This window comes from Acidovorax sp. FG27 (assembly GCF_040365715.1).
In the GTDB taxonomy this organism is placed as follows: Bacteria; Pseudomonadota; Gammaproteobacteria; order Burkholderiales; family Burkholderiaceae_C; genus Paracidovorax.
In genome coordinates this window covers 392,665-448,132 of the sequence record NZ_BAABVY010000009.1, presented here as the reverse complement: position 1 = coordinate 448,132, position 55,468 = coordinate 392,665, and the positions used below count along the sequence as shown (strand labels likewise).

55 protein-coding genes and 1 tRNA gene (2 of these 56 running past the window's edge) are annotated in these 55,468 nt (G+C 70.4%); 23 read left to right on the top strand and 33 right to left on the bottom strand.

Annotated elements, in window-relative coordinates:
* A protein-coding gene (gene gbd / locus ABWV53_RS09020) for a 4-hydroxybutyrate dehydrogenase (RefSeq protein WP_353365051.1) crosses the window boundary here: on the bottom strand, nt 1-32 show its start. The gene continues 1,105 nt to the left of window position 1, outside the view; only the first 32 of its 1,137 coding nucleotides appear in the window; the start codon lies at nt 30-32; the stop codon falls past the left edge of the window.
* Nucleotides 33-91: 59 nt separating this feature from the next.
* Between gbd and ABWV53_RS09015 the strand changes: the two genes are divergently transcribed.
* Nucleotides 92-976 (top strand): 2-keto-4-pentenoate hydratase, encoded by an 885-nt coding sequence (locus ABWV53_RS09015; RefSeq protein WP_353365049.1) that lies wholly within the window; start codon nt 92-94, stop codon nt 974-976.
* Here the strand turns inward: ABWV53_RS09015 and ABWV53_RS09010 are convergent.
* Genes ABWV53_RS09010 through tviB form a run of 10 tightly spaced genes read right to left on the bottom strand, consistent with a single transcriptional unit; the run spans nt 969 to nt 12,309 of the window.
* Nucleotides 969-2,969 carry a polysaccharide biosynthesis protein gene (locus ABWV53_RS09010; RefSeq protein WP_353365047.1) on the bottom strand — a complete coding sequence of 667 codons (2,001 nt, stop codon included), beginning with the start codon at nt 2,967-2,969 and terminating at the stop codon, nt 969-971. The genes ABWV53_RS09015 and ABWV53_RS09010 overlap by 8 nt on opposite strands.
* Nucleotides 2,966-4,153 (bottom strand): DegT/DnrJ/EryC1/StrS family aminotransferase, encoded by a 1,188-nt coding sequence (locus tag ABWV53_RS09005; protein WP_353365045.1) that lies wholly within the window; start codon nt 4,151-4,153, stop codon nt 2,966-2,968. Before ABWV53_RS09005 ends, ABWV53_RS09010 begins: the two co-directional genes overlap by 4 nt.
* Complete coding sequence (locus tag ABWV53_RS09000; RefSeq protein WP_353365043.1) at nt 4,147-4,818, bottom strand: acetyltransferase; 672 nt, start codon at nt 4,816-4,818, stop codon at nt 4,147-4,149. The genes ABWV53_RS09005 and ABWV53_RS09000 overlap by 7 nt, the downstream gene beginning before the upstream one ends.
* A complete protein-coding gene (locus ABWV53_RS08995; RefSeq protein WP_353366678.1) occupies nt 4,815-5,438 on the bottom strand; it encodes a sugar transferase in 624 nt (207 codons plus the stop codon). Before ABWV53_RS08995 ends, ABWV53_RS09000 begins: the two co-directional genes overlap by 4 nt.
* Complete coding sequence (locus ABWV53_RS08990; protein ID WP_353365041.1) at nt 5,432-6,595, bottom strand: glycosyltransferase family 4 protein; 1,164 nt, start codon at nt 6,593-6,595, stop codon at nt 5,432-5,434. Before ABWV53_RS08990 ends, ABWV53_RS08995 begins: the two co-directional genes overlap by 7 nt.
* Nucleotides 6,592-7,686, bottom strand: coding sequence for a glycosyltransferase family 4 protein (locus ABWV53_RS08985; RefSeq protein WP_353365039.1), 1,095 nt, complete (start codon nt 7,684-7,686; stop codon nt 6,592-6,594). The genes ABWV53_RS08990 and ABWV53_RS08985 overlap by 4 nt, the downstream gene beginning before the upstream one ends.
* Nucleotides 7,683-8,627 (bottom strand): glycosyltransferase family 2 protein, encoded by a 945-nt coding sequence (locus ABWV53_RS08980; RefSeq protein WP_353365037.1) that lies wholly within the window; start codon nt 8,625-8,627, stop codon nt 7,683-7,685. The genes ABWV53_RS08985 and ABWV53_RS08980 overlap by 4 nt, the downstream gene beginning before the upstream one ends.
* Nucleotides 8,624-9,910, bottom strand: a complete 1,287-nt coding sequence (locus ABWV53_RS08975; protein WP_353365035.1) for an oligosaccharide flippase family protein — start codon at nt 9,908-9,910, stop codon at nt 8,624-8,626. The genes ABWV53_RS08980 and ABWV53_RS08975 overlap by 4 nt, the downstream gene beginning before the upstream one ends.
* Before the next feature lie 2 nt (nt 9,911-9,912).
* The gene (locus ABWV53_RS08970) at nt 9,913-10,968 is read right to left on the bottom strand and encodes an NAD-dependent epimerase/dehydratase family protein (RefSeq protein WP_353365033.1); all 1,056 of its coding nucleotides are present in this window, start codon (nt 10,966-10,968) and stop codon (nt 9,913-9,915) included.
* 60 nt (nt 10,969-11,028) lie between these two features.
* A complete protein-coding gene (gene tviB, locus ABWV53_RS08965; RefSeq protein ID WP_353365031.1) occupies nt 11,029-12,309 on the bottom strand; it encodes a Vi polysaccharide biosynthesis UDP-N-acetylglucosamine C-6 dehydrogenase TviB in 1,281 nt (426 codons plus the stop codon).
* A 215-nt stretch (nt 12,310-12,524) separates the two neighbouring features.
* On the opposite strand from tviB, the gene ABWV53_RS08960 reads away from it, so the two are divergent.
* Together ABWV53_RS08960 and ABWV53_RS08955 are read left to right on the top strand one after the other, a co-directional pair.
* A complete protein-coding gene (locus tag ABWV53_RS08960; RefSeq protein WP_353365029.1) occupies nt 12,525-13,496 on the top strand; it encodes an alpha/beta hydrolase in 972 nt (323 codons plus the stop codon).
* A gap of 2 nt (nt 13,497-13,498) precedes the next feature.
* The gene (locus ABWV53_RS08955) at nt 13,499-14,458 is read left to right on the top strand and encodes a YbgC/FadM family acyl-CoA thioesterase (RefSeq protein ID WP_353365027.1); all 960 of its coding nucleotides are present in this window, start codon (nt 13,499-13,501) and stop codon (nt 14,456-14,458) included.
* Nucleotides 14,459-14,572: 114 nt separating this feature from the next.
* Here ABWV53_RS08955 and ygfZ read toward each other — a convergent pair whose 3' ends face one another.
* Complete coding sequence (ygfZ, locus tag ABWV53_RS08950) at nt 14,573-15,502, bottom strand: CAF17-like 4Fe-4S cluster assembly/insertion protein YgfZ (protein WP_353365025.1); 930 nt, start codon at nt 15,500-15,502, stop codon at nt 14,573-14,575.
* 45 nt (nt 15,503-15,547) lie between these two features.
* Here ygfZ and mltG point away from each other — a divergent pair, with 45 nt between their 5' ends.
* From mltG to ABWV53_RS08920, 6 genes are all read left to right on the top strand, one after another.
* A complete protein-coding gene (gene mltG / locus ABWV53_RS08945; protein ID WP_502903853.1) occupies nt 15,548-16,555 on the top strand; it encodes an endolytic transglycosylase MltG in 1,008 nt (335 codons plus the stop codon).
* 26 nt (nt 16,556-16,581) lie between these two features.
* Entirely contained in the window at nt 16,582-17,271 is a 690-nt protein-coding gene (gene tmk / locus ABWV53_RS08940) for a dTMP kinase (RefSeq protein WP_353365021.1), read from the top strand.
* Nucleotides 17,268-18,269, top strand: coding sequence for a DNA polymerase III delta subunit-related protein (locus tag ABWV53_RS08935; protein WP_353365019.1), 1,002 nt, complete (start codon nt 17,268-17,270; stop codon nt 18,267-18,269). The genes tmk and ABWV53_RS08935 overlap by 4 nt, the downstream gene beginning before the upstream one ends.
* 31 nt (nt 18,270-18,300) lie before the next feature.
* Nucleotides 18,301-18,660, top strand: a complete 360-nt coding sequence (locus tag ABWV53_RS08930) for a PilZ domain-containing protein (RefSeq protein WP_353365017.1) — start codon at nt 18,301-18,303, stop codon at nt 18,658-18,660.
* 176 nt (nt 18,661-18,836) lie between these two features.
* Nucleotides 18,837-19,646, top strand: coding sequence for a TatD family hydrolase (locus ABWV53_RS08925; protein WP_353365015.1), 810 nt, complete (start codon nt 18,837-18,839; stop codon nt 19,644-19,646).
* Nucleotides 19,643-20,317 carry an ankyrin repeat domain-containing protein gene (locus tag ABWV53_RS08920; RefSeq protein WP_353365013.1) on the top strand — a complete coding sequence of 225 codons (675 nt, stop codon included), beginning with the start codon at nt 19,643-19,645 and terminating at the stop codon, nt 20,315-20,317. The genes ABWV53_RS08925 and ABWV53_RS08920 overlap by 4 nt, the downstream gene beginning before the upstream one ends.
* Before the next feature lie 53 nt (nt 20,318-20,370).
* On the opposite strand, the gene msbA is transcribed toward ABWV53_RS08920, so the two are convergent.
* Nucleotides 20,371-22,158, bottom strand: a complete 1,788-nt coding sequence (gene msbA, locus ABWV53_RS08915; RefSeq protein ID WP_353365011.1) for a lipid A export permease/ATP-binding protein MsbA — start codon at nt 22,156-22,158, stop codon at nt 20,371-20,373.
* Nucleotides 22,159-22,288: 130 nt separating this feature from the next.
* On the opposite strand from msbA, the gene tolB reads away from it, so the two are divergent.
* The 5 genes from tolB to ABWV53_RS08890 all read left to right on the top strand — a co-directional run bounded on the left by tolB (nt 22,289) and on the right by ABWV53_RS08890 (nt 25,920).
* Entirely contained in the window at nt 22,289-23,611 is a 1,323-nt protein-coding gene (gene tolB, locus ABWV53_RS08910) for a Tol-Pal system beta propeller repeat protein TolB (protein ID WP_353365009.1), read from the top strand.
* Nucleotides 23,612-23,658: 47 nt separating this feature from the next.
* Nucleotides 23,659-24,204, top strand: a complete 546-nt coding sequence (pal, locus tag ABWV53_RS08905) for a peptidoglycan-associated lipoprotein Pal (protein WP_353365007.1) — start codon at nt 23,659-23,661, stop codon at nt 24,202-24,204.
* Between the two features lie 14 nt (nt 24,205-24,218).
* Entirely contained in the window at nt 24,219-24,980 is a 762-nt protein-coding gene (ybgF, locus tag ABWV53_RS08900; RefSeq protein ID WP_502903852.1) for a tol-pal system protein YbgF, read from the top strand.
* Between the two features lie 14 nt (nt 24,981-24,994).
* A complete protein-coding gene (locus tag ABWV53_RS08895) occupies nt 24,995-25,795 on the top strand; it encodes a tRNA threonylcarbamoyladenosine dehydratase (RefSeq protein WP_502903888.1) in 801 nt (266 codons plus the stop codon).
* A 49-nt stretch (nt 25,796-25,844) separates the two neighbouring features.
* Nucleotides 25,845-25,920, top strand: a tRNA-Lys gene (locus tag ABWV53_RS08890).
* Nucleotides 25,921-26,144: 224 nt separating this feature from the next.
* On the opposite strand, the gene ABWV53_RS08885 is transcribed toward ABWV53_RS08890, so the two are convergent.
* Entirely contained in the window at nt 26,145-27,029 is an 885-nt protein-coding gene (locus ABWV53_RS08885; protein ID WP_353365003.1) for an aldo/keto reductase family oxidoreductase, read from the bottom strand.
* Between the two features lie 100 nt (nt 27,030-27,129).
* Here ABWV53_RS08885 and ABWV53_RS08880 point away from each other — a divergent pair, with 100 nt between their 5' ends.
* From ABWV53_RS08880 to ABWV53_RS08865, 4 genes are all read left to right on the top strand, one after another.
* The gene (locus tag ABWV53_RS08880; RefSeq protein WP_353365001.1) at nt 27,130-28,092 is read left to right on the top strand and encodes a LysR family transcriptional regulator; all 963 of its coding nucleotides are present in this window, start codon (nt 27,130-27,132) and stop codon (nt 28,090-28,092) included.
* Between the two features lie 168 nt (nt 28,093-28,260).
* Nucleotides 28,261-28,518 carry a ParD-like family protein gene (locus ABWV53_RS08875; RefSeq protein WP_353364999.1) on the top strand — a complete coding sequence of 86 codons (258 nt, stop codon included), beginning with the start codon at nt 28,261-28,263 and terminating at the stop codon, nt 28,516-28,518.
* Nucleotides 28,518-29,309, top strand: a complete 792-nt coding sequence (gene map, locus ABWV53_RS08870) for a type I methionyl aminopeptidase (RefSeq protein WP_353364997.1) — start codon at nt 28,518-28,520, stop codon at nt 29,307-29,309. Before ABWV53_RS08875 ends, map begins: the two co-directional genes overlap by 1 nt.
* A 232-nt stretch (nt 29,310-29,541) precedes the next feature.
* Complete coding sequence (locus tag ABWV53_RS08865) at nt 29,542-29,991, top strand: acyl-CoA thioesterase (protein ID WP_353364995.1); 450 nt, start codon at nt 29,542-29,544, stop codon at nt 29,989-29,991.
* 45 nt (nt 29,992-30,036) lie between these two features.
* On the opposite strand, the gene ABWV53_RS08860 is transcribed toward ABWV53_RS08865, so the two are convergent.
* Nucleotides 30,037-32,064, bottom strand: coding sequence for a gamma-glutamyltransferase family protein (locus ABWV53_RS08860; RefSeq protein WP_353364993.1), 2,028 nt, complete (start codon nt 32,062-32,064; stop codon nt 30,037-30,039).
* A 249-nt stretch (nt 32,065-32,313) separates the two neighbouring features.
* Between ABWV53_RS08860 and pncB the strand changes: the two genes are divergently transcribed.
* The 5 genes from pncB to ABWV53_RS08835 all read left to right on the top strand — a co-directional run bounded on the left by pncB (nt 32,314) and on the right by ABWV53_RS08835 (nt 39,039).
* Entirely contained in the window at nt 32,314-33,534 is a 1,221-nt protein-coding gene (gene pncB, locus ABWV53_RS08855; protein WP_353364991.1) for a nicotinate phosphoribosyltransferase, read from the top strand.
* The gene (locus ABWV53_RS08850; RefSeq protein ID WP_502903850.1) at nt 33,531-34,973 is read left to right on the top strand and encodes a sodium:proton antiporter; all 1,443 of its coding nucleotides are present in this window, start codon (nt 33,531-33,533) and stop codon (nt 34,971-34,973) included. Before pncB ends, ABWV53_RS08850 begins: the two co-directional genes overlap by 4 nt.
* Before the next feature lie 31 nt (nt 34,974-35,004).
* On the top strand, nt 35,005-35,991 hold the full coding sequence (locus ABWV53_RS08845; protein ID WP_353364989.1) for a 2-hydroxyacid dehydrogenase: 987 nt from the start codon (nt 35,005-35,007) through the stop codon (nt 35,989-35,991).
* A 98-nt stretch (nt 35,992-36,089) separates the two neighbouring features.
* Nucleotides 36,090-37,856, top strand: coding sequence for a DNA recombination protein RmuC (locus ABWV53_RS08840; RefSeq protein ID WP_353364987.1), 1,767 nt, complete (start codon nt 36,090-36,092; stop codon nt 37,854-37,856).
* Between the two features lies 1 nt (nt 37,857).
* Entirely contained in the window at nt 37,858-39,039 is a 1,182-nt protein-coding gene (locus ABWV53_RS08835) for an MFS transporter (protein ID WP_353366675.1), read from the top strand.
* A 52-nt stretch (nt 39,040-39,091) separates the two neighbouring features.
* On the opposite strand, the gene ABWV53_RS08830 is transcribed toward ABWV53_RS08835, so the two are convergent.
* The 18 genes from ABWV53_RS08830 to rpsA all read right to left on the bottom strand — a co-directional run.
* On the bottom strand, nt 39,092-39,478 hold the full coding sequence (locus ABWV53_RS08830; RefSeq protein ID WP_353364985.1) for a RidA family protein: 387 nt from the start codon (nt 39,476-39,478) through the stop codon (nt 39,092-39,094).
* Between the two features lie 17 nt (nt 39,479-39,495).
* Nucleotides 39,496-40,359 carry an LOG family protein gene (locus ABWV53_RS08825; protein WP_353364983.1) on the bottom strand — a complete coding sequence of 288 codons (864 nt, stop codon included), beginning with the start codon at nt 40,357-40,359 and terminating at the stop codon, nt 39,496-39,498.
* Nucleotides 40,360-40,429: 70 nt separating this feature from the next.
* Nucleotides 40,430-40,810: a fluoride efflux transporter CrcB gene (gene crcB, locus ABWV53_RS08820; RefSeq protein WP_353364981.1), complete on the bottom strand. Its 381-nt coding sequence runs from the start codon at nt 40,808-40,810 to the stop codon at nt 40,430-40,432.
* Nucleotides 40,811-40,849: 39 nt separating this feature from the next.
* Complete coding sequence (locus ABWV53_RS08815; RefSeq protein WP_353364979.1) at nt 40,850-42,163, bottom strand: TRAP transporter large permease; 1,314 nt, start codon at nt 42,161-42,163, stop codon at nt 40,850-40,852.
* A 78-nt stretch (nt 42,164-42,241) separates the two neighbouring features.
* Complete coding sequence (locus ABWV53_RS08810; RefSeq protein WP_353364977.1) at nt 42,242-42,775, bottom strand: TRAP transporter small permease; 534 nt, start codon at nt 42,773-42,775, stop codon at nt 42,242-42,244.
* Nucleotides 42,776-42,782: 7 nt separating this feature from the next.
* Nucleotides 42,783-43,784, bottom strand: a complete 1,002-nt coding sequence (locus ABWV53_RS08805) for a TRAP transporter substrate-binding protein (protein ID WP_353364975.1) — start codon at nt 43,782-43,784, stop codon at nt 42,783-42,785.
* Between the two features lie 200 nt (nt 43,785-43,984).
* Entirely contained in the window at nt 43,985-45,817 is a 1,833-nt protein-coding gene (locus ABWV53_RS08800) for a peptidase M14 (protein ID WP_353364973.1), read from the bottom strand.
* 101 nt (nt 45,818-45,918) lie between these two features.
* Nucleotides 45,919-46,290 (bottom strand): Na+/H+ antiporter subunit G, encoded by a 372-nt coding sequence (locus ABWV53_RS08795; protein WP_353364971.1) that lies wholly within the window; start codon nt 46,288-46,290, stop codon nt 45,919-45,921.
* The gene (locus ABWV53_RS08790) at nt 46,287-46,568 is read right to left on the bottom strand and encodes a K+/H+ antiporter subunit F (protein WP_353364969.1); all 282 of its coding nucleotides are present in this window, start codon (nt 46,566-46,568) and stop codon (nt 46,287-46,289) included. The genes ABWV53_RS08795 and ABWV53_RS08790 overlap by 4 nt, the downstream gene beginning before the upstream one ends.
* A complete protein-coding gene (locus ABWV53_RS08785; RefSeq protein ID WP_353364967.1) occupies nt 46,565-47,056 on the bottom strand; it encodes a Na+/H+ antiporter subunit E in 492 nt (163 codons plus the stop codon). Before ABWV53_RS08785 ends, ABWV53_RS08790 begins: the two co-directional genes overlap by 4 nt.
* On the bottom strand, nt 47,053-48,792 hold the full coding sequence (locus ABWV53_RS08780) for a monovalent cation/H+ antiporter subunit D (RefSeq protein WP_353364965.1): 1,740 nt from the start codon (nt 48,790-48,792) through the stop codon (nt 47,053-47,055). The genes ABWV53_RS08785 and ABWV53_RS08780 overlap by 4 nt, the downstream gene beginning before the upstream one ends.
* Nucleotides 48,789-49,154, bottom strand: coding sequence for a Na+/H+ antiporter subunit C (locus ABWV53_RS08775; RefSeq protein ID WP_353364963.1), 366 nt, complete (start codon nt 49,152-49,154; stop codon nt 48,789-48,791). Before ABWV53_RS08775 ends, ABWV53_RS08780 begins: the two co-directional genes overlap by 4 nt.
* On the bottom strand, nt 49,154-52,150 hold the full coding sequence (locus ABWV53_RS08770; RefSeq protein ID WP_353364961.1) for a monovalent cation/H+ antiporter subunit A: 2,997 nt from the start codon (nt 52,148-52,150) through the stop codon (nt 49,154-49,156). Before ABWV53_RS08770 ends, ABWV53_RS08775 begins: the two co-directional genes overlap by 1 nt.
* Before the next feature lie 140 nt (nt 52,151-52,290).
* Nucleotides 52,291-52,575, bottom strand: a complete 285-nt coding sequence (locus ABWV53_RS08765) for a ComEA family DNA-binding protein (protein WP_353364959.1) — start codon at nt 52,573-52,575, stop codon at nt 52,291-52,293.
* 185 nt (nt 52,576-52,760) lie between these two features.
* Nucleotides 52,761-53,918: a lipopolysaccharide assembly protein LapB gene (gene lapB / locus ABWV53_RS08760; RefSeq protein ID WP_353364957.1), complete on the bottom strand. Its 1,158-nt coding sequence runs from the start codon at nt 53,916-53,918 to the stop codon at nt 52,761-52,763.
* Nucleotides 53,908-54,237 carry a LapA family protein gene (locus tag ABWV53_RS08755; protein WP_353364955.1) on the bottom strand — a complete coding sequence of 110 codons (330 nt, stop codon included), beginning with the start codon at nt 54,235-54,237 and terminating at the stop codon, nt 53,908-53,910. The genes lapB and ABWV53_RS08755 overlap by 11 nt, the downstream gene beginning before the upstream one ends.
* A 218-nt stretch (nt 54,238-54,455) precedes the next feature.
* On the bottom strand, nt 54,456-54,767 hold the full coding sequence (locus ABWV53_RS08750) for an integration host factor subunit beta (RefSeq protein ID WP_353364953.1): 312 nt from the start codon (nt 54,765-54,767) through the stop codon (nt 54,456-54,458).
* 120 nt (nt 54,768-54,887) lie between these two features.
* A protein-coding gene (gene rpsA / locus ABWV53_RS08745) for a 30S ribosomal protein S1 (protein ID WP_056661066.1) crosses the window boundary here: on the bottom strand, nt 54,888-55,468 show its final stretch. Its footprint extends 1,105 nt past the window's final position; only the last 581 of its 1,686 coding nucleotides appear in the window; its start codon lies beyond the right edge, outside the window — the gene reads right to left on this strand; the stop codon is at nt 54,888-54,890.

The window sequence follows — 55,468 nt, the reverse complement described above, 5'->3', positions numbered from 1 at the left end:
TGGATCTGGGTGACGTAGTAGATGAAAGCCATGGTGCGCTGCGCGAAAGTCGTCATTACGATGCCCCACACCCTACAACCCGGAGACGTGCATGACCATGAAGCAAACCCTCATCGCCCCCATCGCCCTCGTGGCCGTGGTCGCGTGTGCGACAAGCACCGCCGCCCGGGCCGACTGCCTGAGCGACGCGCAGGTCGCCGAGCTGGCCAGCCATTACCTGGCCAAGACGCCCGCGCCCAACTTCCCGGCCCTGTCGGACGCCGACGGCGCCTGCAGCCGCGCCAAGTTGAACGCGCATCTGGCGCCCCGGCTCGGCAAGGTGATCGGCTACAAGGCGGGGCTCACCAACCCGGCGGTGCAAAAGCGCTTCAATACCGACAAGCCCGTCTGGGGCAAGCTCTACGAAGGCATGGTGCTCGCGAGCGGCGCGACGGTGGACGCCGCCTTCGGCGCGCGCCCGCTCTATGAAGCCGACATGCTGGTGCGGGTGAAGAGCGCGGCCATCAACCATGCCCGCACGCCGCTGGAAGTGCTGCAGCACATCGACCAGGTCATTCCGTTCATCGAGCTGCCCGACCTGGCCGTGCAGGCGCCGCCCCAGCTCAACGGCGCGGGCGTGGCCGCCATCAACGTGGGCGCGCGGCTCGGCGTGGCGGGCGCGCCCATCGCCGTGCCCGCCACGCGCGGGGAGCAATATGCGCTGCTGGACGCGCTGGAGCGCATGACGGTGACGCTGACCGACGGGCAGGGCTTGCGCCTCGGCGGCGGCCAGGGCAGCGACATCCTGGGCCAGCCGCTGCAGGCGGTGGTTTGGCTGGCCGGCGCGCTGCAGAAGGAAGACATCACGCTGCAGCCGGGCGACCTGGTCAGCCTGGGCTCGTTCTCGGCGCTGCTGCCGCCCCGGGCCGGGCTGGCGGTGACGGCCACCTTCGACGGCCTGCCTGGCGCCCAGCCGGTGCGCGTGAACTTCAAGTGACCGGCTGTGCGCCGCCAGCCGCCGGCCGGGCCGTCGTCTGCCGGTGCACCCAGTCCACCACGTCGTCGCTGGGCTGGTAGCCCGACACCAGCCGCTGCAGCAGGGCGCGGACGGCCACCACGTCGTTGGCATGGGCGGCCGCCCGCAGCGCGGCCAGCTGCGGCTCCAGCACCGGCCAGGGCACGAAGTCTTCGTGCGCCTTCATGATGCGCTCGTGCGCCGTGGGCTGCGGGTCGTTGCCGATCAGCAGCTCTTCATACAGCTTCTCGCCGGGCCGCAGGCCCACCACGCGGATCGGCACGTCACCGTCGGGCCTGAGCTCGTCCTGCACCGACAGGCCCGACAGCTCGATCATCCGCCGCGCCAGGTCGGCGATGCGGATCGGCTGGCCCATGTCCAGCACGAACACGTCGCCCCCGCGCGCCATCGCGCCGGCCTGGATCACCAGCTGCGCCGCTTCCGGGATGGTCATGAAGTAGCGGGTGATGTCCGGGTGCGTCAGCGTGACCGGCTCGCCCCGGCGGATCTGCTCGCGAAAGAGCGGCACGACGGAGCCCGACGAGTCGAGCACGTTGCCGAAGCGCACCATCGAGAGCCGCGTGCCGCCGGCGCCGGCCGGCTCGTGCGACAGGGCCTGCAGCGTCATCTCGGCCAGCCGCTTGCTGGCGCCCATGATGTTGGTGGGGCGCACCGCCTTGTCGGTGCTGACCAGCACGAAGTCGGCCACGCCGTGGGCGATGGCGGCCCGCGCCGTCTGCAGCGTGCCGAAGAGGTTGTTCTCCAGGCCCTCGGCCGGGTTGCGCTCGACAATGGGCACGTGCTTGTAGGCGGCGGCGTGATAGACCGTGTCGGGCCGCCAGGCGGCCATGACAGTGTGCAGCCGGTCGGCGTCGCGCACCGACGCCAGCAGCGGCACCAGCTCGGTCGGCAGGCCCGCCTGGGTGCAGCGCTGGGCCAGGTCCAGGCTCACCTCGTGCAGGGCGGCCTCGCTGTGTTCCACCAGCACCAGCGTGCGCGGCCGGGCCATCAGGATCTGCCGGCACAGCTCGCTGCCGATCGAGCCGCCGGCGCCCGTCACCAGCACCGCCTTGCCCGTGATGTTGCGGCCCAGCAGCGCCGGGTCCGGCGGAATGGGGTCGCGCCCGAGCAGGTCCGACACCTCCACGTCGCGCAGCTGGCTCACCTGCACCCGGCCCTGGGCGATGTCGGTCACCGTGGGCAGGGTGCGCACGGCCAGAGCCGGCGCCACGGCGCGCACGGCCTGCACGATCTCGGCGCGGCGTTTGCGGGTGGCGCTGGGCAGCGCCAGCAGCAGGGCATCGACGCGCGTCTTGCGCAACAGCTGCGGCAGGTCGGCCGGCGGCAGCACCGGCACGCCCTGCAGGTTGGATCCGTGCAGCCGCGCATCGTCGTCCACGAAGCCCACCAGCCACACCTTGCGGCCGTGGGCCAGGGCGCTGGCCAGCTGCTGGCCGGCGTTGCCCGCGCCGTAGATCAGCACGCGGGGCCACTTGTCGCGCAGCTTCAGGTCGCGGTGCAGCCCGCCCAGCCAGTAGCGTGCGACGGCGCGGGACGTCAGCACGAAGGTCAGGAACAGCACCGGCTGGATGATGCCCACCGTGCGCGGCACGCCGCCCACGCGCAGCAGCGTGAACACCGCGGCATAGACCACGCCGTACACGGCGGTGGCCTTCACCACCTGGGCCAGCGCCGTCCAGCCGCTGAAGCGGAACACCTCGCGGTAGAGCCCCGCCGCCACGAAGATGGGCAGGAACAGCAGCAGGGCGCCGACCAGGCCCGGCAGGTAGATGGCCTGGAAGACGTCGACGCGGTCCAGCCGCACCATCAGCGCCAGCGCGAAGGCGGCCGCGCACAGGGCGGCATCGAGCGACACCACCACCAGCCGCTTGACCGGACGGGGCAGCTGGCGGATGCGCCGGGCAATGGGCTCGCGGCGCGCACGGGCCGGGTCGGCGGCGGGGTGCGGCGTCACTGCGCGGTGGCCTCGGTCAAGACGGCGCGCAAGGCCGCCACCGTGCCATCGATGTCGCCCTGGCGCAGCGTGGGGTGCACCAGCACCATGACGCTGGTCTCGCCCAGCTGCCGCGCCACGGGCAGGCGCTCGGCCGGCCGCCAGGGCGTGCCGTCGAAGGCCCGCTCCAGGTACACCTCCGAGCACGAGCCCTGGAACGCCGGCACGCCGAGTTCCGTCAGCGCCTGCACGATGCGGTCGCGGCTCCAGCCGGGCGCGAGCCGCTCGGGCCGCACGTAGAAGTACGCCTTGTAGTGGGCGTGGCGGGTCTGCCCGCCATCGGCCGGGCAGCGGGGCGCACGCACGCAGGCGTGGCGCGCCGCCTCGCCCAGAATCGTGTCCGCGTTGCGCTCGCGCAGCGCGCTCCACTCGGCCATGCTGCCCAGCTGGATGCGACCGATGGCGGCCTGCATCTCCAGCATGCGCCAGTTGGTGCCGAAGCCGTCGATCACCCAGCGAAAGCCGGGCGGGTGCTCGCGCTCGTACACCGCCTCCCAGGTCTTGCCGTGGTCCTTGAAGGCCCACATGGCGGACCAGAGGGCGGCAGCATCGGTGGTGACCATGCCGCCCTCGCCGCCGGTGGTCATGATCTTGTCCTGGCAGAAGCTCCAGGCACCCACGTCGCCCAGCGTGCCCACGCTGCGGCCCTTGTAGCGGGCGCCGTGGGCCTGGGCGCAGTCCTCGATCACCTTGATGCCGTGCTGGCGTGCCAGCGCGAGGATCGGGTCCATGTCGGCGGGCCAGCCCGCCAGGTGCACGACGACGATGCAGCGGGTGCGCGGCGTGAGCACCCGCGCGATGGTCTCGGCCGTCAGGTTGCCGCTGTCCGCATCCACGTCGGCGAACACCGGCGTGGCGCCGGCATTCACCACGCATGACACGCTGGCGACGAAGGTGCGGGGCGTGACCACCACCTCGTCGCCCGCGCCCACGCCCAGCCCGCGCAGCGCCAGGTCCAGCGCCAGCGTGCCGTTGGCCACGGCGACGGCATGGCGCGCGCCGGTCCACTCGGCGAATTCGCGCTCGAAGTCGCGGCCTTCGGTGCCCGTCCAGTAGTTCACGCGGTTGGACAGCAGCACGCGCTGCACGGCCTCGGCCTCTTGGCGGGTGAAGCTCGGCCAGGGAGCGAAGGGGGTGTTCAGCATGCGGAGTCCTTGCGGGGCAGGGGCCGGGCGGGGTTGCCGGCCACCACGGCGCCCGGCGGCACGTCGTGCGTCACCACCGCGCCCATGCCGACCACGGCGCCCGCGCCGATGACCAGGGGCGCGCCCGGCCGGCCCTGGCGGATGACCGCGCCCGCGCCGATGTAGGCATGGTCGCCGATGACCACGTTGCCGTTGCAGCGCACGCCCGGCGCGAAGGTGACGTAGTCGCCGATCACGCAGTCGTGCGAGACGTGGCTGTAGACGTTGGCATGGAAACACCGGCCGATGCGGATGTTGCACGTCAGCGCGGCGAACGGGCTGATGAGCGCGCCGGCGCCCAGCCGCACGTCGTCCATCAGCACGGCGTTGGCCGCCTGCAGGCTCCAGAGCGACACGCCGTGCGCCTCGCAGCGCAGCGCCAGCCGCTCGCGCACCCGCCCGTCGGCGACGGCGATGGCGGCGTGGCGGGTGGTGGCGCCCTGCCGCAGGAAGGCTTCCCAGGTCAGCACGCGGTGGCCGTTGACCAGCGCGGCCGGGGGCGCGTCGTCCACGAAGACGAGGCGGTCGGGCGGCAGGCCCCGTTCGGCGCACCAGGCGCGCGCGATGGGCATGGTTTCGCGGCCGTGGCCGCTGGCGCCGTACACGGCGTAGAGCGGTGAGGTCATGGCGTGTCGATTCTGTCCGAGGAGGGTGGGGCGCTGCCGGTGAAGGGTGCCGCGGTGGCTTCGCCCGGCGCGTTGATGCCGTCGCGGCGCAGCACCTGCAGCACGGTCAGGGCCAGGATGCGCAGGTCGAGCCGGAACGAGCGGTGGTCCACGTACCAGACGTCGAGCGCGAACTTGTCCTCCCAGCGCAGGGCGTTGCGCCCGTTCACCTGCGCCCAGCCGGTGATGCCGGGGCGCACGTCGTGGCGCCGCATCTGCTCCTTCGAGTAGAGCGGCAGGTATTCCATCAGCAACGGGCGCGGGCCGACCAGGCTCATCTCGCCGCGCAGCACGTTGATGAGCTCGGGCAGCTCGTCCAGGCTGGTGGAGCGCAGCCACCGGCCGAACGCCGTGAGCCGCTCGGCATCGGGCCGCAGCACGCCCCGCGCATCACGCGCATCGGTCATGGTGCGGAACTTGAACATCACGAAAGGCCGGCCGTGCAGCCCGGGCCGCTGCTGGCGAAAGAGCACCGGGCTGCCCAGCCGGCTGTGCACCCGCCAGGCCAGCCACAGCAGCGGCAGGGCCAGCAGCACCAGCGCCGCCGCCGCGCAGACCAGGTCGAACAGCCGCTTCACGATGCCGGACCCTCCCCGCAGCCAGGCTGTTGCGGTGCGCAAGCGAGGCCCATGGCCCGCAGCATGGCGTCGTTGACCAGATCGACGTCGTACTTCGCCAGGGCGATCTGGCGGGAACGCTCGCCCATGCGCTGCCTCAGCGCGGCGTCGGTCGCCAGCGCCTCCATCGCCCCGGCCAGCGCTTCGGCCGAGCGCACGGGCACCAGCAGGCCGTTGTCGCCCGCCGCCACCGTCTCGCGGCAACCCGGGGCGTCGGTGGTGACGATGGCCCGGCCCATGGCCATGGCCTCCAGCACGGTGCGCGGCGTGCCTTCGCGGTAGGAGGGCAGCACGAAGACGTTGCACTGCTCGATGGCGGGGCGCACGTCGGCAAGCCGTCCCAGGTATTCGATGTCGCCGCGTTCGATCCAGCCGTCCAGTTCGTGCCGGGCGATGGCGTCCGGGTTGTCGCCGTCGATCCAGCCCACCAGCAGGCAGCGCACGCCGGGCTGCCGGCGGCGCAGCAGGGCCGCCGCCTCGGCATATTCGCGCACGCCCTTGTCGCCCAGCAGGCGGGCGATGAGCAGGAAGCAGGCCGGGCCGGCGGGCAGCTGGGCGGGCGCGAAATGGCGCACGTCCACGCCCGAGCCGGCGACCACCACCGCGGCGGTGGGCGGCCGCACCAGCCCCCGCGAGCGGAACAGCGCCAGGTCGTCCGGGTTCTGGAAGAACACCGTGTGCACCTTCGACAGCGCCACGCGGTAGAGCGACTGCACGATGCGCCGCAGCAGGCCGCGTTGCCCCTCGCCCTGGAAGGCATAGCCCAGCCCGGTGACGAGCGCATGGCGGCGCGGCACCCCGGCCAGCCACGCGGCGAGCGAGCCCCACACCACCGGCTTGACGGTGTAGCCCAGCACGAAGTCGGGCCGGATGCGCCGCATCAGCCGCCACAGCGCGTAGAGCGATCGCAGGTCGCGCAGGGGGTTGGTGCCGGTGCGGGCCAGCGGCACGCCGTGCACGGCCACGCCGCGCTGCTCCAGCGCCTGGCGGATGGGGTCGCCCGCGGCCAGGCCGGGCGCCGCCACGTGCATCTGCACGCCGCGTGCCTGCAGCGCGGCGATCAGCGGGCCGCGGAAGTTGATGAGCGAGTCGGCCCAACCGGCGATCAGAAGGCCTTTCATGCCAGGTCCTCCGGGCCCCGGCCCGCGGCCTGCCGCAGCAGCCGCGCCAGGCGCGGTGCGGTCACCTGCAGGCAGTAATGCTGCTCGACACGCGAGCGGCCGGCAGCGCCCATGCGCCGGCGCAGGGGCGGGTCCCGCAGCAGCCCGTCCAGCGCATCGACCCAGTCCTGCGCGCCGCGTGCGAGCACGCCGGTCGTGCCCTGCATCACGATGTCCTGGTTGGCCCCCACGTCGCTCGCCACCGTCGGCAGGCCGCACGCCATGTACTGGATGAGCTTGTAGCCGCACTTGCCGCGCTCCCATGGCGAATCGTGCAGCGGCATGATGCCGGCCACGGCGCCCTGCAGCGACTCCACCTCGGTGGCCTCGCTCCAGGCGACGGTCTCCGTCGGCACCCCGGGCAGGCGCATATCGCCGCCGCCGATCACGCGCAGCACGAAGGGCGTGCGGCGGGCCAGCGCACGCAGCGGCTCGGCCACGGCGCCGAGGTAACGCGCGGTGGAGGGCGAGCCGATCCAGGCGATGCGTGTGGGTTCCGCCGGGCCGGCGCAGGGGGTGGGGGGATAGCGCCGCAGGTCCACCACGGTGGGCACGATTTCCACCTGCCGGGCGCCGGCCTGCGCGGCCCGGTCGGCCAGGTAGCGGTTGCCGGCCACCACCAGCGCGGCGCCGGCCATGAGCCCGTCGAGCTTGCCGCCATAGAGCCGCCGCACGGCCGCCGAGCGGTGCAGGTCGTACTGGTGGAAGGTGGCGTCGTCGTAGTCCAGCACGTAGGGCGCCTGGCGCAGCAGCGCACGCTCCAGCGGCAGGGGCAGCCAGGCCAGTGCTTCCTTCTCGATCCAGAGCAGATCGAATGTCCCCGCGCCCAGCAGGTCGCGCACCCTGCGGGCATAGGCGCCCAGCAGCGCCGCGCTGGCGTAGCGGCCGGCGCCATAGCGCGCCTGCAGCATCGCATCGGGCACCAGCGGCCGCACGTCCAGCTGCACGCCATGCTGCGCCAGCAGCGGCTGGTATTGCAGCGTGCGCATGCGCGACGAGGCGCCGAGCCGGCCATATTTGGTGAGCGCGAGCACGCGCAGCGGTGCCGTCATGGCGATGGCTCCTGGCCGGCGGGGCCCAGCAGCCAGCGCCACAGCATGGCGTAGGCGGCGGTGGTTTCGCGTGCGGATGCCCAGGACAGGCACACCAGCGCCTGCAACAGCCGCGCCAGCGGTTCCGCCACCAGCGTGGCGGCGGCGACGCAGGCCCAGCCTACGGCGCTGAAGTGCTTGCGCGCATAGAGCAAGCGGCTGCGCAGTGAGTAAAACAGGCGCCGCGCCTTGATCTGCCGAGACGTGCCTCCACCGGCGTGTAAGGCCTGCGCCGTCGCCACATACCAACTGGCCCAGCCGGCGCGCTGGGCGCGGCAGGAAAAATCCAGGTCCTCGAAATAGAGGAAGAACCGCTCGTCGAAGCCGCCCAGCGCCTCGAAGAGCGAGCGCCGCACCAGGTAGAAGGCGCCGATCACGTGGCCCACCTGGCGCGTGGCGTCGTGCGGCCATTCGCCCATGGCATAGCCCAGCCGCGGAAAGCGCCGGGTCAGCCCCAGGGCATGCGCGGCCATGCGGGCCGCGTTCGGCAGCCGTGCGCAGCTGCGGGCGACATGGCCATGTTCGTCGACCAGCTGCACGCCGCAGATGCCGGTGCGGGCATGGGCCGGGCTGCGCAGCAGGGCCAGCGCCTGCGCGAGGGCGTCCTTGCGCAGTTCGGCGTCGGGGTTGAGGAACAGGATGAATTCGGCACTGCCCAGCCGGGCGCCCCGGTTGCAGGCCTTGCCGAAGCCCAGGTTGGCGCCCGCCCGCACGAAGGCCACGTCTTCGCCTTCGAACGCCGCCTCGGCCTGCTCGAGCGAGCCGTCCGACGAGCCGTTGTCGATCACCCGCACCGTGCAGTGCGCATGCGCCGCGCTGGAGCGGATGGACTGCAGGCAGCGCATCAGCTGCGCGCCGGCGTTCCAGTTGACGATGACGATGTCGACCGCCTTCGGGTTCACGCGGCGGCCCCCTGCGGCTGCGTGCCGCGCAGCGCGAAGTAGCCCAGCAGCGACGCATCGGCCAGCATGCGCAGCGTCCACGCCCAGGCGGCGCCTGGCAGCCCGAACGCGCCGATCAGCGCCGCCAGCAGCGCCAGGAACACCGGCAGTTCCGCCAGGTGCAGCCGGGCCGTGATGTCCGCCCGGCCCCGTGCATGCAGGAGCGCATAAAACAGGGTGCCGAGCGCGTTGGCGAACACCCCCAGGCACAGGATCCGTCCCACCTCGACCGACACCGGCTGCAGCTGCGGCCCGATCCATTCGCGCAGCAGCCAGGGCAGCAGCAGCGCCAGCAGGCTGCACACCAGCGCCATCAGGACGGCCACGCGGCCCAGCCAGGTCAGGAAGTAGGGCCGCCAGCCCAGCGGGTCCTCCCGCAGCAGGCGGCTCAGCCCCGGGAACATCACCGACGACACTGCGCCGGCCAGCACCAGGCTCTGCACCACCACCTCGTAGGGCAGCACGTAGGCCGACACGGCGGCGGCCGACACCAGGGCGCCGATGGTGAAGCGGTCGGCCTGCACCAGCATCGGGCTGACGATGCTGCTCACCGTGACCCAGCGGCCGAAGGCGAAGAGCTCGCGCCCTGTGCGGTGCTGGTAGCGGCCGGGCGCGTTGGCGCCGCCCCGGCGCACGCAGCGCCAGGCCAGCGCGCGGTAGACCGCCAGGCTGAGCAGCCGGCTGGCCACCAGCGGCAGCACCAGCCAGCCCAGGTGTGGGGTGAGGAGCGACACCAGCCAGGGGCCGGCGAAATTCACCACGCCCAGGCCGGCGCGCAGCAGGCTGATGCCGCGAAAGTTCAGGTACGCCTCGTTGAGCCCCCGGTAGGTGGCGCTCATCGCCTGGGCGGGCAGCGCCAGCGCCAGCAGCAGCACGGCGGCGGTGATCTCGCCGCGTGGCGTGCCGGCGGCATGCACCCAGTCGGGCGCGCCCGCGGGCACGGCCAGCAGCACCAGCACGCCGAAGCACAGCCCGGCGATCAGGGTGATGCGCCCGGCCGTCGCCAGCACGTCGGGTATTCCGTGGTCTTGTCCGCTGCCGCGCAGGCCGGCCACCCGCTGGGTGAGGGCGCGGCCCAGGCCCAGGTCCAGCCCGCTCGCATAGCCGATCAGGCCCCAGGCCAGCGCCAGCAGGCCGAACCGCTCCGGCCCGATACGGGCGAGCAGCGGCGGCACCGTGAGCGCGGCCACGGCCAGCGGCACGGCCAGGCCGCCCAGGTTCCAAGCCACGTGGGAGATGCGCACGGTCAGCCAGCGCCCTGTGCAGCGCCTGGCCGGCTGCCGTATTCGGCATACCACCCCATGCAGGTGTCCAGCCCCTGGGCCAGCGTGTGCGACGGCGCATAGCCCAGCAGCCGCCGGGCCTTGCCGATGTCGGCCTGGCTATGACGGATGTCGCCCGCCCGGAAGTCGCGGTGCAGCGGGCGGGCCGAGGCCGGCACGCCGTGGGCATGCAGCCGGTCGCGGATCAGCCCGAACAGCGTGCCGAGGCTGGTGCGCTCGCCCACCGCCACGTTGTAGACCTGGTTGGTGGCGGCGGGTTCGTCGGTGGTGGCGGCCAGCAGATTGGCCTGCACCGCGTTGGCGACGTAGCAGAAGTCGCGGCTGGTCTCGCCGTCGCCGTTGACGTGGACGGGCTCGCCTTCCAGCAGCGACCGCGTCCAGAGCGGAATCACCGCCGCGTAGGCGCCGCCCGGGTCCTGCCGCTGGCCGAACACGTTGAAGTAGCGCAGCCCGATCGAGTGAAAGCCGTAGCTGCGGCTGAAGACCTGGGCGTACAGCTCGTTGACGTACTTGGTCACCGCGTAGGGCGACAGCGGCTGGCCGATGGCGTCCTCCACCTTCGGCAGGCCTGGATGGTCGCCGTAGGTGGAGCTAGATGCCGCGTAGGTGAAGCTCCGCACCCCCGCGTCGCGGGCCGCCACCAGCATGTTCAGGAAGCCGTCGACATTGGTGGCGTTGGTGGCGATGGGATCGTTCAGCGATCGCGGGATGGAGCCCAGCGCCGCTTGGTGCAGCACGTGCCGCACGCCGGCGCAGGCGCGGCGGCAGGTGTCCGCATCGCGGATGTCGCCTTCGATGAAGTCGAAGGCCCGCCACCGTGCGTCGCCCACCAGGGCGCGCACTTCATCCAGGTTGCGCCGGTGGCCGGTGGCGAAGTTGTCCAGCCCCACCACGCGCTGGTCCAGCCACAGCAGGGTCTCCAGCAAATGGCTGCCGATGAAGCCCGCCACGCCGGTGACCAGCCAGGTACGCGGCGCGGCGGCGAGCTGGGTCTTCAGGGCGTCGTAGGCAGTGGGCATGTGGGGGACGAAAAGGAAGTGGAGGGTCGAGAGTGCAGGGCTGGCGGGGCTGGCGCCGCCTCACAGGCGAAGGTCGGATTCTGCGGCGGCCAGCACGTATTTCAGGTCGAACAGCACATGCTCGGGCTTGCCCAGCGCGCGGATCGCTGCCGCGCCCATGCTGCGGAACTGCCCGTGCGCCACCGCCAGGATGATCGCATCGTAGGCGCCCGTGGCGGGCGAGGGGGTGAGCGCGATGCCGTATTCGTCTTCCGCCTCCTCGGCGCTCACCCAGGGGTCGTGCACGTCGGCTCGCACGTCGTACTGCGCCAGCTCCCGCACGATGTCCACCACGCGGGTGTTGCGCAGGTCGGGGCAGTTTTCCTTGAAGGCCAGGCCCATCACCAGCACCCGGGCGCCCTGCACGTGGATGCGCCGCTTCGTCATCGCCTTGACCAGCTGCGTGACCACATAGGCGCCCATGCTGTCGTTCAGGCGCCGGCCCGCCAGGATGATCTCCGGGTGGTAGCCGATCGACTTGGCCTTGTGCGTCAGGTAGTACGGGTCCACGCCGATGCAGTGGCCACCCACCAGGCCGGGGCGGAACGGCTGGAAGTTCCACTTGGTGCCGGCCGCCTGCAGCACGGCCTCGGTGTCGAGCCCCAGCCGGTTGAAGATCAGCGCCAGCTCGTTCACCAGGGCGATGTTCACGTCGCGCTGCGTGTTCTCGATCACCTTGGCGGCCTCGGCGATGCGGATGCTGGCGGCGCGGTGGGTGCCGGCCGTGATGATCTGCGCGTAGAGCGCGTCCACCAGGTCCGCCGCCTCGGGCGTGGAGCCGCTGGTGATCTTGACGATGCCGGTCAGCCGGTGCGCCTTGTCGCCGGGGTTGATGCGCTCGGGGCTGTAGCCGGCGAAGAAATCGCGGTTGAACCGCAGGCCGGAATGGCGCTCCAGCACCGGCACGCAGTCGTCCTCCGTCGCGCCGGGGTAGACCGTGGATTCGTACACCACCACGTCGCCGGGTTTGAGCAGCAGCCCGACCGTCTCGCTCGCCCGCATCAGCGGCCCCAGGTCGGGCTGCTGGTGCGCGTCGATGGGCGTGGGGACCGTCACGATGAAGACGTTGCACTGGGCCAGGTCGGCCGGGTCGGCGGTGAAGCGCAGGTGAGACGCCTGGGCGAGTTCCTCGGCGCCGACCTCCAGCGTGTGGTCGATGCCTGCGCGCAGCGCGGCGATGCGCTCGGGCCGGATGTCGAAGCCCACGACGGAGCGCTGCTTGCCGAATTCCACTGCCAGGGGCAGCCCCACGTAGCCCAGCCCGATGACGGCGATGTGAACGGAGGAGAGGGTGGGCAGCATGCGGTGTGGGGGCGAAGGAGGGCGGCGAACAAGGGGTGCGTCACGTGGTGGAACGCGGTCACGCGGGCATCGCGCGGGGTGCAGGGGCAGCGCACGCGGCGCGCGCGATCCGCTATTGTGTCTGGCCGCCGACCGGCCGTGGCGCTCGCGGGCCCCTGCCGGGCCCGGGCGGCCTGTTTTTACCCCACCCCTGCTGCCTTTTCCACCCGCCGACCATGCCCCCGCCCTCCGCAACCCTGACCCCGAAGATGGCCGATGTGCTCGACCGCATGGCACGCGCCGGCCGCCCGCCGCTGCACACCCTGGGCCCGGTGCGTGCCCGCGCCGCCTATGAAGCGGGCGCCGGCGTGCTGGAAGTGCCCAAGGCCCCGCTGGCCCGCGTGGAGGAGCTGGGCATTCCCGCGCGCGACGGGGCGGTGCTGCCGGCGCGGCTCTACGCCCCGGTCGCCCGGGGCGGGCCCGGCGCTGCCGGCCTGCCGCTGCTGCTCTACCTGCACGGTGGCGGCTTCACCGTGGGCAGCGTGCAGACCCACGACGTGCTGTGCCGCGAACTGGCCCGCCTGGCCGGCTGCATGGTGGTGTCGCTCGATTACCGCCTGGCGCCCGAGCATCGCTTTCCCACCGCATCGAACGACGCCTGGGACGCACTGGCCTGGCTGGCCGCGCACGCGGGCGAGCTGGGCGCCGACCCGGCCCGGCTGGCCGTGGGCGGCGACAGCGCGGGCGGCACGCTGGCGGCGGTGAACGCCATCCTGGCGCGCGATGCCGGCCTGCCGCTGGCGCTGCAGCTGCTGTTCTACCCGGGCACGACGGCGCACCAGGACACGGAATCGCACCGTCGCTTCGCCCATGGCCTGGTGCTGGATGCCGAGGCCATCGACTGGTTCTTCAGCCAGTACATCGAGCACCCGCAAGACCGCGAGGACTGGCGCTTCGCCCCCCTGCTGGCACCCGACGTGGACGGCGTCGCCCCCGCCTGGGTGGGCCTGGCCGAATGCGACCCGCTGGTGGACGAGGGCGTGGCCTATGCCGACCGCCTGCGCGCCGCCGGCGTGCCGGTGGACCTGGAGATCTACCGGGGCGTCACGCACGAATTCATCAAGATGGGCCGGGCCATTCCCGAGGCGCGGCAGGCCCATGCCGACGCGGCCCGCGCCCTGCGCGGCGCCTTCGGACTGGAGCCCTGACCATGCCATCGACCCCCGTCACCTCCGTCACCGCCGTCACCGCCGAGGGCCGCCCCCGCCGCGCCCAGTTCCGCTGCCTGCACCGCCTGCGGGTGCGCTGGGCGGAGGTGGACATGCAGAAGATCGTCTTCAATGCCCACTACCTCATGTACGCCGACAACGCCATGGGCGAATACTGGCGCCAGCTGGCCGTGCCCTACGAAGCGGGCATGCACGTGCTGGGCGGCGAGCTCTACGTGAAGAAGGCCGAGGTGGAATACCACGCCTCCGCCCGGCTCGACGACGTGCTGGACGTGGGACTGCGCTGCGTGCGCATGGGCACGACGTCGCTGCGTTTCGCCTTCGGCATCTTCTGCGGCGACCGGCTGCTGGTGTCGGGCGAGCTGGTCTACGTCTTTGCCGACCCCGCCAGCCAGACCTCGCGCCCGGTGCCGGCCGCGCTGCGCGCCCTGGTCGAGCGCTTCGGCGCGGGCGAGCCGATGGTGGAAGTGCGCGTCGGCGACTGGGCGACGCTCGGCCCGGCCGCTTCGGCCCTGCGCACCGAGGTGTTCGTCGCGGAGCAGGGCATCGCCGCCGCGCTGGAGCAGGACGGCCGCGACGCCGGCGCCGTGCACGCCGTCGCGTACAACCGCCTGGGGCTGCCGGTGGCCACCGGCCGCCTCTTGCAGGGCGGGCCGGGCGGACCAGGCGCGGAGGGCGAAGGGCTCATCGGCCGCATGGCGGTGGACCGGGCCGTGCGCGGCCAGGGCTGGGGCCGCGAGGTGCTGGACGCCCTGGTGCAGGCCGCCACCGGGCGGGGCGATGGCCTGGTGACGCTGCACGCCCAGGCGACGGCGGAGGCGTTCTACCGCCGGGCGGGCTTTTCGGTGGTGGGCGCGCCGTATGAAGAGGCCGGCATTCCCCACGTCACCATGCAGCGCAGCCTGGGCGCCGCTACAAAATCAGGAGCGGCTGGCGCTTGATGCGTGGGGCTTTCAAAGGGAAAAGGCCCAGAACCCTTGATGGACCATCGCCGGCAGCTATCGATTGCATAGCATCGGCGCCGATGGGGCCTGCGCCGCCGCCGGCCCTGCGGGTCAGATGTCGTCCAGCAGCGCGTAGGGCAGCGGCTGCAGCGTCAGCGCCGGGCCGTCCGCGCTGGCGGCGGTGAGCGCCGTGCCGTCCGCCGCGCCGATCTGCATGGAGACGATCAGGTCCACGCCGCCGCCGGGCGCTGGCGCGGCCTGCACCACGGTGCCCACCGGCTGCTCGGCGTCGCCGCCCGCGAACACCTCGCTGCCCACCGCCACGTCGGCCGCCGCGTGCGCCAGGTAGGCGCGGCGCTTGAGCGTGCCGCGGAACTGGCTGCGCGCCACCACTTCCTGGCCCGGGTAGCAGCCCTTCTTGAAGTTGACGCCGCCCACCGACTCGTAGTTGAGCATCTGCGGAACGAAGGCCTCGACCACCGGCTGGGCCAGCGTGGCGACGCCTGCCTGCACCTCGCTCCACTGCCAGAGCGCTTCGCCGAGAGCCGCACCGGTCGGCGCGGGCGTGCCGGCCGGCGCCACCCAAAGCGCCCGTGGCTGGCCCTGGGCGGGGTAGAGGCGCACGACCGTGGCGCCGTCCACGTCCCGCCGCGACCAGGGCGCGTCGGCGCCCGCCAGCAGCGCCTGGGCGGCGGAACCGGCCAGGCCGCAGAGGGCGAAATCGCCGGTGGCGTCGGTCAGTTTGGCCTTGGCGCGCAGCACGAACATCGACAGGCGCTTGAGCGTGGGCGCCAGCAGATCGCGCGAGCAGATCAGCAGCACCTCGGTGGCGCTGCGCTTGAAGCCGATGAAGCTCGCCTGCATGCGGCCCTTGGCCGAGAGGAAGGCGGCCAGGCGGGCCTCCTGCATGCCGAGCAGCGCGAAATCCTGCGTCAGCTGGCCGTGCAAAAAGGCGGCGGCATCGGCGCCTTCGACGCGGATCACGCCCAGGTGAGCGAGCGGCGCGACGCCGTCCAGGAGCGGGGGCAGGGAAGAAGTCATGCCTGAATTATGATGCCCGGTTCCTTTCATACAGGCAGCAGGGTCGTGCGTCGTTTCCTCGCATTGGTGGTGGTCATTCTTCTCGCGGCGGGCGCCACGGCGGCCTGGTGGCTGCACGCGCCGATGCCGGTGGCGCCCCGTGCGGGCGTGGCGCCGGGCGAGCCGCTGGAGCTGGCCATCGAGCCCGGCACCACCCCGCGCGGCGTGGCCCAGGCCGTGGCCGCCGCCGGCGTGGCCATCGACCCCCGGGTGCTCTACGCCTGGTTCCGCGTGTCGGGGCAGGACCGGCTCATCAAGGCGGGCAACTACGAGATTCCGGTGGGCACCACGCCCCGCGAGCTGCTGCAGAAGCTGGTGCGCGGCGAAGAGGCCCTGCGCGCCGTGACGCTGGTGGAAGGCTGGACCTTCCGGCAGGTGCGCCAGGCGCTCGCGCGTGAGGAGCAACTCAAGCCCGAAACCGCTGGCCTGCCCGAGGCCGAGATCATGCAGCGCTTGGGCCGCCCGGGCGTGGCGGCGGAAGGCCGGTTCTTCCCCGACACGTATACCTACGCCAAGGGCAGCAGCGACCTCGCGGTGCTGCGCCGCGCCCTGCACGCCATGGACAAGAAGCTGGAGGCCGCCTGGGCGCAGCGCGCCGCCGACACGCCCTTGAAGTCGGCCGACGAGGCGCTGACCCTCGCCAGCATCGTCGAGAAGGAAACGGGCCGCGCCTCCGACCGGGCGCAGATCGCCGGGGTGTTCACCAACCGCCTGCGCATCGGCATGCTGCTGCAGACCGACCCCACCGTGATCTACGGCATGGGCGAGAAGTTCGACGGCAACCTGCGCCGCCGCGACCTGCAGACCGACACGCCCTGGAACACCTACACCCGCGCCGGCCTGCCGCCCACGCCCATCGCCATGCCCGGCAAGGCGGCGCTGCTGGCCGCCGTGCAGCCTGAGCGCACGCAGGCGCTGTATTTCGTCTCGCGTGGCGACGGCACCAGCCATTTCAGCCCGACGCTGGACGAACACAACCGCGCCGTGAATCGCTACCAGCGCGGCCAGCAGTGACCCGGCCCGGCATGGAAGCACCCACCTTGACGACCCCACACGCGACGCCTGCGAAGGCAGGGCTTTTCATCACGTTCGAGGGCATCGACGGCGCGGGCAAGTCCTCGCACATCGACGCGCTGGCCGCCGCCCTGCGCGCGCAGGGCCGCCAAGTGGTGGTGACCCGCGAGCCCGGCGGCACGCCGCTGGCCGAGAAGCTGCGCACGCTGCTGCTGAACGATGCGATGGACCCGCTGACCGAAGCGCTGCTGGTCTTCGCCGGCCGGCGCGACCATCTGCGGTGCGTGATCGAGCCGGCGCTGGCGCGGGGCGACGTGGTGCTGTGCGACCGCTTCACCGACGCCACCTTCGCCTACCAGGGCGCGGGCCGGGGCTTCGATGTCCGTTTGCTATCGATTTTGGAGCATATGGCCCAAGCTGCACCGGCGCTGGGGGGCGATTCGATTCGACACCCCGACCTCACGCTGTGGTTCGACCTGCCGCCCGCCGACGCCGCCGCACGCCTGGCCGCCGCGCGCACGCCCGACCGGTTCGAGTCGCAGCCCGAAGATTTCTTCGCCCGCGTCGCCCAGGGCTATGCCGATCGCGCCGCCGGCGCGCCCGCGCGCTTCGTGCGGCTGGATGCGCGGCAGGAGCGGGGCGCCGTCTGGGCGCAGCTGGCGGCGGCCCTGGCCGAGCGCGGCCACCTGCCCGCGGCCGCCGGGGCCACGGCATGAGCGCCGCGCCCGTCGCGCCCTGGATCGCCCAGCAGCGGCAGGCCCTGCTCGCGCAGCGCGGCCACGCCTGGCTGCTGCAGGGCCCGTCGGGCCTGGGGCAGTACCCGCTGGCGCTGGAGCTGGTGCGCGCCTGGCTGTGCGACGCGCCCACGGCGGACGGCGCCTGCGGCGTGTGCACCAGCTGCCACGCCATCGATGTGCGCGCCCATGCCGACCTGTGCGTGCTGATGCCCGAGACGCAGATGATGGAACTGGGCTGGCCGCTGCCCGAGAAGGCCCAGGCCGACATCGACGACAAGAAACGCAAGCCCAGCCGCGAGATCCGCGTGGATGCGATGCGCGACGCGGTGGAGTTCTGCCAGCGCACCTCGGCACGCGGGCGTGGCAAGGCGGTGCTGGTCTATCCGGCCGAGCAGATGAACCACGTCACCGCCAACGCGCTGCTCAAGACACTGGAGGAGCCGCCCGGCGACGTGCGCTTCGTGCTGGCGACGGAAGCGGCGCACCAGCTGCTGCCCACCATCCGCAGCCGCTGCCTGGGCCACACCATGGTCTGGCCGCAGGACGCCGCCATGCACGGCTGGCTGGCGGGGCAGGGCGTGGCGCCGGAGGCGGCCACCGCATTCCTGCGGGCCGCTGGCGGCCGTCCCGACGACGCGCTGGCGATGGCCCGCGCCGGGCGCAGCCCCGACGCCTGGGCGCGCCTGCCCAAGGCGATGGCGCGCGGCGACGCGACGGCACTGGCCGACTGGTCGCCCGCCCAGGCGGTGGACGCGCTGCAAAAGCTCTGCCACGACCTGCTCGCGCACCGGGTGGGCGCGGCGCCGCGCTACTTCGACGCGGCCGACCTGCCCGCGCCGCCGGGTGTCGGCCCGCTCACCCGCTGGGGCCGGGCGCTGGCCAAGGAGGCCCGCACGGCGGAGCACCCGTTCAACGCCGGCCTGATGCTGGAGGCCTTGGCGGCGCAGGCGCGAAACGCCCTACACTCGAAACATTGAAGACCCGCCGCCGAACCGCCCCACCACGTCCATGAACAGCCCCCTCAACGCGCCGCGCCCCAGCGTCATGCAGCTGGCCATCAAGGAGAAGGCGGCACTGTATGCGGCCTACATCCCGTTCTTCGCCGAGGGCGGCATCTTCGTTCCCACCGCCCGCGAATACCGCCTGGGCGACGACGTCTACGTGCTGCTCACCCTGCCGGAAGACACGCAGCGCTACCCTGTGGCCGGCCGGGTGGCGTGGGTCACGCCGGCGCGTGCGGCGGGCAACCGCACCCAGGGCGTGGGCATCCAGTTCCCGAAGGACGAGAAGTCGCGCCAGCTGAAGGCCAAGATCGAGGAAATCCTGGGCGCCGCGCTGGGCTCCGACCGGCCCACCCAGACGATCTGAGCCGCGCCCGGCCCGCCTGTACGCCCACCCGTAGGCCCCCCCGTAGGCCCACTTCTGCGCCCGATGCCGACCGTGCACACCGGTCGGCATTCGTTTTTGTGGATACTGCCGGTGCTGCGCCGCCCGGGGCCGTGCCCCGCTGGCCCGGCCTCCACCGTTCCGTCATCCCGTACCGCATGTTCACCGACTCCCACTGTCACCTCAACTTTCCCGAGCTGCTCGAGCAGCTGCCGCAGATCCGCCAGGCCATGGCCGACGCCCGCGTGGACCGGGCGCTCTGCATCTGCACGACGATGGAAGAGTTCGCGGGGGTACATGCCCTCGCCACCGGCTACGACAACTTCTGGGCCACGGTGGGCGTGCATCCCGACAACGAAGGCGTGGTCGAGCCGTCGCTGCAGGATCTGCTGGACGGCGCCGCGCTGCCCCGCGTGGTGGCGATCGGCGAAACCGGGCTCGACTACTACGGCATGGAAGACCGCAAGGGCGGCCGCTCCGTGGCCGACCTGGAGTGGCAGCGCGAGCGCTTTCGCACGCACATCCGGGCCGGCCGGGCCACGCGCAAGCCGCTCGTCATCCACACCCGCAGCGCGTCGGACGACACGCTCGCCATCCTGCGGGAGGAGGGCGAGGACGGGGCCGGCAACCTGGCGGGCGGCGTCTTCCACTGCTTCACCGAGACGGCGGAAGTGGCGCGCGCCGCGCTCGACCTGGGCTATTACCTGTCCTTTTCCGGCATCGTCACGTTCAAGAACGCCCAGCACCTGTGCGACGTGGCCGCCTTCGTGCCGATGGACCGGCTGCTGATCGAGACCGACAGTCCCTATCTGGCGCCGGTGCCGTACCGGGGCAAGACCAACAATCCTTCGTACGTGCCCTTCGTGGCGCAGCAGCTGGCGGCCGTCAAGGGCGTGACCGTGGAGGAGGTGGCCGAGGCCACCAGCCGCAATTTCGACAACCTGTTCTTCAAAGGAGTGACGCCATGATCCACCGGCGGCATTGCATGACCTGGATGGCGCTGCTGGCGATGGGCGGCTGCGCCCATGCCGGCGCCTACGACGATTTCTTCACGGCCATCATCCGCGACGACGGCGGCGCCATCACCGCGCTGGTCAGGCGCGGCTTCGACCCCAACACCCGCGATGCCAAGGGCCAGGTCGGCCTGACGCTGGCGCTGCGCGAAGGCTCCATGAAGGCCTTCGACGCCTTGATGAAGGCTCCCGGCATCAAGGTGGAGGCGCGCAATGCGCAGGACGAGAGCCCGCTGATGATGGCGGCGATCAAGGGTAACCTGCCCGCCGCCCGCGCGCTGATCGCCAAGGACGCCGACGTGAACAAGACCGGCTGGACGCCGCTGCACTACGCGGCCTCGTGCACCACCGACGACGCCGCGGCGATGACCAACCTGCTCCTGGAGAACCATGCGTACATCGATGCCGGCTCGCCCAACGGCACCACGCCGCTGATGATGGCCGTGCGCTACGGCGCCGCCGACGTCGCGCGCGTGCTGCTGAAGGAGGGCGCCGACGTGACCATCAAGAACCAGCTGGGCATGACGGCGCACGACTTCGCCGTGGGCGCCGACCGCAAGGACATGGTGGAGCTGATCGCCGAGGCCATGCGCCGCCGCCAGCCGCCGCGCCAGGGCAAGTGGTGAGCCGCTGCTGAAGGCCGCGCGGCGCTGCGGCCGCCGCCTTCGGGCTCAACCGGTCACGGCGCGCTGTGCCGTGACTGCAGGCGCGCATACAGCCCGCCGCTCGCCATCAGCTCGTCGTGCGAGCCTTGCTCCGCGATGCGGCCCCGCTCCATCACGACCACGCGGTCGGCGTGCTCGATGGTGGAGAGCCGGTGCGCGATCACCAGGGTCGTGCGACCGCGCATCAGGCGCTGCAGAGCCTCCTGCACCAGGCGCTCGGATTCGGTGTCGAGCGCCGAGGTGGCTTCGTCCAGGATGAGGATGGGAGCGTCCTTGTAAAGCGCCCGGGCGATGGCCAGGCGCTGGCGCTGGCCGCCCGAGAGCTGCGTGGCGTTGTGGCCCACCAGCGTGCGCATGCCCTGCGGCAGCGCCGCCACGTGTTCGGCCAGGTTGGCCGCCGCCAGGCACGCCTGCACGCGGGCCTCGTCGATCTGGCCGCCCAGCGCCACGTTGGCGGCCACGGTGTCGTTGAACATCACGACGTCCTGGCTGACCATGGCGAACTGGCTGCGCAGCGATTCCAGGTCCCACTGCGGCACGGGCACGCCGTCGACCAGCACCTCGCCCGCCGTGGGCGCGATGAAGCGCGGCAGCAGGTTGACCAGCGTAGTCTTGCCGGCGCCCGAAGGGCCGACCAGGGCGACGATCTCGCCCGGGCGGATGTCCAGCGTCACGCCGTCGAGCGCCTGGGCATGGTCGGTGCCGAACGACACGGCCACGTCGCGCAGCGCGATGGCGCCCGTCGCACGCTGGGCGCGGTGCGTGCCGCCGGTTTCGGCGGGGGAGCTTTCCAGCAGCGCGAGGCCGCGCTCCAGCGCCGCCACGCCGCGCGTGATGGGGTTGGCGACGTCCGCCAGGCGGCGGATGGGCGCGATCAGCATCAGCATGGCGGCGATGAAGGAGGCGAAGCCGCCCACCGTCACGTCGCGGCTGCCTGCCACCTGGGCTTGCCAGAGCGCGATGCAGATCACTGCCGACAGGGCGCCGGCGGCCAGCAGCTGGGTGAGCGGCGTCATGGCGGCCGAAGCGATGGTGGACTTGATGGCCAGCCCGCGCAGGCTCTGGCTCAGCTGGTGGAAGCGGCCGGCCTGGCTGCCCTGCGCGCCGTGCAGCCGCACCATGCGGTGCGCGAGCACGTTCTCCTCCACCACGTAGGCCAGGTCGTCGGTGGCCTGCTGGCTGCTCTTGGTGAGCTTGTAGAGCCGGCGCGACAGGGTCTTCATGATCCAGGCCACGCCCGGCACCAGCACGGCGACGATCAGGGTCAGTTGCCAGTTGAGGTAGATGAGGTAGCCCAGCAGGGCCACCAGCGTGAATCCGTCGCGCGACAGGCCCATCAACGCCTGCACCAGCGACAGGAAGCCGGTCTGCACCTCGTACACCACGGTGTTGGAAAGCGCGCTGGCCGACTGCCGGCCGAAAAGACCCATGTCTGCGGCCAGCAGCCGGTCGAACAGCGCCTGGCGCAGCTTGAGCATGCCCTCGTTGGCGATGCGGGCGAGGGCGTACTGCCCGCAGAACTGCGCCAGGCCCCGGATCAGGAAGACGCCCATGATGGTCACGGGCACCATCCACAGCTGCAGCGTGCCTTCGGTGAACCCCTGGTCCAGCAGGGGTTTGAGCAGGGCCGGAATGAGCGGTTCGGTGATCGCGCCGACCAGCGTGGCGGCTATGGCGATGGCCCACAACATGCGCTGGTTGGCGAAGTAGGGGTAGAGCCGTTTCAGCCGTGTGAACAGGGGAGGCGTCGTGGTTTTCCCGGTTGACGGGTCCTGCGTGACGCTATGATTCGAAGGTTGCATGAGGGACGGATTCTAAGTTTTCAGCCTTGGCAGCCTGCACAGATTGTCACAGGCATCTGCAGGCGATGTGTAACATGGCTGGCTCCATTGCCGGCACCCTTGCGGTTACCCGATCGTTGACCCATCACCAATGACTACTGACCGAACCTCCCCTCTCGTCTCTCCCCTCGCGGCACTGCCGCACCTCTCCCGGCGGCACGCGGTGGCCGCCCTCGCGGCCACCTCGGCCCTGCCTGCATTGGCCCAGTTCCGCGTGGAAATCAGGGGTGTGGGCCTGACCCAGCGGCCCATCGCGATCGTGCCGTTCCGCGGCGAAGCGCAGTCGCCGCAGAAGATCTCCGCCATCGTGCAGGCCGACCTGGAGCGCAGCGGGCAGTTCGTGGGCATCGACGCCACCGGCGTCGCGCTCGATGAGTCCACCCGTCCGGACGTGGCGCAGTGGCGCGAGAAGAAGGCCGATTCGCTCGCGTCCGGCAGCATCACGCGGCTGGCAGACGGCCGCTACGACATCCGCTTTCGCCTGTGGGACCTGGTCAACGGGCAGGACCTGGGTGGCCAGAGTTTCGTGGTCACCGAGGCCGACCTGCGGCTGGTGGCGCACCGCATCGCCGACTACATCTACGAGAAGCTGACCGGCGAGCGCGGCGTCTTCTCCACCCGCATCGCCTACGTCACCAAGGCCGGCTCGCGCTTCAGCCTGTGGGTGGCCGATGCCGATGGCGAGAACGCCCAGTCGGCCCTCTCCAGCCCCGAGCCCATCATCTCGCCCGCCTGGTCTCCGACGGGTGGCCAGCTGGCCTATGTGTCGTTCGAGTCCCGCAAGCCCGTGGTGTACGTGCACGACGTCTCGAGCGGCCGCCGCCGGCTGATCGCCAACTTCCGCGGCTCCAACAGCGCGCCCGGCTGGTCGCCCGACGGCCGCACGCTGGCGGTGACGCTGAGCCGCGACGGCGGCTCGCAGCTCTACCTGATCGACGCCGCGGGCGGCGAGCCGCGCCGCCTGATGCAGAGCAGCGGCATCGACACCGAGCCCACGTTCTCCAGCGACGGTCGCAGCATCTACTTCGTCAGCGACCGGGGCGGCGCGCCGCAGATCTATCGCGTATCGGCCTCCGGCGGCAACGCCGAGCGCGTGACCTTCACCGGCTCCTACAACATCTCTCCCTCTGTCAGCGCGGACGGCCAGTGGTTGGCCTACATCTCCCGCATAGGCGGCGCCTTCAAATTGCACGTCATGGATCTAAAGTCCGGCACGGTCACGGCCGTGACCGATACGTCGGCCGACGAGAACCCGAGCTTTGCTCCGAACAGCAAGCTGATCGTATATGCGAGCCAGCAGCAGGGACGCGAGGCGTTGATGACCACCACGCTGGACGGTCGCATCAAGGCGCGCCTGGCCGGCAAGAGCGGCGACATTCGGGAGCCCGACTGGGGCCCGTTCCAGAAGCAATGATTTTGGTTAGTTTTTATTTGAAGCATCAGCCCGACAGGAGAAATTGAATGATGAATGCCAAGCTCAAACGCGTGTCCCTCGCTCTCGCCATCACCGCCTTGATGGCCGGTTGCAGCTCTGGCGTGAAGCTGGAGGACGCGCCGGTCGAAGACCGTGGCGCGACGTCCACCGTCCCCGGCGGCGCCAACACCGGCAGCTCCAACCAAAGCGGCGTGGCCCCTGTCAACCTGGACGCTTCTGCCCGTGACGGCGCCGGCCCCGTCGGCGTGGCCCGCATCGTCTACTTCGACTACGACAGCTACGTCATCAAGGGCGAGTTCCAGTCGCTGCTGGACGCGCACGCCCGCTTCATCAAGGCATCGCCCAACCGCAAGGTCATGATCGAAGGCCATACCGACGACCGTGGCGGCCGCGAATACAACCTGGCGCTGGGCCAGAAGCGTGCCGAGGCCGTGCGCCGCGCTCTGGGCCTGCTGGGCGTGCCCGACAGCCAGATGGAAGCTGTGAGCTTCGGCAAGGAAAAGCCTGCCGTTCAAGGCAACAGCGAAGACGCGCACGCGCAGAACCGCCGCGCCGAACTGTCCTACCGTTGATGGCGGCGCAGCGCATGAGCACCCGTTACGGTGCGCTGGCTGCGCTGGCAGCTGCGATGTGGGTGGCGGCGGCGCCGGTCAGCCACGCCGCGCTGTTCGAGGACGACGAGGCACGCCGCGCCATCCTCGAGTTGCGCCAGCGCGTGGATGTGCTGCAGCAAGGCGGACAACGCGCAGGCGACGAGACGTCGCAGATGCGCCGCAGCCTGCTGGAACTGCAGACCCAAATCGAGACCTTGCGCTCCGAGCAGGCCAGCCTGCGGGGGCAGAACGAGCAACTGCTGCGCGACGTGGCGGACCTGCAGCGCCGCCAGAAGGAAATCGCCCAGGGCGTGGACGAGCGCCTGCGGCAGTTCGAGCCGGCCAAGGTGACCGTCGACGGCCGCGAGTTCCAGGCCGACCCGGCCGAGAAGCGCGACTTCGATGCCGCACTGGCCGTATTCCGGGCGGGCAAGTTCCCCGACGCCGTGCCGCTCTTCACCAACTTCCTGCGCCAGTACCCGTCGGGTGGCTACGCGCCGTCGGCGCGGTTCTGGCTCGGCAACGCCCAGTACGCCACGCGCGACTACAAGGAAGCGATCAACAACTTCAAGGCACTGCTGGCCACGGCGCCCGACCACGCCCGCGCGCCGGAAGCGGCTCTCTCGATCGCCAATTGCCAGGTCGAGTTGAAGGACACGCGTGCCGCCCGCAAGACGCTGGAAGACCTGATCAAGGCCTATCCGCAATCCGAGGCGGCCACCGCCGCCAAGGAACGCCTGGCGCGCTTGAAGTGACGTCCTCCCTCGCCGTGCCTGCCGCGTCAGAGGTCCCGGCGCAGGATGCCGGGGATGCCGAGCTCGAACGTCGCTTCGGCGGGCTGGCCCGGCTGTACGGCGTGGACGGCGCCGCGCGTATCCGATGCGCGCATGTCGTGGTCGTGGGCGTGGGCGGCGTCGGCTCCTGGACGGCCGAGGCCCTGGCACGCAGCGGCGTGGCCCGCCTTACTTTGGTGGACATGGACCATGTCGCCGAATCCAATATCAATCGCCAGATCCACGCGTTGAGCAACACGGTGGGCCAGGCCAAGATCGAGGCCATGCGGCAGCGCATCGCGCTCATCCACCCGGGCTGCCGTGTCGATGCTATCGACGACTTCGTCTCTCCCGAGAACTGCTATGCGTTGCTGCCCCCCGGCTGCAACGCGGTGATCGACGCCTGCGACGACGCCAAGGCCAAGACCGCCATCGCCGCCTGGGCGATGGCGCGGCGGGGCCTGCCGTTCATCACGGTCGGCGCGGCGGGGGGCAAACGCCTGGCACATCTCGTCGATGTGGACGACCTCTCCAGGACCACGCACGACCCCTTGCTCGCCCAACTGCGCTACCGCCTGCGCAAGCAGCATGGCGCCGCACGGGAGGGCAAGAAGATTGGCGTCGTCTGCGTGTTCAGCCGCGAAGCCGTGGCGCCCCCGCACCCGACGTGCGAGGTCGCTGAAGGAGACGGCAGCCTGAATTGCCATGGCTACGGCTCCGTGGTGGCCGTCACCGCCACCTTTGGCCAGTGCGCGGCGGGCTGGGTGCTCGACGCCCTGGCGAAATCGGCCACCTGAAAAACCAAGCTATAATCCGAGGCTTTGCTGCAACGCAGGTTGTTTGCAAGGGACGTTAGCTCAGTTGGTAGAGCAGCGGACTTTTAATCCGTTTGTCGTGGGTTCGACCCCCGCACGTCCCACCATCAATGGCCCTTACTGGGCTTGGCGCCGCAGCTATCGAAATGGTAGCTGCGGCGTTTCACTTTCTGGCAGGTGTGGAATGGTTCGGGGGGGGTCTCCCGTGCAACATCTATACATCGGAGCAGTTCGACTGCGTAGGGCGGCCCGCATGACTGTCTCGCCGCGGCCAGGGAAAGTCCCGCCCGGTCACTCGACTAGCCGGCCCCACGACCCAGAACCCATGACCTCACGATCGCTGTGCCGCCATGGAGTCCAATCGGCTCATGGCCTCCTGCGGCAGGCTCAGACTGCCAGCCGCAAGGTTCTCGTGCAGGTGCTTCACCGAAGAAGTTCCAGGAATCAACACGATGTTGGGTGATCTCCGGAGCAGCCAAGCCAGCGCGACCTGCATGGGTGTGGCTTCAAGCCGTTGCGCCACTTCCGACAGCACGGTCGACTGGAGCGGTGAGAACCCACCCAAAGGAAAGAACGGCACGTAGGGCACGTCCTGGCTGGCCAGGCTGTCGATCAGGGCATCGTCGTCGCGGTGCACGAGGTTGTAATGGTTCTGCACACACGCAATGCGGCAAATGCGCCGGCCATCGGCGATCTGCCTGGTCGTGACGTTGCTGAGACCGATATGCCCGACCAAGCCCTGCTGCTGCAGTTCTGCGAGGGCGGTGAGGGGTTCTTCCAGCGAGCCTTCCGCAGGGCCGTGGATATCGAACATCGCGCGCAGGTTCACTACCTCCAGCCTCTCCAGTCGGAGGTGGCGCAGGTTGTCGTGCACCGCCTGGCGCAATTGTCCAGACGACAGCGCGGCATCCCACGAGCCGTCTGGGCCACGCAGGCAACCGACCTTGGTCACGATGACCAAATCGGCCCGATAGGGATGCAACGCTTCGCGGGTGAGCTGATTCGTGACGTGCGGTCCGTAGAAGTCGCTGGTGTCGATATGGTTCACCCCGGCCTCGACAGCGGCACGCAGCACGGCGACTGCGGATGCAGGGTCCTTGGGCGGGCCAAAGACGCCGGGTCCGGCCAGTTGCATGGCGCCGTAGCCCATACGGCGCACTGGGCGGTCTCCCAGGAGGACGGTGGTGGAGGTGGAGGCGGTGGCGGGATGGCTCATGTTGTGACGCGATAAGTTGCAGAGGTGGAGGCACTGTAGTCAGCGGCCGGCTGTCTGATAAGCCGGCACAATGCGCACGGCCTGTGCAGAACTTGAAACAATGAACATCGACCTGGGTGACCTCAACGCGTTTCTGGCTGTGGCGCGCACCAGGGGATTCCGTGAAGGTGCCCGCGCCAGTGGTACTAGCGCATCCGGCCTGAGCCTGGCCGTGCGGCGGCTGGAGTCTCGGCTGGGGGTGCGGCTGTTGCATCGCACGACGCGCAGCGTGGTTCCGACCGAAGCCGGCCAGCGCCTGCTGGAACGCCTGGGTCCGGCGTTGGGAGAAGTGGCGAGCGCCCTGGACGTGGTGAATGGTTTCCGCGACAAGCCGGCCGGAACACTGCGCCTGAACGTTCCCTTGAGCGCATCGCGTCTGGTGCTGCCCGCGCTGGTGCCGGAATTCCTGCGCGCCTTCCCCGATATCCAGCTGGAGGTCGTCGCCGAAGATGGCTTCGTGGATCTGCTGGCCAGCGGTTGCGAAGCCGGTATCCGCTACGACGACCGTCTGGAGCAGAACATGGTGGCCGTTCCCATCGGCCCCCGCATGCAGCGCTTCGCCGCCGCCGCATCGCCTTCCTACCTCGACCGCTGCGGGCGGCCGTCGCACCCTCGCGAATTGCTGCAGCACGCCTGTCTGCGTGGGCGTTTTGCCAGCGGCACCGTGCCGCCCTGGGACTTCGAACGCGACGGCGAGTCGGTTCGTGTCGATCCTGTGCCGCGCATGGTGGTGCGCCTGGGCGCCGCGGCCGACCTCGCGGTGGATGCCGCCATCGGCGGCGCCGGCGTGGTCTATCTGTTCGAAGACTGGCTGCGGCCGCATCTGGCGAGCGGTCAGCTCGAGCCGGTGCTGGCCGACTGGTGGCCGAGCTTCTCCGGCCCTTTTCTCTACTACTCGGGACGCACCCTGTTGCCTGCCCCTCTCAAAGCCTTCGTGGATTTCGTGCGGGAGCGCGCTTCGGCACCTGGCACGGCTGCTTTGAGCGATCCCTGGCAGCGACGTGCAGAGTCTCCAGCGGCATGAAGAGCTGGGAAGGAACATTGGCGGCGGTTGTTCCTTCCGGTCCTCTTTGCGATGACCTTGGAGGGCTTTTCTTCACAGTGTGCTGATACCTCGGTCCCTGCGCCCGACTCGGCGAGCTCGCAGCAGGCGCATATACAATTCGCTTATGTTTTGTGTATTCATCGTGTAATGGGCATCGTCAAAATCTCGGACGCGACGCACGACAACCTGCGCATCGCAGGTGCCGCGCTCAGCAGATCTATCAACGCGCAGGCGGAGCACTGGATGCGGGTCGGCATGCTCGCCGAGTTGCATCCCGAGCTCGATCACCGGGCGATCTGTCAGTTGCTGGTGCGCGCCGAACTGGCTGGCGGGATGGACATCGCGGCGGCGGTGGTGGATGCGGCTTCCGCCCGCCCTGCATCGCCCCGGGCAGGCCGGCATTGATGGCGCACGGTGTGTCCATCCTGTCGGCCGACGAACTGGTGATGGCCAGGCGCGCAGCGGCCTTGGCCGCTGACGTGCTGGCCATGATCGAGCCGCATGTCGTGCCGGGCGTGACCACCGAGGCGCTCGACCGGCTCTGCCGCGACTACATCGTCGGCGTGCAGGGCGCGCGGCCCGCCAATGTCGGCTACAGCGGCTATCCCAAGACCATCCTGACGTCCGTCAACCACGTCGTCTGCCATGGCATTCCCTCCGCCGACAAGATCCTCAAGCAGGGCGACATCGTCAACATCGACGTGGCGGTCGACAAGGACGGCTGGTTCGGGGACACGAGCCGCATGTTCTTCGTCGGCGCGCCGAGCGTGCTGGCGCGGCGGTTGGTCCATGCGACCTACGAGGCGATGGCCGCGGGCATCAGGCAGGTCAAACCCGGCGCGCGCCTGGGCGACGTCGGGCACGCGATCGAGTCGGTGGCGCGGCGCGAGCGATTCAGCGTGGTCCGCGAGTACTGCGGGCATGGCATCGGCAGGGTCTACCACGACGAGCCGCAGGTGCTGCACTACGGGCAACCGGGCACCGGCTTGCCACTGGAGGCCGGAATGATTTTCACCATCGAGCCCATGCTTAACGCGGGCAGGCGGGACATCAAGGAGCTGGCCGATGGCTGGACCGTGGTGACCCGGGACCGGTCTCTCTCCGCCCAGTGGGAGCACATGGTGGCCGTCACACCAGAGGGATATGAAGTGCTGACGGCCTGGCCGGGCGGCACGGGCGGCTATCCACCCCTGTAGCGCCCGCCGCACAACGGCATTGCGTGACGGCGCGCCGGCCACTCCGTGCTGCCCATCCGGCGACACCCCTGGCTCGACAGCGCGGCCGCCAGCCCGGAAACTGCGCTGCACATCAACCGGCGCCGTGGCCACCACGCGCCCCCGCGGAGAAACCGTCGTGACGAATCCAAGCAAAGACCGGCAAGGCGAAGAAGGCGCGGCTGGCACCGCCCCGGCTGCAGGCCCTGTGTCCATGCCGCCCCGGCCCCGGCCGCTTTCACGCGCCGACTATGCCGTCTTTCACACCATCACCACCCGGTGGGGCGACAACGACGCCTACGGCCATGTGAACAACGTCGTCTACTACAGCTGGTTCGACACGGCGGTCAACGCCTACCTGATCGGCCAGGGCGCGCTCGACATCCACCATGGCGACACCATCGGCCTCGTGATCGAGACGCAGTGCAACTACTTCGCGCCGCTGGCCTTTCCGCAGACGGTGGAGGCAGGCATCCGCGTGGCGCGCATGGGCACCAGCAGCGTGCGCTACGAAGTGGGCCTCTTCGCCGAGGGCGCAGCGCAGACCGCGGCATGCGGCCACTTCGTGCATGTGTACGTGGGGCGGGGCGACCGGCGCCCCCGGCCGCTGCCGGCGGCGCTGCAGGCCGCGCTGGCCCGGCTGCGGGTGCGCGGCAGCGACTGACGGGGGCCGGCCGCGCAACGTGCGCGCCGGCCCGGTGCCCGTGCGTCAGGGCTGGAAGGTGTCGCCCAGCACCACGCCTTCGCGGCGCGGGTCGGCGCCGCCTTGCAGCACGCTGGCGCCATTGCGCTGCACGCGCATGATGGTGCTGATGCCGCTCGATTGCGCCGAGGTGGACACGGTATGCCCCAGTGCCCGCAGGCCGGTGACCAGCGGGTCGTTCGCGCCGCCGTTGGCCGTGTTCACGTTCGGGTGCTCGCCGCCCACCGACGTGGTGGCGCTGTTGCTGGCGCCGAAGTCGATGAGCGACGTGGCCTGCTGCGCGTCCAGGCCCCAGTCGAGCGCGCCCACCACCGTCTTCACCACGTACTGGATGATCGTGCCGCCGCCCGGCGATCCGGTGCCCATCACGAAATCGCCCATGCCGCCGTCGGCCGCCTTCTTGAACACCAGCGTGGGCGCCATCGAGCTGCGGGGCCGCTTGCCCGGCTCCACGCGGTTGGCGACGGCCGCGCCCGTGCTGTCCGTGGGCGTGGCCGAGAAGTCGGTCAGCTGGTTGTTCAGCACGAAGCCTTGCGTCATGTGGAACGATCCCAGGCTGGCCTCCACCGTGGTCGTCATCACCACCACGTTGCCCTGGCGGTCGACGATGGTGAAGTGCGTCGTGCCCTTCTCATCGATCAGGCTCACGCCCTGCGGATTGGTGCCCAGCACGCCGGCGGTGGCGGTGCCCATGCTGCGCGTCGGGCTGATCAGGTCGGCGCGGCTGCGCAGGTAGGGCTTGTTCAGCATCGTGTTCCACGTGCCGCCGGGAAGCGGCACGAAGTCCGTGTCGGCCACGTACTTGTCGCGGTCGGCATAGGCCAGGCGCTCGGCTTCGCTCACCAGGTGCACGCCCATCACCGTGGGCTTGCCGCCCTCGATGTCGATGGCGGTGGGCTTGTGCGCGGCCAGGTCGAAGTTCTCGAGGATGCCCAGGGCCGACGCTACGGCGATACCGCCGGACGAGGGTGGCGACATGCCGCAGACCCAGTAGTCGCGGTAGGTCGTGCAGACCGGATCGCGGCGCTTGGCCTGGTAGTTGGCCAGGTCGCTCAGCTCCGTCAGGCCGGGCGTGATCGGCACGGCCGGGTTGCCGCCGCTGGTGACCTTGATCTTGTCGACGATGCCCTGGGCGACCGGGCCGGTGTAGAACGCGTTGGCGCCGCCGTTGGCGATGGTGGTCAGCGTGGTGGCATATGCCGGGTTGCGGATGACCGTGCCCAGCGGCTTGGGGCTGCCATCGGCGTTCAGGAAGTAGGCCGCGGCCTCGGCGTCGCGCGCCAGGCTGCTGGCGGATCCCGAGATGGCGCCGGCCATGCGGCCGCTGATCGGAAAGCCGTCCGTCGCCAGCTTGACGGCATTGGGAAAGAGGTCCTTCCACGCCAGCTTGCCGTGGTCGCGTTGCGCCATCTCCAGCATGCGCACGGCGCCGGGCGTGCCGATGGAGCGGCCGCTGGCGCGCGCGCCGCCCGGCTGGGGCAGCGTGCGGTCGGTGTCGCTCACCCAGCGCAGGTAGTTCTGGGTGGCCGCGGCCGGCGCGGTCTCGCGGCCGTCATAGGCCTGCACCTTGCGGGTCGCCGCGTCGTAATGCAGCATGAAGGCGCCGCCGCCCAGGCCGGACGACTGCGGTTCCACCAGGCCCAGCACCATCTGCACGGCCACGGCCGCGTCGGCCGCCGTGCCGCCCTGCTTCAACACGTCGCAGCCCGCGCGCGACGCGAGCGGGTTGGCGGTCGAGACCATGTAGTTCTTGGCGTAGACGGCCGTCTTGCCCACCCGGTAGCCCGATGCGGGCTCGGGCGCCGCCGGGTCGCCCGGCAGGCCCGAGCCCACCACGACCGAGCCGCCGCCGCTCACCACCGTGCAGGCAGAGGCTTCGGCGACGGGATCGCCGCCGTTGCCGTCGTTGCTGCTGCCGCCGCAGCCGGACAGCACCAGCAGGCAGGCCGTCAGCGTGGCAGAGAGGCGCCATGCGGGGCGGATGCCATCGCCTTGAAGCGATGGCGTGGAAAGGGGCAGGGTGCGAGAGGCCATGGGCAGTTGCCTTTGCTTTCTTGGTGGGTGGTTGGGGAATGCGGAACGTGCCGTTGTCTCATCGGCGGATGCAGCTTAACCCTCGCAGGCAGCGTTGCAAGCCATGCGCGGCCGGCAGGCACACATCGCAACATTTGGGCGAAGGGCCCGCAACCGCGGCCCGCAGGGGCTTGGTGCCACAATGGCGCAAGAGACAAGCCCTCGACGGCACCTTCGCCAGATTCGCGCTTTCCGCAGCGCGGAGTTCACATGATCATCACCAGCCTGCTCGATACCGACCTGTACAAGTTCACCATGATGCAGGTCGTGCTGCACCAGTTTCCCGGCGCGCAGGTCGAATACCGCTTCAAGTGCCGCAACCCCGGCGTGGCGCTCGCGCCCTACGCCAGCGAGATTCGCGACGAGATCCGCTCGCTCTGCAGCCTGCGGTTCCAGGACGCCGAGCTGGCCTACCTGCGTTCGCTGCGCTTCATCAAGAGCGACTTCGTCGACTTCCTCGCGCTCTTCCGGCTGAACGAAAAGTACATCTCCGTCACCGCGCTGCCCTCGGGCGAGCTCGAGATCGCCATCGCCGGGCCGTGGCTGCACACCATCCTCTTCGAGATTCCGGTGCTGGCCATCGTCAACGAGGTCTACTTCCGCAACACGCAGAAGGTGCCCGATTTCCCCGAAGGCCGGCGCCGGCTCGACACCAAGATCGCGCAGCTGCAGGGCGAGGGCCTGGCCGAACTCAAGATCGCCGACTACGGCACGCGGCGCCGCTTCAGCCGGGCCTGGCACGAAGAGGTGCTGCGCGTGCTGTGCGCCCGCCTGGGCACGGGCGACCGGCGGCCCGACCGGGCCGGCGGGCCCGGCCAGTTCGCGGGTACGAGCAACGTGCTCTACGCGATGAAGCTGGGCCTGACCCCGCTGGGCACCATGGCGCACGAGTACCTGCAGGCCTGCCAGGCGCTGGGCCCGCGCCTGCGCGACAGCCAGATCTACGGCTTCGAGATGTGGGCGCGCGAATACCGGGGAGACCTGGGCATCGCGCTCTCGGACGTGTACGGCATGAACGCCTTCCTGCGCGATTTCGACCTGTACTTCTGCAAGCTGTTCGACGGCGCCCGGCATGACAGCGGCGACCCCTTCGCCTGGGGCGAGCGCCTGCTGGACCACTACCGCAAGAACCGCGTGGACCCGCTCACCAAGACACTCATCTTCAGCGACGCGCTCACCGTGCCGCGCACCATCGCCCTGTACCGCCAGTTCCAGGGCCGCTGCCAGCTGGCCTTCGGCATCGGCACCAACCTCACCAACGACCTGGGCGACGCCCCGGCGCACGTGCCGCTGCAGATCGTCATCAAGATGACGCGCTGCAACGGCCAGCCGGTCGCCAAGCTGTCCGACACGCCGGGCAAGGGCATGTGCGACGACGAGGCCTACCTGGCCTACCTGCGGCAGGTGTTCGAGATCCCCGTCACCGCATGACCGGAGGGCGGCTGCACCTTCGTGCGATGCGGCTCGCGCTGGCGGCGCTGCTGGCGCTGCCCGCCGTGGCCGGCGCGGCCGAGCTGGACGGCGCCGCGCTCTCGCTCGCCTGGGGCGTGCCGTTCGCGGGCCTGCTGCTGTCGATCGCGCTGATGCCGCTCGCGGCGCCCGCGTTCTGGCACCACCATTTCGGCAAGGTGACGGCGGCGTGGGCGCTGGCCTTCCTGCTGCCCTTCGGCGCCGCGTTCGGCCCGGTGGCGGCCGCCGCCGGCGTGGTGCATGCGCTGCTGGCGGAATACCTGCCGTTCGTGATTTTGCTCACCGCGCTCTACACGGTGGCGGGCGGGATCCACATCCGCGCCGACCTGCGCGGAACGGCGGGGGTGAACACGGCGCTGCTGGCCATCGGCGCGGCCCTGGCCAGCGTGATGGGCACGACCGGCGCGTCGATGCTGCTCATCCGCCCGCTCTTGCGCGCCAACGCGCACCGCACGCGCCAGGCCCACGTCGTGGTGTTCTTCATCTTCATCGTCTCCAACGCGGGCGGCGCGCTCACGCCGCTGGGCGACCCGCCGCTGTTCCTGGGCTTCCTGAAAGGCGTTGCCTTCTTCTGGACCTTCACGCACATCGGGCCGCAGACGCTCTGGCTGGTCGGCGTGCTCCTGGGCCTCTTCTACGCGCTCGACACCTGGCAGCTGCGGCGCGACCCCGGGGCGCCTGCGGTCGCTGCGGCTGTGGGCACCGCCCGGCCGCAGGCGACGCGGATCGTCTTCGACGGGCAGATCAACTTCGCGCTGCTGGGCCTGGCCGTGGCCCTGGTGCTGCTGAGCGGCGTGTGGAAGAGCCCGCTGGCGTGGGACGTCGCCGGCACCCGGGTCGGCCTGCCCGGGCTGGTGCGCGATGCCGGTCTGGTCGCCGTCACGCTGCTGTCCCTGGCGCTCACGCCGCGCGGCGTGCACGCCGCCAACCAGTTCAACTGGGCGCCGATGCAGGAAGTGGCCAAGCTCTTCGCCGGCATCTTCCTGACCATCGTCCCCGTCATCGCCATGCTGCAGGCGGGCACGGCGGGCCCGTTCGGCGCCATCGTGGCGGCGGTCACCCGGCCCGACGGCACGCCCGATCCGGCGGCGTACTTCTGGGCGACCGGGCTGCTCAGCTCATTCCTCGACAACGCGCCCACCTACCTGGTGTTCTTCAACACCGCCGGCGCCGATCCGGCGGTGCTGATGAGCGCGCTCGCGCCCACGCTGGCCGCCATCTCGGCGGGGGCGGTGTTCATGGGCGCCAATACCTACATCGGCAACGCGCCCAACCTCATGGTCAAGGCCATCGCCGAAGACCGTGGCGTGAAGATGCCGAGATTCTTCGGCTACATGCTGTGGTCGTTCGGCATCCTGTTGCCGCTCTTCGCCGTCATGACCCTCGTCTGGTTCCGCTGACTCTCCACACCCCCAAGGAAACCCTCCTCCCATGACCCCACCCCGCATCCTCGTCGCCCGCAACATCTTTCCCGAAGTGGTCGAGCGCCTGTCGCAGCACTTCGAGGTCGAGTCCAACCCCGAGGACATCATCTGGACGCCCGCCGAACTGGCCGAGCGCCTGAAGGACAAGGACGGCGTGCTCACCACCGGCAGCCAGCGCGTGGATGCCGCGCTGCTGGCCGCGGCGCCCCGGCTGCGCATCGTCGCCAACATGGCGGTGGGCTACAACAACTTCGACGTCGATGCGATGACCGCCGCCGGCGTGCAGGGCACCAACACGCCCGACGTGCTGACCGAGACAACCGCCGACTTCGGCTTCGCGCTGCTGATGGCCACCGCCCGGCGCGTGACCGAGAGCGAGCACTACCTGCGCGCCGGAAAGTGGAACCGCTGGAGCTACGACATGTTCGCCGGCAGCGACGTGCACGGCAGCACGCTCGGCATCCTCGGCATGGGCCGCATCGGCCAGGGCATCGCCCGGCGCGGCGCCCACGGCTTCGGCATGAACGTGATCTATCACAACCGCTCGCGCCTCTCGCCCGAGCTGGAGGCCGAGTGCAAGGCTCGCTATGTCGGCAAGGAAGAGCTGCTGCGCACCGCCGACCACCTGGTGCTGGTGCTGCCCTACACGCCCGAGTCGCACCACGCCATCGGCGCGGCCGAGATCGCGCAGATGAAGCCCACCGCCAACCTGATCAACATCGCGCGCGGCGGCATCGTGGACGACGCGGCGCTGGCCCAGGCCTTGAAGGACCGGCGCATCGCCGCGGCGGGGCTGGACGTGTTCGAAGGCGAGCCCAAGGTGCACCCCCCGCTGCTGGAGGTGCCCAACGTCGTGCTGACGCCGCACATCGCCAGCGCCACCGTGCCCACGCGCCTGGCCATGGCCAACCTGGCGGCGGACAACCTCATCGCGTTCTTCGACGGGCGCGGCCCGCTCACGCCGGTGAACCAGCCCACACCGCGGCGCGGATGAACGGTTTTCAGGGTCTTATCAGGCCCTGGCGCTTGATGGATAAGCGCGGGAAGCTATGAAAAAGATAGCATAACGAGGATGAGAAGGCGAGCGACCGGATGACGATGGCGATGTGGGCGGCCCTGGGGCTGCTGCTGGTGATGGTGGTGCTGCTGGTGGTGCTCCTGCTGCGCCGCCGCCGGGTCGAGGTGGAACTGCCGCCGGAATGGCTGCAGCGGCTGCACGCGCTGGAACGCGCGGTGCAGGCCACGCAGCTGGCGGTGGCCAAGAACGACGGCGCGCTGGACGGCATGGGCCAGCAGCTGCGCGGCTTCACCCAGACCACGCAGGGCACGCTGGAGGGCCTGCGCGGCGCGGTGGACGAGCGCCTGGCGCAGGCCGTGGCCGAATCGCGCAACGGCCGTGCGGAGCTGCTGGCCGCCTTCGGCGCCTTCGAGGCGCAGCTGGAACAGCGCCTGGCGCGCGGCCAGACCGAGGCCGCCCTGGCGCGCAAGGAGCTGGCCGAGGCGCTGGCCAGCTTCCGCGCCGAGCTGACCCACACCGCCCAGGCCCTGGTGGCCGACAGCGGCAAGTCGCGCGAAGCCATGGCGGAAGGCGCCAAGCGCTTCGAGGAGCGCATCCAGGAACGCTTCGAGGCGCTGACCCACGCCACGCGCGGCACGCTCGATTCGCTCAAGAGCGACATCCATGCGCAGCTGGGCGCCGTCTCCGCCGCGCTGACGAACCAGCTGGAGGCCAACGGCCAGCAGATCCGCAACCAGTTCGCGGTGCTGCAGGACGCCGTCTCGCAGCAGCTGGCGGGCATGGCGCAGGGCAGCCAGCACCATGCGGAAGCACTGCGCGGCGCGCTCAACGAGCGGCTGGCCGCCATCCAGGCCGACAACACCGCCAAGCTCGAGGAAATGCGCCGCACGGTCGACGAGAAGCTGCACGCCACGCTGGAGCAGCGCCTGGGCGAGTCGTTCAAGCTGGTCAGCGACCGGCTGGAGCAGGTCCACAAGGGCCTGGGCGAGATGCAGACCCTGGCCGGCAGCGTGGGCGACCTGAAGCGCGTGATGACCAACGTGAAGACACGCGGCACCTGGGGCGAGATGCAGCTGGGCGCGATCATCGAGAACGTGCTCACGCCCGACCAGTTCGCCCGCAACGTCAAGGCCGTGCCGGGCAGCGACGACCTGGTCGAATTCGCCATCCGCCTGCCGGGGCGGGGCGACGAAAAACCGGTGTGGCTGCCCATCGACTCCAAGTACCCGGTGGAGCAGTACCAGCGCCTGCTCGATGCGCACGACGCGGCGGACAAGGCCGCCATTGCCTCCGCCGGCAACGCCTTCGAGACCTCGATCAAGCTGGAGGCCCGCAAGATCTTCACCAAGTACGTGTCGCCGCCGCACACCACCGACTTCGCCGTGCTGTACCTGCCCACCGAGGGCCTGTTCGCCGAGGTGATCCGCCGCCCCGGACTGGTCGAGGCGGTGCAGAACGACTGCCGCGTCATGATCACCGGCCCGGCCAACCTGGCGGCCATGCTCAGCAGCCTGCAGATGGGCTTCAAGACGCTCGCCATCGAGAAGCGCTCGTCCGAGGTCTGGGGCGTGCTGGGCTCGGTGAAGACCGAGTTCGCCAAGTTCGGCGAGATCGTCGAATCGGCCCGGAAGTCCATCGACGCGGCGGCCAAAAAGTTCGACGACGTGGGCGTGCGCACCCGCGCCATCCAGCGCAGGCTGCGCGACGTGCAGGAGCTGCCCGCGCCTGCCGCGCCGGGGGCCGGTGCCGCGGGCCCCGCCGTGCAGGTGGGCCTGTCGCTGGACGGCGACGACGCCAGCGACCACGACACCGAGCGCGACCGTGAGCGAGAGGGCCGCTGAAGTGAACTGGGCGCTGGCACGCTTGATCCTCGGGCAGATCTGCATCCATGCCTGCATGGCCGGCATGCGCATGGCCACGCCGCTGCTGGCGCTGCGCGAAGGTTACAGCGCGGCGGCGGTCGGCGTGCTGCTGGCGCTCTTCGCGCTCACGCAGGTGTTCCTGTCGCTGCCCGCCGGCCGCTATGCCGACCGGCATGGGCTCAAGCGCCCGGTGCGCCACGCGGTGGTGTTCGCCGCCGCGGGCGCGGGGCTGGCGGTGGTGTTCCCCGTGTTTCCGGTGCTGTGCCTCGCGGCGCTGATGACCGGCGGCGCTTCGGGCGCGGCGGTCATCGCCCTGCAGCGCCACGTGGGCCGGGCGGCCGAGGGGCCCACGCAGCTGCGGCAGGTGTTCAGCTGGCTGGCCATCGGGCCGGCGGTTTCCAACTTCATCGGTCCGTTCGCCGCCGGCCTGCTCATCGACCATGCCGGCGCGCTGGTGGGCGAAGGTGCCGGCAGCATGGCCGGCTACCGCGCCGCCTTTCTGCTCATGGCCGTGCTGCCGCTGGCGACCTGGTTCTGGGTGCGCGCCACGGTGGAGCTGCCCCCCGTCATCGCCGCGGCCGGCGGCCCGCCCACGCGCGCCTGGGACCTGCTGGACGACCCCGCGTTCCGGCGCCTCCTGCTGGTGAACTGGCTGCTGTCGTCCTGCTGGGACGTGCACACCTTCGTCGTGCCCCTGCTGGGCCACGAGCGCGGCCTGTCGGCATCGGTGATCGGCACCATCCTGGGCGGCTTCGCCATCGCGGCGGCGGTGATCCGCGTGCTGATGCCGTTCGTCGCCTCCCGGCTGAAGGAGTCGGTGGTGGTCGCCGGGGCGATGGTGGCGTCGGCCGTGCTCTTCGGCATCTACCCGCTCATGCCGAGCGCGCTGGCACTGGGTGCGTGCTCGGTGCTGCTGGGTCTGGCGCTGGGCTCGGTGCAGCCCATGGTGATGAGCCTGCTGCACCAGCTCACACCGCACCACCGCCACGGCGAGGCGCTGGGGCTGCGGCTGATCGCCATCAACGCATCGAGCGTGCTGATGCCCGTGCTGTTCGGCTCGGCCGGCGCGCTGATCGGCGTGGCGGGCCTTTTCTGGGTCGTGGGCGCCACCGTGGGGGCGGGGGCGCGGCTGGCGCTGCGGATGGAGGCCGGGCCGCACTAGGACCCGCACCATGGCCCGCATCAGGGCCGGTTCCGGGTTCCGATGCGGCTCGTCAGCCGGACTGCTTCATCGCCGTGACTTCGATCTCGATCTTCATGCGCGGATCGAGCAGCTCCGCCGAGATCATCATGGCCGCCGGCCGCACGGCGCCCAAGTGTTTGCGCAGCACCGGCCAGCAGGCCTCGAAGTCTTCGCCGTTCGGCAGCACGTAGGTCACGCGCACCACATCGGCCAGGCTGGCGCCGGCCTGGGCCAGCGCCTGCGCGATGTTCTGCAGGCACTGCTCGGCCTGGTCGGCGACGCCCTCCGCGATGGTCATCGTGCGGTAGTCGAAGCCCGTGGTGCCCGAGACGAACACGAACGGGCCTTGCGCCACCGCGCGCGAATAGCCAATCTGCTCCTCGAACGGGGAGCCGGAGCCGATGAGTTGGCGTGACATGGGCGTGCCTGTACCGCTCAGAGGTTGTAGAACGCCTTGATGATGCTCCAGGCTTCCTGCGGGTCGTCGGTGTAGTGGAAGAGCTTCAGGTCGGCTTCGGAGATGGTGCCTTGCTCCACCAGCGCCTCGAAGCTCACCACCTTCTTCCAGAACGACGTGCCGAAGAGCACGATCGGTACCGGCTTGGCCTTGCCGGTCTGCACGAGGGTGAGCACCTCGAAGAGTTCGTCCAGCGTGCCGAAACCGCCCGGGAAGGCCACCAGCGCCTTGGCGCGCATCATGAAATGCATCTTGCGCAGCGCGAAGTAGTGGAACTTGTAGCTGAGCGAGGGCGAGATGAAGCGGTTGCCGCTCTGCTCGTGCGGCAGCGCGATGTTAAGGCCCACGTTCAGCGCGCCGACTTCGTGGGCGCCGCGGTTCGCCGCTTCCATGATGCCGGGGCCGCCGCCGGTGCAGACATAGAGGCGCTCTGCGGGCGGCTGCGCTTGGCTGTGCTCCGCCACGATGCGGGTGAACTGGCGCGCCAGGTCGTAGTAGACGGCGTTCTTCACGCCCAGCCTGGCCCGCGCGATGCGGGTGGCGTCGCCGCTGGCCTCGGCCGACTCCAGCTGCACCTGGGCTTCGTCGGGCGCGACGAAGCGGGCGCTGCCGTACACGACGACGGTGTTTTCGATGCCCTGCGCCGTCTGGCCCAGGTCGGGCTTGAGCATCTCCAGCTGGAAGCGGATGCCCCGCGTCTCGCGGCGCAGCAGGAATTCGGGGTCGGCGAACGCCAGCCGGTAGGCGTCGGCGTGCAGCGGGTTGCCTTCGACGGCGTGGTTCTGCAGCGTGGCCCAGGCGTCGGCCAGGCGGCTGTCTTTCAGGTCGGTGGTGGTTTCCATGGAAGCGATGGTGCGAGGGAAAGAGGGCACGGCCGTGGCCGTGCGGGGACAAGTATGAGTGTGCGACAGATTAGCGCGCCAGCCACCACAACGCCGAGCGCATGCCGAACCAGGTCAGCGCCAGCGAGCCGCCCAGGTGCAGCGCGATGGTGCCGAAGGCCAGCCCGAAGCGCTGCTGCATGAGCATGGTCACGACCTCGCCCGAGAAGCTGGAGAACGTGGTGAGCGTGCCCAGGAAGCCGGTGATGACGAGCAGCCGCCAGGCGGGGTCGATGTCGGGCCGGCTGGCGAACACCGCGAGCGCGATGCCGATGCAGTAGCCACCGATGAGGTTCACGGCCAGCGTGCCCCACGGGAGCAGCCCGCCCGGGTTCAGCCAGAGTGCGAAGCCCCAGCGCATCAGGGCACCGACGCAGGCGGCCAGGCAGATGACGGCGATGTTCAGCAGCATGGCGCGGAGTATCTCAGGACGCGCGAGGGCGCCCGGGGTTCAGCCGCCGTCCTTGCCCATCACCAGGTCCGGCAGCACGGTCACGATCTGCGGGAAGAGCGTGATGAGCGCGATGCAGACCACCAGGCACACGAAGAACGGAATGGCGGCGCGGGCGATGGTGTTGCTGTCCTTGCCCGTCATGTTCTGCAGCACGAAGAGGTTGAAGCCCACCGGCGGCGTGACTTCGGCGATCTCCACCAGCAGCACGATGAAGATGCCGAACCACACCAGGTCGAACCCGGCCTTCTGGATCATCGGCAGCACCACGGCGCTGGTGAGCACGATCATGCTGATGCCGTCCAGCGCCGTGCCCAGCACCAGGTAGACGACCGTCAGCACCGCGATCAGAGCGTAGGGCGGCAGCTGCATGGCATCCACCCATTCAGCCAGCTCGCGCGGTATGCCGGTGAAGGCCATGGTCTTGGTGAGGAAGGCTGCGCCCGCGAGGATGAACATGATCATGCAGCTGGTGCGCGTCGCGCCCATCAGCCCCTCGCAGAAGTTCTTCCACGTCAGCGACCGGCTCCAGAGGGCCAGCCCCAGCGAGCCCGCCACGCCGAAGGCCGCGCATTCGGTGGCCGTGGCGTAGCCCGCGACCAGCACCCAGACGATGAACACGATCAGCACCGTGACGGGGATGAGGTTGCCCGACTGGCGGATCTTCTGGCGCAGCGTGCTGGGCGGATCGGCCGCCGGCACCCGGTCGGGATGCCGCAGGCTCCACCAGCCGATGTAGCCTGAAAACAGCAGCATGAGCAGCAGCCCGGGCAGAAAGCCCGCCAGGAAGATGCGGATGATGGACGCATCGGCGGCCACCGCGTACACCACCATGGTGATCGAGGGCGGGATGAGGATGCCCAGCGTGCCGGCCGTGGCCAGCGAGCCGAGGGCCAGGCGCTCGTCGTAGCCGCGCCGCAGCAGCTCCGGCAGCGCGACCTTGCTGATGGTGGCGCAGGTGGCGGCCGACGAGCCCGAGACCGAGCCGAAGATGCCGCAGCCCAGGATGGTGGTGTGCATCAGCCGGCCCGGCACCCGGTTGAGCCAGGGACGCAGGCCTTCGAACATCTCCTCGCTCAGCCGCGTGCGGAACAGGATCTCGCCCATCCAGATGAAGAGCGGCAGCGCGGCCAGCTCCCAGCTGGCATTGCTTTCCCAGAAGGCCGAGAACAGGTTCTTACCCGGCTGGGTACTGGTGAAGAAGGCCTGGCCCACCCAGCCGCAGATGGCCAGCGTCATCGCGATCCAGACGCCGCCCGCGAGCAGCACGATCATCAGCAGCAGCAGGATGCCGCCCACCATCAGGATGTCCATGGCACAGGTCTTTCTGCCGCGCGGGGCGCGGGCTCGGGTGGTCTAAAACGGTGGCGGGGGGCGGCAGGGCGCAAGGGCTCAGATGTCGGCGGAGAAGTCGCCGCGGGCGTGGCGTTCCTCCACGGCACGCACGAAGCTCGGCGTGCCGCCGCGCAGCACGATCAGGAATTCATCCAGCACGGCCACCAGCAGCAGCACCGACCCGATCGCGAAGCTCATTTGGGGAATCCACATCGGCAGCGGCAGCAGGCCCTGGGCCACGTCGTTGAATTCCCAGCTCTCATAGGTGAAGAGGCAGGCGGACCAGGCGAGGTAGGCCGTCGCCACCGTGCCCATGGCCAGCGCGGCCAGCTCGAAAGCGCGCCGCGCGCGGGGCGGCAGCTTGTCCAGCAGCAGCGTGACGCGCACGAAATCGCCGTGCTTGAAGGCGTGGGCCATGGCGAAGAAGGCCGCGGCCGCGCAGAGCCAGGCCACCACGTCGTTCAGCGCGCCGGTGCGCACGCCGGCTTCGCGCAGCAGGCTTTGGGCGATCATCAGCGCGCAGATCAGCGCGACGCAGGCGGCGCCCAGGGCGCCCGCCGCGAGGTAGATCCGGTCGAGAAAGCGCCGCACGCCGGGCTCACTTGGCGGCGCCCGCGGGGGCGGACTTGCGGTAGGCCGCGATGATGGCCTCGCCGTCCGGCCCCGCCTTGCGCAGCCAGTCGGCGAGCATCACGTCGCCCACCTGGCGCAGGTCGGCGTTCAGCTTGACCGGCGGCGGCAGGATCTTCATGCCCTTGTCGGCCAGGGCCTTCTTGTACCACTCGTTCTTCTCGGCGCTGAGCTTCCAGCCCCGCGCCTCGGCCTCGGCCGCGGCCTTGAGCAGCGCATCCTGCGCGGGCTTGTCCAGCGCGTCGAACGCCTTGCGCGACACGATGACCGCGTTCTTCGGCAACCAGGCCTGCGTGTCGTAGAAGTACTTGATGCTTTCGTAGATCTTGCTGTCGTAGCCGGTGGAGCCGGAGGTCATCATCGACTCCACAGCGCCGGTGGCCATGGCCTGCGAGAGTTCGGCCGCCTGGATGGTCACCGGCTGCGCGCCGATCAGTTCCGCGATCTTGGCCGTGGCGGGGCTGTAGGCGCGCCACTTGATGCCGCGCAGGTCGGCCACCGAGGCGATTTCCTTCTTGGTGTAGATGCCTTGCGGCGGCCAGGCCACCGTGTAGAGCAGGCGCAGGCCCTGCGCGCCGAGCAGGCGTTCGAGCACCGGTTTCTGGGCCTCGTAGAGGCGCCGGGAGTCGGCGTACGAGGTGGCGAGGAACGGCAGGCCGTCAGCGCCGAAGACGGCGTTCTCGTTCTCGAAATTGGGCAGCAGGATCTCTCCGGCCGGCGCCTGGCCGCCCTGGACCGCGCGCTTGATCTCGTTGGCCTTGAAGAGCGAGGCGTTGGCGTGCACCGTGATGCGCAGCTTGCCGCCGGTGCCGGCCTCCACGTCCTTGGCGAACTGCATCAGGTTCTCGGTGTGGAAGTTGCTGGCCGGGTAGGCGGCCGCAAGGTCCCAGCGGACTTGCGCGGCGCACGGCGCCGCGGAAAGGACGCCGGCCAGGGCCAGGGCGAGGAAGGGAAGGGCTCTGCGCTGCATAGGTGCTCCGGAAGGAAAGGTCATCCAGGAAGGGCTCTGCGGCCCGGCGCCGTGCGGACACCCGTGCGGCCGCCAGGGGCGCATCGACTGTAAGCGGGGTGCCGGGGGAAAGCATCTCGGGTGCGACCCGGATGCTCCATCCACCGCCCTGCAGCCATGCATGTCCCGTGCCAGGCCGCGGGCCGGTCGGGCGCGAAGCGTCAGCCAGCGTTCACGATGCCCTGCCAGGCCTGCTGCGCCGCGAGCACGGCGGCGCACTGCACGGTGTGGGCGAAGCGGAAGTCGTCGCCATGGATGGTCTCGTCGGGAAACTCCGTGATGAGCGTGACGGGCGCGCCCTGCGGGTTTTCCGTCACCGAGTAGGCGAAGCCGTGCCGTGTCTCGAACGGAATGGGGCCGGCGTGCCGTGCATAGAGCGCCATCTGCCGGGCGTTGAAGTCGGCGAGGCCGGGCACCTCGCGCAGCGCGGCCGTCACGGCCTCCAGCAGGGCCAGCGCCTGGTGCCGGCGGCCGGCGTGGTGCCGCAGGATCAGAAAGAAGCCCTTGGGCAGCATCCATTGCTCGAAGCCCCGCGGCACGTAGCCCGTGAGGGGCCGCGTCCACTCATGGGCCGGATAGCCGTGCAGGTTGATGTGCAGGCCGGCACCGGAGCAGGCCAGCGCGTGCTCGCGTGCCGCGCGTTCCAGCAGCGTGGCGCCGTCACTGGCATCGCGGTATTCGATGTCGTCGCCCAGGGCGCTGTAGCGCGCCGCGTGGTGCATGTGGTGCGGGTGCTGCGCGCCCAGTTCGCGGTGCAGGGCGTAGCCGTCGGGGTTCTCCAGCGCGATCAGCGCGAAGTGCGCGCCGGGCTGGCGCTGCAGGGCCTGCGCCGCCCGCAGCGCGCCCACCACGCCCGAGGTCTCGTTGGCGTGCTGCGCCGCGCTGATGAAGACGGGCGCGTCGCTGCCGGGCAGGTAGAGCCCATGCACGGTGCGGCCCTGGCGCGTGGGCGCCGCGAAGCGCTCCACGCCCGGCAAGGCCGACAGCGCCTGCAGCACCTGGTGGATGCGCGCAGGCGAGGGCGCCTGGCCCAGGCGGTGCAGGGGGGCGTCCGGCGGGTCGCTGTCGGGCCAGGCGGCGGCGTCCTGCAGGCCGGTGTCGAACGGGCGCAGCGCGATGCGCACCCGGGGCTCGCCGGCCGGCCAGGGCAGGGCGCGCACGTCCGGCACGATCTGGCCGGGCTGCAGCCGGCGGTCGCCGGGCGGGCGGCCGGAGTGCTGCTGGAAGCATTCGAGCAGCGAGAAGTAGATGTCTTCGTGCAGTGCCTCGTGCGTGCTGATGCGCTCGGCGGCGGCGGGCAGGGCGTATTCCAGCCCCGGCGTGTGGACGCGGATGTCGAGCCGCTCGAAGTACGGTTCGCGCTGGCCCCAGGGCTGCCCCCGCACGGTGTGCAGCACGTGGGCGAAGAGCTGCTCGTAATCGGTCAGCACGGGCGTGTCGAGCAGGTCGGCCGTTCCCGGCGCGCTGCCCACGCGCAGCCAGCCGGTGGGCGACCACTGCGGCTGGCCGATGCCGTCCGCGTGCCGCCGGTTGGGTGCGAAGACCCGGTGCGTCTCGGCGTGGCCGTCCTGCCAGTGCAGCTGCACCTCGTAGTGGAGCGCCGCCGGTTCGTCGCACATGTCGCCCAGCTCGAGGCGCAGGGCGCCCTCGGGCAACAGGGCGGCCAGCGGATAGGCTTCGAGCGCGAAGCGGCGCTCGGCGCCCGGCTGCACGCGGGGGCAGCGCACCACGGCGTGCCGCAACCGGGCGCGGTCCCCGATGGCGAGGAAGTGGTGCACCAGCGGCTTGTACGCGCTGTGCAGGCGGGCGGTGATACCCGCGGCGGCCAGCCGGTCCTGCGCAGCCTGGCGGGTCGCTGCGTCTTCGAACAGCCAGCCTTCCAGATGCGTGCCGGCCCACTGCGGCTGGGTGAACCGGTCCAGCCAATCCTGCAGCGTGCGGACAACGGTGGTGTCGAGCAGGACGGTGCCGGGTGCGGAGGCGGTCTGGACCATGGTTGGGTGCTCAAAATGGCCGCTGGCGCTTATCCATCAAGCACCAGTAGCTATCAATTCAATAGTAAATGGCCGCATGGCGGCCAATGCGCCGCCCGACGTCACGAGTCGCGCTCGTCGCTCGAGACGATGCGGCTCAGGCTGGCCGGCACGTCCTTGCCGGCGCGGCGCGCCCGAAAGAGCGCCGCCCGCATCAGGAAGATGGTGGTGACGGGCACGGTGATGGCGATGAAGAGCGCGATCAGCAGCGCATGGATGGCGAGGCCCCCGCCCTGCATGGAGAAGTACAGCAGCGTGCCGTGCATGATGCACCAGCAGCCCATGGTGGCGATCACCGAAGGCGCGTGGACGCGCTCGAAATACGTCTTCAGCCGCAGCAGGCCCATGGAGCCCAGTAGCGCGATGACCGAGCCGGCCAGCACCAGCACGGCGATGGTGATTTCCGTCCACAGCGGCAGGGTCCCTTCGGTCATTCGATCACCTCGCCGCGCAGCAGGAACTTGGCCATGGCGGTGGAGCTGACGAAGCCCAGCAGCGCGATCAGCAGCGCGGCCTCGAAGTAGTTGGTGCTGCCGTAGTAGATGCCCAGCACCAGCATCAGCAGCATGCCGTTCAGGTAGGTGCAGTCCAGCGCCAGCACCCGGTCTTGCGCCGACGGGCCGCGCAGCACGCGCAGCAGGCAGCAGCCCATTGCCAGGGCCAGGATGAAGAGCGCGATGGGCAGCGCCCACGAAAGGATCGGGGTGTTCATTCGAAGATCTCCATCAGGGGGCGCTCGTAGCGCGTTTTGATGTGGTCGATCAGCTCCTGCGGGTCGCCCACTTCCAGCGCGTGCAGCAGCAGCACCGAGCGGTCGAGCGAGAGTTCGGCCCACGACGTGCCGGGCGTGATGCAGACGATCACCGCCAGCACGGCGAGCGCGTTGGGGTCGCGCAGCTCCAGCGGAATGTGCACGAAGCCCGAGGAATGCCGGCGCAGCGACTTGAAGGCCAGGAAGCGCGACACGGCGAGGTTGGAGACCGAGGTGTCGATCAGCACGTTCAGTGCCAGCCGCAGCACGGTGCCGGGCTTGCGGATGCGCACGGGCAAGGGCCGCAGCCCGCGGGTGAGCACGGGAATGATCACCGCCACCAGCAGCGCCAGCACCAGGTGTCCGGCGCTGAGCGAGCCGTTCAGCAACAGCCACATGCCGAAGAGCGCCACCGACAGCAGCGGCGCGGGGAAGATGCTGCGGATCATTGCGAGGCTCCTGGAATGCGCGTCGCCTCCGGCGTGGTGGCCGGCGTGCCGCTGGTGACGGGGCCGGGCACGGGCTGGGCCGACATCACGGCGCGCACGTAGTTGCCGGGCGCATGCAGCGAATGCGCGGTGGCCTGCATGAAGCGCATCACGCTGTCGGCCTGCACCGTCAGCACCATGCAGGCGGTCAGCAGCACCGCGATGGGCACGCCCTCGGCCACGCGCAGCTGCGGGTTGGGCCGGCCGTGGCTGGCCCAGAAATGCGTGACGCCGGCACGGGTGAGGGCGATGAGCGCGACCAGGCCGGTGGCGATCATCAGCACGACGAGTGCCCAGCCCTCCAGGCCGGGCGTGTGGCCGGCCGACGAACCCAGGCCCAGCGGGTTCAGCAGCGCCGTCAGCATGGCGAACTTGCCCACGAAGCCCGACAGCGGCGGCAGCCCGGCGATGACCAGGGTGCAGGTCAGGAAGGCCAGGCCCAGGAAGGCGGCGGCCGCGGGAATCACCCGGCCAATCAGCGCCGCTTCGTCCTCGTCGAGGTTGTGCGCGCTGGTGGGCAGCAGCTGGGCATTGAGGAAAGGCGCCTCGCCGTCGGTCTCGTGGGGAGCGAGCGATGCGCCGTCGTTGCGCCAGCGGTCGATCAGGTCGGCCAGCAGGAAGAGGGCGCTCACTGCCATGACCGAGCTGGGCAGATAGAACAGCAGGCCGGCGGTGAGCACGTTCTGCCCGAAGCCGAGTGCCGCGAGCAGCGTGCCGGAGGACAGCACCGCCGCGAACCCGGCCAGGTGGGTGAGCCGCTGCGAGCCCATCATGCCGACTGCACCGAACACCATCGTCAGCAGGCCGCCGCCGATGAGCCACATGCCGCCGAACAGCGCGGACGCGCCCGCCTCGCCGCTGAACATCAGCGTCCAGAGCCGCAGCAGGGTATAGATGCCCACCTTGGTCATCAGCGCGAACAGGGCGCCGACCGGGGCGGTGGCGGCGCCGTAGGCGGGCACCAGCCAGAAGTTGAGCGGCCAGACGGCCGCCTTGATGAGGAACGCCGTGGCCAGAACGCCGGCGGCCGCGTGCAGCAGGCCCCGGTCCACCGCCGCCACCTGCGGGATGCTGCGCGCCAGGTCGGCCATGTTCAAGGTGCCGGTGATGCCGTAGAGCATCGAGGCGCCGATCAGGAACAGCGACGACGCCGCCAGGTTGATGGCGATGTAGTGCAGCCCCGACTCGATGCGCGTGCGCCCGGAGCCGTGCAGCAGCAGGCCGTAGGAGGCGGCCAGCATGATTTCGAAGAACACGAACAGGTTGAACAGGTCGGCGGTGAGGAACGCGCCGGCCAGGCCCATGAGCTGGAACTGGAAGAGCGGGTGGTAGTGCACGCCCGCCCGGTGCCAGCGCGTGGCCGAAAAGAGGATGGAGCAGAGCGCGACCAGGCTGGTGAGCACGAGCATCAGCGCCGAGAGGCGGTCGAGCACCAGCACGATGCCGAACGGCGCCGGCCAGTTGCCGGGCAGGTAGACGCCCATGGAGGTGGGCGCGCCGGCCTTGTGCGTCCACTGCAGCAGGGCGATGGAGATCACCAGGCCCAGCAGGGTGGAGGCGATGTTGACGCCCAGCTTGAACCGCTGGCGCTCTTCGCGCAGCAGCAGCATCAGCGATGCCGTCAGCAGCGGCAGCATGATGGGCGCCAGCATCAGGTGCGGCATCAGCGACGCCGTGAATGCGGACCAGCCGGTCATGGCATCTCCTGCAGGTCGCGCGCGCGGCTGCCGTCCACGTGGTCGGTGCCCGAGATGCCGCGGGAGGCGAGCAGCACCACCAAAAAGAGCGCCGTCATGGCGAAGCCGATGACGATGGCCGTCAGCACCAGCGCCTGCGGCATGGGGTCGGCGTAATGCAGCAGATCCTGCGGCACGCCGTCGATCAGCACCGGCTCCTTGTCGATGGCCAGGCCCAGCCGGCCCATGCTGAAGATGAACAGGTTGACCGCATACGACAGCAGCATCAGGCCCATGATGACCTGGAAGGTGCGCGGGCGCAGCAGCAGCCAGACGCCGGAGCCGGTGAGCACGCCGATGGCGATGGCAAGGACGATTTCCATCAGCGGGCTCCGTCGGGCAGGGGATGGGAAGGCGGCACGGGCGCATCGCCCACGGTGGCCGCGGCGGCTGCGACGGCGGCCTCGCGCTCGGCGCGTTCGTCGTCCATCAGCCGGGCGTGGTAGCGGTGGCCGCGCACCGACTGGTGGGCGATGCCGGTCAGCATGAGCAGCGTGGAGCCCACCACCAGCGCGAACACGCCGATGTCGAAGAACATGGCGCTGGCGACGTGGATCTCGCCGATCACGGGCAGCGTGAAATGCGCGGTGTGGCTGGTAAGGAACGGGTAGCCCAGCACGATCGCGGCCGCGCCGGTGGCCAGGGCGACCAAGAGGCCCGTGCCGATCCAGCGGCGCGGGTAGAGGGGCAGGTGGGCCTCCACCCATTCCGTGCCGGAGATGATGTATTGCAGCAGCAGCCCGACCGACATCACCAGGCCCGCGACGAAGCCGCCGCCCGGCTCGTTGTGGCCGCGCATGAAGAGGTAGAACGCCACCAGCGTCGCGAAGGGCAGCAGCAGCCGCACCAGCACGGCGGGCACCATGAGGTAGCCCACGGCGGTGTCGGGCGCGTTGCGTGGGTTCAGCAGGTCGGTCTGCAGGTCGGCCGGCAGGGCGCGCTGCTGCTCCGGCAGGTCCATGGTTTCGCGCGCGGGGCGGAAGCGCCGTAGCAGCGCATACACGGTGAGCGCCACGATGCCCAGCACCACGATCTCGCCGAAGGTGTCGAAGCCGCGGAAGTCCACCAGCACCACGTTGACCACGTTGGTGCCGCCGCCTTCGGTCAGCGCTCGCTCCAGGAAGAAGGTCGAGACGCTGTCGGCGAACGGCCGGCTCATCATGGCGTAGGCCAGCCAGGCCATGCCGCCCCCGGCCGCCACCGCGACGACCAGATCGCGCAGGCGCCGCGCCCGGGCGATGGCCAGGCTCACGCCGGTGCCGCGCAGGCTCTCGTCGCGCCGGGGCAGCCAGCGCAGGCCCAGCAGCACCAGCACGGTGGTGACGACCTCCACCACCAGCTGGGTCAGCGCCAGGTCGGGCGCGGAGAACCAGAGGAAGGTGATGCAGGTGCACAGGCCCGCCCCGCCCAGCAGCGTGAGCGCCGCCAGCCGGTGGTACTTGGCCTGCCACGCCGCCCCGACGGCGCAGGCGATGCCCAGCACCCAGAGCAGCACGAAGCTGGGCGAGAGCGGCAGCGTGCCGCGGTCGCCGAGCTGCAGGCCCTGCGTCCAGAGCGGCAGGCCGCCGGCCACCAGCGTGGCCAGCACCAGCCAGAGCATCTGCCACTGCAGTCGCTCGGTGGACAGCAGCGCGCGGCCGCTGCGGCCGGCACGCGTCAGCAGCACCATCACGCGCTGGAAGGCGCGCTGGCCGCTGATGCGGTACATGAGCGGCGGCGCGTCCACATGGCCGGCCTGCCGCTGCCAGCGCAGAAGGAGGTAGAGAGCGATGCCGCCCAGCATGGCGACGATGCTCATCACCAGGGGCGTGTTGAAGCCGTGCCAGACCGCGAGGCTGTACTCGGGCAGGGTGCCGCCGACCACCGGCGCCGCCGCAGCGGCGAGGAACCGGCCGACCGACCAGGCCGGCAGCATGCCGACCACCAGGCAGGCCAGCACCAGCAATTCGACCGGCACGCGCATCCAGTGCGGCGGCTCGTGCGGCTCGCGTGGCAGGTCGGTCGCGCGCGGGCCGAAGAACACATCGACGATGAAGCGCAGCGAATAGGCTACGCTGAACACGCCGGCGATGGTGGCGGCCACCGGCAGCGCCCAAGCGACCAGCGGCGTGGCGTTGATGTAGACCGTCTCGGCGAAGAACATCTCCTTGGAGAGGAAGCCATTGAGCAGCGGCACGCCCGCCATCGACGCGCTGGCCACCATCGCCAGCGTGGCGGTGACCGGCATCATGGTGCGCAGTCCCGAGAGGCGGCGGATGTCGCGGGTGCCGGATTCATGGTCCACGATGCCCGCCGCCATGAAGAGCGAGGCCTTGAACGTGGCGTGGTTCATGATGTGGAACACGGCGGCCACGGCGGCCAGCGGGCTGTTGAGGCCCAGCAGCAGCGTGATGAGCCCCAGGTGGGAGATGGTCGAATAGGCGAGCAGGCCTTTGAGGTCATGCTGGAACATGGCCGCGTAGCCGCCCACCAGCAGGGTGCACATGCCGGCTCCGCCCACCAGCCAGAACCACGCCTCGGTGTCGCCCATGACGGGCCAGAACCGCGCCAGCAGAAAGACGCCCGCTTTCACCATGGTGGCGGAATGCAGGTAGGCCGACACCGGCGTGGGCGCCGCCATGGCGTTGGGCAGCCAGAAGTGGAATGGGAACTGCGCACTCTTGGTGAAGGCGCCCAGCAGCACCAGCACCAGCGCGGTCAGGTAGAGCGGGTGGTCGCGCACCTGCTGGGCGGCCGCCAGCACGTGGTCCAGGTCGTAGCTGCCGACGATGTGGCCGATCACCAGCATGCCGGCCAGCATGCACAGCCCGCCCGTGCCTGTCACCGTGAGGGCCATGCGCGCGCCGCGCCGTGCATCCTGGCGGTGGTGCCAGTAGCCGATGAGCAGGAAGGAAAAGAGGCTGGTCAGTTCCCAGAAGAACGCCAGCTGGATGATGTTGCCCGACAGCACCACGCCGGTCATGGCGCCCATGAAGGCCAGGAAGAACGAGAAGAAGCGCGGCACCGGGTCTTCGGCGGACATGTAGTAGCGCGCATACAGCACCACCAGCGACCCGATGCCCAGCACCAGCATGCAGAACATCCACGCGAAGCCGTCCATGCGCACGACCAGGTTCAGCCCCAGCGATGGCAGCCAGGGGATCTCCTGGCGCAGCACGCCGCCCGCCGCCACTTCCGGAAAACACATCGCCACCTGCACCGTGCAGAACACGGCGATCACCCCGGCCAGGGTGGATTCGGTGTTGCGCGCGTTGGTGGGCAGCAGCGCCGCCAGCACGCTGCCGAGGAAGGGTAGAAGGATGAGAAGGACGAGGGGCATGCGCGAACCATTCTACGGGCGCCCCTCCCGCGCCGCTATGAAAACCCGAGCAGCAGACGGCGATTGGCTGCGCGCCCGCCGGCTTTATCGTGCGGGGCCCGGGGGCTGCGAACGGCCCCGCCCCCGGCCCGGGGCGAAGGTCAGCGCGATGTCGCGGCCGGCTTGAACGGGTCGCCGTTGACGGTCAGGCCCTCGGCGGAGAAGCGGGCGGCCGAGCCCGGGCCGATGCCCTTGACCCGCTCGACCAGGTCTTGCCAGTCCTTGAACGGAGCCTTTTTGCGCTCGGCCAGGATGCGGCCCGACATGGCCGGGCCGATGCCCTTGACGGCGTCGAGCTGCGCCTCGGTGGCGCGGTTGACATCCACCGCGGCGAGGGCCGCGGCGGCCCAGAGTGCGGCGGCGAGGGTGATGAGGGACTTGACCATGCGAGAGCTCCCTGTCTGGACGTGGTGCGCAGCGGCATGCTGCACCGACAGGTTAGGCGGGCCCCGCGTGTGTTGTCACGCGCCGCTGGCGCGCCGGCCCGGCCGGTTGACCTTGGTTGACAGCGCGAGGGGGGCGCCGGCGCGCCGGGGCCATTCACGCCGTCTCAGAAGGCTGTCACACCTGCTTAGAGCTCTTCGACGCGCCGCGCCGGATAGCTGTCCCACGTCTGGCAGCCCGGGCACTGCCAGAAATGCTGCCGGGCCTCGAATCCGCAGGCGGCGCAGCGGTAGCGCGTGAGCGGCTTCACGGCCACGTCCAGCGCGCGCTGGATCTGAGGGTGGAACTCTTCATGGGCGAGCGTCTCGGTCGCCAGCCACTTGGACGCCGCCACCAGCGACGGCTCCTTGTCCAGGTGGCGCACGTACCATTCGCGGCCCGGCCCGGGTGGAGCGTCCGGCGCCAGGTCGAGCGCCACGATGCCTTCCAGCAGATCCAGGGCGGGGAACTGCTCATAGTGCCGCAGCAGCAGGGCGCGCACCTCGGCCGAGCGGCCCGTGGCGGCGGCCAGCTCGACCAGCAGCGCGGCGGCCAGCGGCAGCGCCGCCGGCGCGTCCTGCGCCAGTTGCAGCAGCGCGGCCAGCGCGCCGGGCGCGTCGCCCTGGCGCTGCAGCAGCCGGGCCAGCTCGATGCGCGCCCGTGCGGCGCCCGGCGCGGCGTCGATCGCCGACTCCAGCAGGCGCTGCGCCGCCGCCAGATCGCCGTGGGCCGCCTGGGTGAGCGCCTGCTCGCAGAGGTAGTGGGCCTGCCGCGGGCTGAAATCGCCCTGGTTGGAGCCCTGCATCTTGCGGGCGATGGCAGCTGCCTGCGGCCAGTCGCGCGAGCGTTCGTAGATCGCCAGCAGCGCCAGGCGGGCCTGGTTCTCGAACGGCGTGCCTTCGAGCCGGCGCAGGGCGTCCTCTGCCCGGTCGAGCAGGCCGGCCTTGAGGAAGTCCAGCGCCAGGGCGTGCTGGGCCCGTTCGCGGTCGCTGCGGCTCAGGTCGCCGCGCGAGAGCAGGTGCTCGTGCACGCGCACGGCGCGGTTGTATTCCCCCCGGCGACGGAACAGGTTGCCCAGCGCGAAGTGCAGCTCCGAGGTGTCGGGGTCGTTCTGCACCGCTTCGATGAAGGCGTCGATGGCCTGGTCCTGCTGCTCGTTGAGCAGGTAGTTCAGGCCCTTGAAGTACGCCTTGGGCGCGCGGCGGTTTTCCTCGCGCAACTGGCGCAGGTCGAATCGCGAGGCGAGCCAGCCCAGGCCGAAGGCGAGCGGAAAGCCGAGCAGGATCCAGCTGAGATCAAATTCCATGGAAGGGCGATGGTGGCGTGGTGAGTTCCGCAGGCACCAGCGCGGCGGGAGCGGGGGGCGTGGTGGGCTGTGCGGGGTGGGCGGCCGCCGCCACGCCGGCCTTGCGGGCGGCGCTGCGGTGCTTCCACCAGCGCGGCACCATGCCCAGCACGCCGACGACCAGGCCCGCGGCGAAGGCCGTCAGCACGACCAGCACCATGGGCGCGCGCCACTGCGTGCCGAAGAAGAAATGCACAGTGGCGTCTTGCTGGTTGTTCAGCGCGAAAGCGAACAGGGTAAAAAAAATGGCTGCCTTGAGCAGCCACAGAAAATACTTCATGCGTCTCCCCGGTGGAGCGTCGATTCTAAGGTTGCACCGGATGCGACGCGGAGCCGGTCGCTCGGCGCATCGGCTGCCGCCGACGCGAGCAGGGCAGCGTGCCGGGTGCCGAGGTTAGGACCTGGGCGGGCGCATCGCCGCGCTGGCATGCCCGCTGCCCGCCATTCAGGCCGCTGGCGCCCAATTAATAAGGGCGTTCAGCTATCAAAAGAGTAGCGTCAGTCGCTCGACCCATCCTTCATCTGCGCCGTGCGCTGGTCCACCGCTTCGCGCAGGGCCTTGCCCGGCTTGAAGTGGGGAACGCGCTTTTCCGGAATGGCCACCGCTTCGCCGCTGCGCGGGTTGCGGCCCATGCGGGGCGGGCGCCGGTTGACCGAAAAGCTGCCGAAGCCGCGGATCTCGATCCGGTGGCCACGCACCAGTGCATCGCCCACCGCGTCCAGAATGGTCTTGACGGCCTGCTCGGCGTCGCGCTGGGTGAGCTGGCTGAATCGCGCGGCCAGGTCTTCGACGAGGTCTGATCGGGTCATGGAGGGCTTTGCAGGATCGGGATGTGTCATCGGAAAAGAAGGCGGGCGCTCGAAGCGCCCGCCGTTGTGACCTGCCGGAGCGAGCTCCGGCGGTGCGTTGCCGATCTGGCGATGGATGGCTTACTTGTCGGAGTTGTCCAGCTTGGCGCGCAGCAGGGCGCCCAGGCTGGTCGTGCCGGCGCTTTCGCGGCTCGATTGCTGCGACAGGCTGGCCATGGCGCCTTGCTCGTCGGCCATGTCCTTTTGCTTGATCGACAGCTGGATGTTGCGGGTCTTGCGATCCACGTTCACCACCACGGCCGTGACTTCGTCGCCTTCCTTCAGCACGTTGCGGGCATCTTCCACGCGATCGCGGGAGATTTCCGAAGCACGCAGGTAGCCCACGATGTCTTCGCCCAGGTCGATCTCGGCGCCACGGGCGTCCACGGTCTTGACCTTGCCGGTCACCGTCTGGCCCTTGTCGTTCACCGTCACGAAGGTGGTGAATGGGTCGCCGTCGAGCTGCTTGATGCCCAGGGAGATGCGTTCGCGGTCCACGTCCACGGCCAGCACGATGGCTTCGACTTCCTGGCCCTTCTTGTAGTTGCGAACGGCGGCTTCACCAGCCTCGTTCCACGACAGGTCGGACAGGTGCACCAAGCCGTCGATGCCGGCAGCCAGGCCCACGAACACGCCGAAGTCGGTGATCGACTTGATCGGGC

Bases quoted from the DNA above. Each gene is read 5' to 3' on its own strand.
- tviB (WP_353365031.1), bottom strand. From the start codon at position 12,309: ATGCTGCCCACCCTCTCCTCCGTTCACATCGCCGTCATCGGGCTGGGC.
- ABWV53_RS08805 (WP_353364975.1), bottom strand. From the start codon at position 43,784: ATGCAGCGCAGAGCCCTTCCCTTCCTCGCCCTGGCCCTGGCCGGCGTC.
- ABWV53_RS08840 (WP_353364987.1), top strand. From the start codon at position 36,090: ATGACGATGGCGATGTGGGCGGCCCTGGGGCTGCTGCTGGTGATGGTG.
- ABWV53_RS08930 (WP_353365017.1), top strand. From the start codon at position 18,301: ATGAACAGCCCCCTCAACGCGCCGCGCCCCAGCGTCATGCAGCTGGCC.
- msbA (WP_353365011.1), bottom strand. From the start codon at position 22,158: ATGCAACCTTCGAATCATAGCGTCACGCAGGACCCGTCAACCGGGAAA.
- ABWV53_RS08845 (WP_353364989.1), top strand. From the start codon at position 35,005: ATGACCCCACCCCGCATCCTCGTCGCCCGCAACATCTTTCCCGAAGTG.
- ABWV53_RS09000 (WP_353365043.1), bottom strand. From the start codon at position 4,818: ATGACCTCACCGCTCTACGCCGTGTACGGCGCCAGCGGCCACGGCCGC.
- ABWV53_RS08955 (WP_353365027.1), top strand. From the start codon at position 13,499: ATGCCATCGACCCCCGTCACCTCCGTCACCGCCGTCACCGCCGAGGGC.
- ABWV53_RS08985 (WP_353365039.1), bottom strand. From the start codon at position 7,686: ATGACGGCACCGCTGCGCGTGCTCGCGCTCACCAAATATGGCCGGCTC.
- ABWV53_RS08775 (WP_353364963.1), bottom strand. From the start codon at position 49,154: ATGGAAATCGTCCTTGCCATCGCCATCGGCGTGCTCACCGGCTCCGGC.
- ABWV53_RS08885 (WP_353365003.1), bottom strand. From the start codon at position 27,029: ATGAGCCATCCCGCCACCGCCTCCACCTCCACCACCGTCCTCCTGGGA.
- ABWV53_RS08795 (WP_353364971.1), bottom strand. From the start codon at position 46,290: ATGACCGAAGGGACCCTGCCGCTGTGGACGGAAATCACCATCGCCGTG.
- ABWV53_RS08860 (WP_353364993.1), bottom strand. From the start codon at position 32,064: ATGGCCTCTCGCACCCTGCCCCTTTCCACGCCATCGCTTCAAGGCGAT.
- crcB (WP_353364981.1), bottom strand. From the start codon at position 40,810: ATGCTGCTGAACATCGCCGTCATCTGCCTGGCCGCCTGCGTCGGTGCC.
- ABWV53_RS08865 (WP_353364995.1), top strand. From the start codon at position 29,542: ATGCCGCCCCGGCCCCGGCCGCTTTCACGCGCCGACTATGCCGTCTTT.
- ABWV53_RS08925 (WP_353365015.1), top strand. From the start codon at position 18,837: ATGTTCACCGACTCCCACTGTCACCTCAACTTTCCCGAGCTGCTCGAG.
- ABWV53_RS08935 (WP_353365019.1), top strand. From the start codon at position 17,268: ATGAGCGCCGCGCCCGTCGCGCCCTGGATCGCCCAGCAGCGGCAGGCC.
- ABWV53_RS08850 (WP_502903850.1), top strand. From the start codon at position 33,531: ATGACCGGAGGGCGGCTGCACCTTCGTGCGATGCGGCTCGCGCTGGCG.
- lapB (WP_353364957.1), bottom strand. From the start codon at position 53,918: ATGGAATTTGATCTCAGCTGGATCCTGCTCGGCTTTCCGCTCGCCTTC.
- tolB (WP_353365009.1), top strand. From the start codon at position 22,289: ATGACTACTGACCGAACCTCCCCTCTCGTCTCTCCCCTCGCGGCACTG.
- pncB (WP_353364991.1), top strand. From the start codon at position 32,314: ATGATCATCACCAGCCTGCTCGATACCGACCTGTACAAGTTCACCATG.
- ABWV53_RS08755 (WP_353364955.1), bottom strand. From the start codon at position 54,237: ATGAAGTATTTTCTGTGGCTGCTCAAGGCAGCCATTTTTTTTACCCTG.
- ABWV53_RS08765 (WP_353364959.1), bottom strand. From the start codon at position 52,575: ATGGTCAAGTCCCTCATCACCCTCGCCGCCGCACTCTGGGCCGCCGCG.
- ABWV53_RS08750 (WP_353364953.1), bottom strand. From the start codon at position 54,767: ATGACCCGATCAGACCTCGTCGAAGACCTGGCCGCGCGATTCAGCCAG.
- ygfZ (WP_353365025.1), bottom strand. From the start codon at position 15,502: ATGACTTCTTCCCTGCCCCCGCTCCTGGACGGCGTCGCGCCGCTCGCT.
- map (WP_353364997.1), top strand. From the start codon at position 28,518: ATGGCGCACGGTGTGTCCATCCTGTCGGCCGACGAACTGGTGATGGCC.
- ABWV53_RS08875 (WP_353364999.1), top strand. From the start codon at position 28,261: ATGGGCATCGTCAAAATCTCGGACGCGACGCACGACAACCTGCGCATC.
- ABWV53_RS09015 (WP_353365049.1), top strand. From the start codon at position 92: ATGACCATGAAGCAAACCCTCATCGCCCCCATCGCCCTCGTGGCCGTG.
- ABWV53_RS08990 (WP_353365041.1), bottom strand. From the start codon at position 6,595: ATGAAAGGCCTTCTGATCGCCGGTTGGGCCGACTCGCTCATCAACTTC.
- ABWV53_RS08825 (WP_353364983.1), bottom strand. From the start codon at position 40,359: ATGGAAACCACCACCGACCTGAAAGACAGCCGCCTGGCCGACGCCTGG.
- ABWV53_RS08790 (WP_353364969.1), bottom strand. From the start codon at position 46,568: ATGAACACCCCGATCCTTTCGTGGGCGCTGCCCATCGCGCTCTTCATC.
- ABWV53_RS08970 (WP_353365033.1), bottom strand. From the start codon at position 10,968: ATGCCCACTGCCTACGACGCCCTGAAGACCCAGCTCGCCGCCGCGCCG.
- ABWV53_RS08960 (WP_353365029.1), top strand. From the start codon at position 12,525: ATGCCCCCGCCCTCCGCAACCCTGACCCCGAAGATGGCCGATGTGCTC.
- ABWV53_RS08785 (WP_353364967.1), bottom strand. From the start codon at position 47,056: ATGATCCGCAGCATCTTCCCCGCGCCGCTGCTGTCGGTGGCGCTCTTC.
- ABWV53_RS08780 (WP_353364965.1), bottom strand. From the start codon at position 48,792: ATGACCGGCTGGTCCGCATTCACGGCGTCGCTGATGCCGCACCTGATG.
- ABWV53_RS08770 (WP_353364961.1), bottom strand. From the start codon at position 52,150: ATGCCCCTCGTCCTTCTCATCCTTCTACCCTTCCTCGGCAGCGTGCTG.
- ABWV53_RS08880 (WP_353365001.1), top strand. From the start codon at position 27,130: ATGAACATCGACCTGGGTGACCTCAACGCGTTTCTGGCTGTGGCGCGC.
- ABWV53_RS09005 (WP_353365045.1), bottom strand. From the start codon at position 4,153: ATGCTGAACACCCCCTTCGCTCCCTGGCCGAGCTTCACCCGCCAAGAG.
- ybgF (WP_502903852.1), top strand. From the start codon at position 24,219: ATGAGCACCCGTTACGGTGCGCTGGCTGCGCTGGCAGCTGCGATGTGG.
- ABWV53_RS08920 (WP_353365013.1), top strand. From the start codon at position 19,643: ATGATCCACCGGCGGCATTGCATGACCTGGATGGCGCTGCTGGCGATG.
- ABWV53_RS08815 (WP_353364979.1), bottom strand. From the start codon at position 42,163: ATGGACATCCTGATGGTGGGCGGCATCCTGCTGCTGCTGATGATCGTG.
- ABWV53_RS08830 (WP_353364985.1), bottom strand. From the start codon at position 39,478: ATGTCACGCCAACTCATCGGCTCCGGCTCCCCGTTCGAGGAGCAGATT.
- ABWV53_RS08800 (WP_353364973.1), bottom strand. From the start codon at position 45,817: ATGGTCCAGACCGCCTCCGCACCCGGCACCGTCCTGCTCGACACCACC.
- pal (WP_353365007.1), top strand. From the start codon at position 23,659: ATGATGAATGCCAAGCTCAAACGCGTGTCCCTCGCTCTCGCCATCACC.